The sequence below is a fragment of the Actinomadura sp. NBRC 104425 genome (genome assembly GCF_030269545.1).
Classification (GTDB): domain Bacteria; phylum Actinomycetota; class Actinomycetes; order Streptosporangiales; family Streptosporangiaceae; genus Spirillospora; species Spirillospora keratinilytica.
Genome location: NZ_BSTN01000020.1, coordinates 30923 through 88593, shown reverse-complemented (window position 1 = coordinate 88593; position 57671 = coordinate 30923). Strand labels below are relative to the sequence as shown.

Here is a 57671-nt window from a genome sequence, read left to right as displayed (position 1 = left end):
CTGGGCACCACCGTCGCCTACGCCTACAGCGCGTTCGTCACCCTCTGGCCGGCCCAGGCCGAGAGGTGGGGCCTGCCGCTGCACGTGTACTTCGAGATCTCCGTGGTGGTCATCGCCCTCGTCCTCACCGGGCGGTGGATGGAGGCGCGCGCCAAGCGGCGCACCGCCACGGCCATCAGGACCCTGCTGGGCCTGCAGCCCCGGACCGCCCGGGTGCTGCGCGGCGGCGCCGAGGCCGAGGTGCCGGTCGAGGACGTGGCCGTGGGCGACCTGGTGCGGATCCGCCCCGGTGAGAAGGTGCCGGTCGACGGCGTGGTGACCGAGGGCTCCTCCACGCTGGACGAGAGCATGCTGACCGGCGAGAGCATGCCGGTGGCCAAGGGCGCCGGGGACGTGCTGATCGGGTCCACCATCAACCGGACCGGCTCACTGGTGATGCGGACCACCGCGGTCGGCCAGGACACCACCCTGGCGCAGATCGTCCGGCTGGTGGCCGACGCGCAGGGCTCCAAGGCCCCGATGCAGCGGCTGGTCGACACCATCTCGGCCTGGTTCGTCCCGGCCGTCATCGCCGCCGCCGCGCTGACCTTCGCGGCCTGGGCGCTGTTCGGCCCGGAGCAGGGACGGCTCACGCTGGGCATCGGCACCGCCATCGCGGTGCTGATCATCGCCTGCCCGTGCGCCCTGGGGCTGGCCACCCCCACCGCGATCATGGTGGGCACCGGGAAGGCCGCCGAACTGGGCGTCCTGATCTCCGGCGGCGACGCCCTGGAGCAGGCCCGCCGGCTCACCACCGTCGTGCTCGACAAGACCGGCACCATCACCACCGGCCGTCCCGAGGTCACCGTGGTCGAACCGGCCGACGGGACGGACGCCGGCCGGCTGCTCGCCTACGCCGCCGCGGCCGAGACCGGCTCCGAGCATCCCCTCGGTGAGGCCGTCGTCGCGCACGCCCGCGGCCTGGACCTGCCGGCGGCCGAGTTCTTCCAGGCGGTTCCCGGGCACGGCGTCGAGGCCCGCGTCGCCGGGGTCGCCGTCGCCGTCGGAAACGCCGCGCTCATGCGCCGCCACGACGTGGACGTCACCGCGCTGACCCCGGTGGCCGACCGGGTCGCCGCAGGCGGCGGCACCCCGATGTACGTGGCCCTCGACGGGCGGCTCGCCGGGGTGATCGGCGTGGCCGACACCATCAAGCCCGGCGCCCGCGACGCCGTCGAGCAGATGCGCGCCCTCGGGCTGGACGTGCGGATGCTGACCGGCGACAACCGGGTGACCGCCGAGGTGGTCGCGCGGCAGGTCGGCATCGAGCAGGTCATCGCCGACGTGCGGCCCGAGGACAAGGCCGCCCGGATCGCCGCGCTGCGCGAGGGCGGCGCGGTGGTGGCCATGGTCGGCGACGGCATCAACGACGCCCCGGCGCTGGCCACCGCCGATGTCGGCATCGCCATCGGCACCGGCACCGACGTGGCGATCGCCGCCTCCGACATCACCCTGGTCGGCGGCGACCTGCGCGGCATCGTGGCGGCGATCGCGCTGTCCCGGCGCACCGTCCGGACGATCAAGCAGGGGCTGGGCTGGGCGTTCGGGTACAACGTGCTGCTGATCCCGGTCGCGGCGGGCGCGCTGTACCCGTTCGGCGGCGTCCTGCTGAACCCGTCGCTGGCCGCCGCCGCGATGGCCATGAGCTCGGTCAGCGTCATCACCAACGCGCTGCGGCTGCGCGGCTTGCGCCGTCCCGAGACCGCGCGGGCCCTGCGTCCGCGGCTGCGCGGCGCGCTCGCCGATTACGCCTACCTGACCGGCGTGGCCGTCCTGGCGGTGGCCCTCGGCACCGGGCTCACCGCGCTGAGCCGCACCGACACCGCCCAGCGCGGTATGAACGGCGTGCTGGGCTGGGTGCAGGACACCGGCATGCCGATGCGTCCGGCCATGAGCACGATGATGACCACCGAGAGCGAGCCCGTCCACGCCGACGACGCCGGGCTCAAGGTGGACTTGGACGTGCCCGCCGGCACCGCTCCCGGGCGTCCGGCCGACCTGCGCATCCGCGTCAGCGACGCCGCGACCGGCCGTCCGGTCGAGGACGTCGGGCGCAGCCACCAGGCGTGGATGCACGTCATCATCACCCGCGACGACCTGGGCACCTTCGCCCACATCCACCCCGAACCCGGCGGCCGTCCCGGCGAGTTCACCGTGGCGGCGACGTTCCCCACCGAGGGCGCCTACACCGTCCACACCGAGTTCCGCCGCAAGGGCGAGATGACCGACGTCGTCGAAACCCGGCACGTCACGGTCGGCGACCCGGCCCGCGCCCCGCGGGAGAAGGCGGCCGTGTCCTCGCGCGAGCAGGTCATCGGCGGCGTCCGCATCACCCTCGACGGCGACGCCCGGACCGGCGACAACCGCTTCACCTACCGCTTCGCCGACGCGGCGACCGGCGCCCCGATCCGCGACCTGCGCCCCTACCTGGCCGCCGCCGGTCACGTGGTCATCAAGCCGGTGCACGGCGACGGCTTCGCCCACGAGCACGCCGAGGCGGAGGACGAGCAGGGCCGCCCGGTGTTCGCCCTCCCCGGCCAGTCCTTCGGCCCCGAGCTCGACCTGCACGCGGACCTTCCCCGCCCCGGCCTGTACCGCCTGTGGGGCCAGTTCCGCACCGCCGACGGCCGCATCCTCACCAGCACCTTCACCGTGCAGGCCCGCGAGGCCGCCTGACCGCCCCCACCGTGACGCACGACGACCGCGTGCGTCACGGTGGGTCAACTCGACCGGAAACCATCCCCGCGTGCGCGGGGCCGACTCGGCCAGCCCGGCCCAGCGGCGTTCGACCCGCGGATCATCCCCGCGTGCGCGGGGCCGACGGGTAGTGGTGGTTCATGTAGTCCATGTACTCGGGACCATCCCCGCGTGCGCGGGGCCGACGTACTCCTGGACCTGGTACCAGTAGCGCGGCCAGGACCATCCCCGCGTGCGCGGGGCCGACCGACGCTGGTGACGTCTGCGGCCGCCGGTCCGGGGACCATCCCCGCGTGCGCGGGGCCGACAGCCGTCCCTCCTGAGCGAGTCCGTCAGCTCGAGGACCATCCCCGCGTGCGCGGGGCCGACCTCAGGCGTGAGACCGAGACGATCCAGCACACGGGACCATCCCCGCGTGCGCGGGGCCGACATCGGCACCCAGCATGCGACGCCGGTCTGGATGGGACCATCCCCGCGTGCGCGGGGCCGACGTCACGCCACGCTACCCGGCCCTGCCGGTACAGGGACCATCCCCGCGTGCGCGGGGCCGACTACGGCGCGACGAACACGCTCATGTCGACGGTCGGACCATCCCCGCGTGCGCGGGGCCGACTTCACCAGCTCATCGACGTACCGGCGCACCGACGGACCATCCCCGCGTGCGCGGGGCCGACTCGCTGTCGGCCCACACGTTGGCGAGAGGGACCGGACCATCCCCGCGTGCGCGGGGCCGACACTTGCTGACCTGGGAGTCTATATCGGCGAAGCTCAGTTTTCATTTAGTTGGATTTGCCAACCCTCGGCCGGGGCGGCAGCCTCGCAGGTACCACCGCGTCGCAGTTCTGGCAGCATGAGGCGGCGATGGACACGCCCCATGAGCCGTACTGGTGTGACCCGCACCCTGCCGACGTCGACCTGCTGCCCAGGGACGGGCGTCGTCACCTCGGGGTTTTGGAGCGGGTCGTGCGCCGGCAGTGGGATCCGGCCCGCGGCAATCCACCCGACGAGGTGATCGCGGCGATCGATCGGCTCGCGGCACTGCCCGGCCCGATCGCCTCGCAGGTCGCCGAGGCGCTCACCGGTGGGCTGTGGGTCGGGATCGGCCCTGTCCCAGGACTGGACCATTTCGGTCGCCTCGCCGGGCAGCCCGTCCGTCCGGGGACGAGCACGACGTGGGACCAGGTGCCGGGCGTGACCGACTGGGAAACCCGCACCATGGCCGTCGGCACCGGCGACCATGTGAGCGCCTCCCTTGTCGATCATGAGATCGGCCACGTCATGGAGCGCCGTCGCCGAGCGGCCGAGTCCGCCGAGTGGGAGACGATCATGTTTCGCTGCCGGCCGCTGCTGATCGTGGACCGCTGGCTCGATCCGCTGGAGTGGTGGGCGGAGGCCTGGGCGCTGGTCATCACCGGGCAGTTCCCCAGGCTCATCCGGACTCTGAGCGGCCACGAGCCGGTCGCCGAAATCGTCGCCAGGTACTATGTGAGGCACTTCGGGCTGGAGGTGTGATGGCGCAGGCGGTGCTCAAGGGCGGACGGTTGCTGCTGCCGCACGACGCCGGATGCGGCGCCTCCGAGATCACCCCGGACGATCCGCGTTACGCGGACTTGCGCGCCGACGCCGTCGTGGACGAAGAGCTCAACGGCACCCCCGAGGAGAACGCGGCCATCGCCGCCAAGTGGCGCCGCAAGTGGGCGCTGGAAGAACGCCGTTCCGCGTAGCCGACTCATCACATCGCATCCGGAACCCACTGTGCGGCAACGGTCGACAAACTGCCCGCCGACACGGTGCTGCTCGACGGTGAGCTGCCTAGAGAGCAACTCGCCGTCCAGATCCTGGTCTCGGCTGCCTGCGAGGAGGGTGGCTTCCTCTCTCAACCCGGCGGCGCAGCTTGCCTCACCGTGGCGCGAACCGCAACCCGCGGGGGGTTGCGGTTCGCCGCCCCGGCGAGGCGGGCTTCCGCCGAACCGGGAGAGGAAGCCACCCTCTCCCGACAGCGCAGATAAGGAGGACGTGCACGTGACCGTGGTCGCGACGATCACGCAGAGCCCTCAGGCCTCTTGCCGACCGTAGAAGGGCCAACCAACGGTCAACTCCCACCGCTGCGGTAACCGTCTCCGCGTGCGCGGGGTCGACCATCAGCGCCCACAGCGCACGGGACTGCCACGAGGACCATCCCCGCGTGCGCGGGGCCGACCCGCACCGAGCGCGCACGTCGCGCCGAGCACGGGACCATCCCCGCGTGCGAGGGGCCGACGGCGCCGAGCGTCCGCCGGACGAACGCCAGCAGGGACCATCCCCGCGTGCGCGGGGCCGACTGGGTGGCCGCCTCGCCCGAGTTCACGATCAGGGGACCATCCCCGCGTGTGCGGGGCCGACATCACGGGCGATGTGCTCACCAGGGATGACCTGGGGACCATCCCCGCGTGCGCGGGGCCGACGAAAATCGTTAAGACCATCAGTCTCGGTAAGGCGGACCATCCCCGCGTGCGCGGGGCCGACACTCTGGCGCCCAGCTCGTCGGGCAGGCCGTGGGGACCATCCCCGCGTGCGCGGGGCCGACACTTGCTGACCTGCAAGTCTATGACGGCGAAGCCGGTTTTTCATTCGGTTGGAAATAGCAACTCAGTGGCGGCGAGGCCGAGGTGGTCCGATCTGGACGCCGCAGCAGATGGGCCATCCGGTCACGTACGCCGCCTACCGCGGTCGCCGTCGTGACCGTGCATCTGGATCAGACGACTGGAGGGAGAGGCTGACACGACGAACCTTGAGTCGGCCAGTTCATCGACGCGCCCCGTTCCTGCAGGGACGGGGCGCTTTCATTTCGCCCCCGTTGAGCGAAGGAGCGTGGAAGATGCCCCTGTCCTCGACACCCATCGTCGTGCGGACGGCCGCGGACGCCATCGCCCTGGTGCCCTACCTCCTCGGTTTCGTCCCCTCCGAAGACCTGGTGATGGTCGGAACGGGCTTTCAGCGCACCGTGGCATACCGCGTCGACCTGCCCGCCGCGAGCGACGAGGACACCGTCGATGCGGTGGCCGAGCACTTGGCCCGCCTTGCGCAACGTAACCGGATCGCCCGGGCGCTGCTGGTCGGGTACGGGCCCAGCGAACGCGTCGTTCCGGTCGCCACGGCGGTCACCGGACTGGTGTCCGCCTGCGGTGTGGAGGTCATCGACGCGTTTCGCGTGCACGAGGGACGGTGGTGGTCCCTCACCTGCACCGGCGGATGCTGCCCGCCCGAGGGCCGCCCCTATGACCCGTCGACCAGCGCTGCGGCGGTGGACGCCGTCACCCGCGGCCTGGCGGCCTTTCCCGACCGGGCCGCGCTGGCCGCGTCGGTCGCCGCGGTGACCGGCCCTGCCCGCCAGGCCGTGCGGCAGGCCACCGCCGTCTGGGAGCAGCGGTATCTGCGCGCGTCCCGCAGTGCCCCTGCCGAGACCCGCCACCGCATGATCACCGAGGGGATCCCGCTGGTGACCGAGCTGGCCGAACGAGTGCGCGCCCAGGGGCCGGCGCCGAGCGACTCGGAGGTCGCCCGGCTCGGCGTCCTGCTGACCTGCCTGCGGGTGCGAGACGAGGCGTGGATCCGCATCGACGACGATGACAGGTCGGTGCTGCTGCGCCACGTGGACTTCTGGCGGGACGTGCTGCGCCGGGTCGAGGAGCCGTACGCGGCCGCACCGGCCAGCCTGCTGGCGTACGCGGCCTACATCAGCGGGGACGGCGCGTTGGCCAACGTCGCCCTGGATCGTGCGCGCGCCGCCGACCCCGGCTATTCCATGGCCGCTCTGCTGCGCGACGTGCTGGCCGCTGGCGTCTCCCCGGACGCGGTCCGCCTCCGGATGACACCGGAGGAGCTGGCCGACATGTACGCCGCCACCGACAACCGCCCCGCCAACTGACCCGGCCGCCGTGAACCTCGCAGGTCGCGGCGGCCCTCACCACTACGTCGACTCACTACGCGGAAAGGAGGGCTGGTGGGAACCAGAGGGTTCATCACCTTCGTCGTCGACGCCACCGAGAAGACCGCCTACAACCAGTGGGACAGCTATCCCCAAGGGCTCGGCCTCGAGGTCCTCAGCTGGCTGCGAGCCGCCAGTGACAGCATCGACGCCCTGCGCGAGCGCGCCCGCGCGCTGCGCGTGGTGGACCCCGACAGCGAGCCGACCCCGGCCGACATCGCCCGCCTGACCAGGTATCTCGGCCCTGGTGCGGCCACCGGTCGGCTGGACGACTGGCACATGCTGCTGCGCCGGACCGAAGGCCGGCCCCACCTGATGCTCGAGGTGGGGGTTATCGAGGACGTCGGCGACTTCCCGCTGGACTCGCTGTACGCCGAGTGGGGATACGTGATCGACCTGGACGCCGAGACGTTCGAGGTCTACCGCGGTCTCCAGACCACCCCGCACGGCAAGGGACGGTTCGCCCACCGGGCCGCCGACAGCCCGCAGTGGGTCGCGTCGTCCACCTACTACCCCGTCGCGCTGGTCACCGGCTGGTCACTGGCCGAACTGCCCAGCGACACCGCCTTCTTGGACGCTCTCAGCGGCGGATGGGGTGACGGCGAAGGTTCGCCGTGAACCGTCGCAGCTGATCGGCTTCTTGGTCCTCCCGCCGCCGTCTCCCCAGGCGGCGGGCTTTTCCATGTCCACCGAAAGGAAGGGATCCGGATGTCACGGGAAAGCCTGCAGTGGCTGAACCAGAACACGCTGATCGGGTTCACCGACCAGCGCGGGCACGCCTGGCATTACCGCGCCAGCGAGCAGGGCGGGGAGCCCAACCACTATCCCGGCCCGATTCCGGTGAGGGACGTGATCCGCCGCCTGTTCGGCTGGCAGCCGGTCGAGGGCACCGTGGAGAGCGCCTTCATCACCGAGGACGGGGTCACCCGGGTCACCGACCCCGCGCGCAAGGCCATCATCCGGCCCGACACCGGCGCCATCCTGGGCGTCTTCAAGCAGGGCTACCAGATCCACGACTACGCCCAGTGGCTGGTCGACAACGTGGCGACCCTGCTGGACGACGATCTGGCGATCGGGTCGGCCGGCCTGCTGCGCGGCGGCGCAATCGCCTGGGTGCAGGTCGAGGTGCCCGAGACGTGCACCACCGACGAGGGGGTGGACTTCCGGCCGTTCCTGCTGGCGGCCTCCTCGCTGGACGGGTCTCTCAGGACGACCTATCGGCGCGGCGCGACCGTGGTGGTCTGCGACAACACCCTGTCGGCGGCGCTGAACGAGTCCGGCGCCTGGCAGATCAAGATCAAGCACTCGTCGAACTCCCTGGGGCGGATCACCAAGGCGCGGGAGGCGCTGGGCATCGTGCACCGGGTCGCCGAAGACTTCGCCGCCCAGGTCAGGGCCCTGTGCCGGATCGAGGTCACCGACCGTCAGTGGGACCGGTTCCTGGCCGAGCTCGTTCCGGTGCCGCCCGAGCAGGGCCGCAGCCGGACCCTGGCCGAACGCCGCCGCGAGGCGCTGACCGCCCTCTGGCGGCACGATCCGCGGGTCAGCCCCTGGCGCGGAACCGCCTACGGGGTGGTCGCGGCGGTCAACACCTACACCCATCACGAGCAGTCCGTCCGCGGCGCGCACCGGGCCGAGCGCAACATGCTGCGCGCCGTCACCGGCGAGTTCGATCAGCTCGACCGCGACACCCTCACCCTCCTGGACCGCGTTCTGGACGGCGTGTTCACCCGCTGACCGTCGTCCCGTGCGGTGCGGCCCGGATGCTCTCCGGGCCGCACCGCACGGCGCACGCGGCCCCGTCGGCACCTCGCCTTCGCTTCCTGGTCTCGACGGGGCCGCCGCCTGTCCTTCTCGACATCTCTCGGAGACGACCCGATGACCGCTACCGAGTTTGCTGTCCGTGTCACCCGTGACGGGGAGACCACGATCGTCCCCGTCCGCGACGAGGCCGCCGCGCTGGAGACGGTCGCGGAGTTCCTGGAGTACGGCGTCGAAGCCGCTCCACTGGTCCGCACCGTCACCGCCTGGCGTCTCGACGAGGACGCGCTGGCCCGCGCCCGCCTCACCGCCGCCCGCAGGCACGTCCGGCACATCGCCGACCTGTGCCGGGAGGACGAGCTGCGGCAGGACCAGGCGCTGGCCGAGCTGCGCCCGTTCGCCCCGGCCATGAGCGAAACCGACCGCGCCGCGCGGCTGGACGAGCTGCTGTCCGAGCTCGACCGCCGGGACAGGATCCGGCACGGCGACCACGACGCGTTGCCGGACGACGCCGAACGCCGTGTCGACGAGGCCGCCGACAGGCTGATCGCCGAGCCGGCCTTCGATCGCTCATGGAAGCCCGGAGCATCGACATCCGGCTCAGGGGGAGTCGCATGACCTCCGCGAACACGACGAGCACCGCTCGAGTTCGTGGCGACCGCAGCCCTGCCCCGCACCGCACCGGCAACCCGTCCCGGGGCACCCTGCCACCGCGGCGACGGCCTATGGACGATCGGCGCGCGCGGCTGTTCAGGGGAGCCCACGGCTCGGCCGCTTCCGGCCGCCCCACACCGCCCCCTCCACGTCCCGCTTCGTCACCGCATCGACGGACCTCTGGAGCGCGGACCACCTTCGTTCCCGGGCAGCTGCTGCGCGTGGTCGCCACCTGTCCGAACTTCGGTCCCCGGTCCCGCCATCGGCGTCCGCTGCGCCGGGTGGAGAAGGGAACCGTCGGCCAGTACCTCTACACCACCACCCGCATGAACATCGGCGAGGTCGCCGTGCTCCGCCTGGTGAAGCAGCGCCGCATCGTCATGGTGCGCACCGACGTCCTGGCGCCGTACGAGCCCGCCCTCGCCCCTGCGATCCGCGATGCGGCGCAGTGAGCAACATGCCCACCGCGTCTGCTCCACGGGCCCGCCCCTTCGAGGGCGGGCTCTTCCTTCTTTCGTCGCTGTCGTCTCTGGCGACCTGTACCTGTCGGAGGGATCAGCCATGGCCATTGGAGACACCGAGATCACCCTGGTGGGCAACCTGGTGCAGGAGCCCGCGTTGAGGTTCACGCCCACCGGGCAGGCCATCGCCACCTTCCGGGTGGCCTCGACCTCCCGCCTGTTCGACCGCCAGACGGGCGAGTGGCGGGACGGCGATTCGCTGTTCATCACCTGCTCGGCGTGGCGTCAGACCGGCGAGAACCTGATCGAGTCGGGCCTGGCGAGGGGCGATCGAGTGATCGTGCACGGCCGTCTGCGGCAGCGGTCCTACGAGGCCAAGGACGGCACTCCCCGCACCGTGTACGAGATCGATGTCCTCGACGTCGGCCCGTCCCTGCGCAACGCCATTGCCAAGGTGACCAGGATCCAACGCCACACCACCACCGGCAGCTTCGGCGACGCGGCGGGCACGGCCGATGCTCCCCGGACGCCCGCCGAAGACCCGTGGGCGTCGTCTTCGAGCGCCGGCACCGACGACGAACCGCCGTTCTAGACCACCGGCCGCAACCGCATCCCGGTCGGCACGACTGTGCCGATCCACGCCACGCCCCCACCCTCTCTGTGCGCTGTGGCCCGTCCCGTGCGGGCCGCAGCGCCGTCTCATGCCCGGGAGACCACGACCGTGACCAACTGGCACCGACCCCGCCCACCACGACACCGGTACCGAGCCCCATGTCGACTGTCCTGCCGACACCGGCCGACCCGACGCGGATCCGCTGGAGCACTGGCGCACGGTGGCCTTGACACAGGTGGCTCGGCTGCGCGCCAACGCCGCGCACATCCGGGCCCCGATCGCTGGCCGCGACTCCGACGAGCCGATGCGGACGTGCGTCCGCACGGCGAGCAGCGCGCCCGCCTGTCGAACGAACTGCACGAGAAGACCATCGAGCAAGATCGGCTGGACCAGGCCCCGTGCCATCCCCCCACGCGTGGCCCGGACTGGAGGCCGAGCTGCACGCCAACTTCACCCGCCGAGCCCACTGTGAATACCACCGCAAGGAACCCGATCACTTGGGTGGCCTGCTCGCTCAAATGCACTATCTGACAGGGCGCGCCTGCCCATTCCTCGAAGCCTCCCTCAACGGCCTCCATGAGCGCACACTCCGCCAAGACGTGGTGCTGTCCCCGGAACCGAACTGTCGCGATGGGCCAAGCGCATCGGCGACCGCGCTCGTCGTATCTGCAACGTTGACCCGCACCGGAGGTGACCGACACGCCCCGGGTGACCGCTACGCTCGGCCAGGGGCGCGGCTCGGCCGACGCGCTATGCACCGTCCAGTTGAACGCAATGCGACTGAGGACCCGGTGCCGAACGGGGGCCGGTTCATCTGCTACAGCGCTCTCTAGCCCACCCTGTGCTGTTCGGTCATCCGAATGGTGGAGCATCCCCGCGTGCGCGGGGCCGACGCCATTCTCGCCACGGCACTGGTGGACCTGCAGGGACCATCCCCACGTGCGCGGGGCTGACACCGGCACGGCCGACGACGCTGAGCTGGAGGGCGGACCATCCCCGCGTGCGCGGGGCCGACCGGGAGTGGGGCAGCGTGCGGTCGTCTTGAAGAGGACCATCCCCGCGTGCGCGGGGCCGACGTGGTGCACATCCGCACCGGCAGGCCCCTCCCGGGACCATCCCCGCGTGCGCGGGGCCGACTGGAACGCCACCTTCACCGATCCCGTGGCCCCGGGACCATCCCCGCGTGCGCGGGGCCGACCGCAAACGTCCATGCCGACGTGTGATACGCCGTGGACCATCCCCGCGTGCGCGGGGCCGACCCGTCGGCGCCCCACCCGGACGCGAGCGTCAGAGGACCATCCCCGCGTGCGCGGGGCCGACCACACGGGAGCGTGCCGTGATCGTTGCCGCGTGGGACCATCCCCGCGTGCGCGGGGCCGACGAAGGGCATGATCGCCACCCACGGTGGCGGGGGGGACCATCCCCGCGTGCGCGGGGCCGACAGCAAGCGGGAGATCGAGTCCGTGCAGTCCTGGGGACCATCCCCGCGTGCGCGGGGCCGACACTTGCTGACCTGCGAGTCTATGACCGCGAAGCCGGGTTTTCATTCGGTTGGAAATAACAACTCAGTGGCGGCGGGGGGCCGAGGTGGACGCCGCAGCAGATGGGCCACCGGTCATGTACGCCGCCTACCGCGGTCGCCGCCGTGACCGTGCATCTGGATCAGACGACTGGAGGGAGAGGCCTCGGTGAGCACCCGGCGTTGCAGGTCTGCGTCCCTGATGTACGGCAGCCCTTGCTCGTGGGCGTCCTGCAGTGTACGCAGCCCGTCGTTGTACACCACCCGCGCGCACCCGAACCTTTGGCCGGCGCCACGCGCTGACCAGGCGTCGGGTAGAGGCGGAAGTTGTACCGAAGCTGCACGCCGATCATTCCAGCATTGGTCTATCAGCCAGACCGAGGACTATCGGCGCGGCAGGCATTGCGTTTCCGCGCTTGGTGTTCACGGTCTTCGTGACCAGGTACCGACGTGGGGTGCCGGCAGGTGATCACCTGGGCTTCCTGCGGGGGGTGTTCGCCAAGGTGTGCACCCGACTTCCAAGCGCACCTGGTCGAGATGAACAGCGAGGATGATCACGTTCACCTGCTGGTGGAGTACCCGCCGAAGGTTGCGGTGGCGACGCTGGTGAACTCGCTGAAGGGTGTGTCGTCCCGGCTGCTGCGCAAGCACTACCGGGTCCGGACGCATCGCAATCACCTGTGGTCGCCTTTGTACTTGGCCGCATCATGCGGCGGCGCGCCACTGGAGATCGTCCGGCAGTACGTCGAGCAGCAGCGGCGACCGGGCTGAAGGCGCGGCCAACCCCGGCCTGAAGGCCGGGGCAGGTACGCGAAGGCCGGTGGCTGTCTGGTCGGCTGTGCACTCGCAGGTCGAGGCGGTGTGTCGGAATCGGGTTTGATGTCGAGACCTGTCGGCCCGTGCCGCCGTGCGGGGTGGCTGTCGCGGGCTACGCGTCCCGCCCGGTCGTGGTCTGCTCCTAGCGTCGGGCACCGGGTGCTGTGCGGTGGGAGCAGTTCAGACCGCCGGGACACAGCACGAAGGGGACATGGACGAACGCGTACCGAACCGAGGGGAGGCTCGGGCCCGCCAGGTCGCGCCTGTACGGGCGCAGCAGCCACGCCAGCTCCCGCCACACCGGGGACTGCCGGCTCCTGTGGCTCACGCCCGGCTGGGCCAGCCCCCGAAGGTCCTGCGGCTGGTCGGAGAACACGGCCACGAGCGTCTCGAACCGCGGCGAGTCCACCGGCAGCAGGGCGGGCCAGGTCAGGGGCAGACCCGGTTCGTATCCGCCGGGGTCGGCGCCGACCGCGTGCTCCTGCCCGGGGAGCAGCTCGATCCCGGAGGGTTCGGCGACGTTCAGGACGCTGATCCGCCCGGCGACGCCGAGGTCGAGCACGTTGGCGTAGACGGGGCGCCCGCCGTCGGCGTCGTTGCGCACCCGGAGCCGGATCCTGTCGCCGACGTGCGCGACCGGGTCGCCGGCGGACAGGTCCGCGGTGCCGCCCACGAGGGACGCGGTGAAGGCGACGGGCACGGTGAGGCGGTCCGCCCCCGGGGCCAGTTCGCGCAACCGCACCGCGTTGCCTAGATGGGCGATGTCCTCCCGCAGCCGCGCGATCGACGCGAGGTCCGCCGGCCTGGGGGCGGGGTAGAGCGGCAGCCTCGCGGCGTCGCGGAGCAGAAAGCCCGTCTCATCCAGGGTGATCGTCGCGATCTCGCCGCCCGTCTCCTCCTCCTCGGCGACCCGGACGTCGGGGATGCCGGCCAGCCGCCGTACGAACCGCGCGCGCCGTTCGGCGTCTGCGCATTCCACCCGCAGCCGGTGGGCCCTGCGGGCGCTCCGCAGGGGATGGGCCTCCAAACCTTCGGCGAGGGGGCCTCCGTTCGCGGCGGCCAGTCTTCGCCGGCCTGCTGAGCCCCCGGGACCCCGTGGCGGCGATCGCGCCGTTGCGTGAGCGGCTCACCGTCCTACATAGCCTGCGCGGACCGGCGCACCCGGATGTGGGGGCGGCCGCGTGCGTGCTCGCACAGGCCCTGTCGCATGCCGCCCAGACGCTGCGCAACGAAGCGGCAGCGCAGTACCGGGCCTCCCTGGACGTGTGGGCGCGGCAGCCGGCGAGCTCGTGGACGGCAGCGGTCTGGTCCGGATGGGGCGATTTGGCGGTGGGCGCAGGCGACCTCGACATGGCCGACCGCGCCTACCGGCAGGCCGTCGAGGCCGCCAGGAGCCTGACGTTCGGACCCGACCCCGCGCTCGCCCGGCACCTACTGGCGCTGGGCGACATCGCCGTCCGGCGGGGCCGTCCGGATGAGGCCGTGCCGCTCTGGGAGGAGGCGCTGTCGGTGCAGCGCGCGGTGTCCGGGGACGCCGATCCGGGCGTTGCGGCGACATGGTTCTCCGTCAGCCTGGCCACGGCCGGGGCGCGCTCGCTGGAGGCGTCACGGGAGGCGCTGCGCGCCGCCGGGGCCTGGCTGGAGACCGGCGCCGCCGCGGACCTGGACGACCGGCTGTGCCTCGCCGTCCTGGCGGACCTGCTCCGGTACTAGGGACATGTCGCGGCAGAACCTCGCCCTGTGGGCGCTGATCATCCTGCCGTTGCTGGTCAGTGTGGTCGCGAACTTGGTTAAGGCGGGCCCGATCGGTGTGGCGTGCAGCTTGGGCGCGGCGGCGTTCGCGGCGTTCGGGGCTGTGGTTTCGGACGTGTCGTCGGCGGTTCTGCGTGAGCGGGCGGCGGAGGTGACCGCGACGGATGAGAAGGAGTTGCGGCGGGTGGCGATGGCCGACGACCTGTTCGACACCGCGCCGTCGTCTCCTTCGGCGCGGTCGGTGCCGTTGCCGTCGGCGGTGGCGTCGCCGTTGAGGGGTCTCAGGGAGGACGAGCTGGTGGCGCTCGGCGCGGACGCGCGCGGGTGCGCAGCTACCTGAACCGGTTCGGGTTGGACGTTCCGGTCACCGAGATTTCTCAGGCGTTCGCCGGTACACCGCGGCCGGCTGCGCCTGTCGTTCGGTCACCGCGGGCCGTTCAGGTACAACAGCCGGTTGCAGAACAGGTTCAGGTTCCGCAGGTCAAACCCGAACTCGAACCCGAACTCGAACTCGAACCGGAATCGGAACTGGAACCGGCTGGCCCGCCGAACCTGAACCGCATGTGGAACCGGAACGTGAACCCGGCGGTGACCAGCGGAACGACGTGTCGAAGCGTGCCGCGGCCAAGGAGGCGCAGGTTCGTGAAGTGGTGGCGCTGATCCGCGCGCGAGGGTACGAGAACGTGTCGCTGGCCGTGGTTCAGGACGAGCTGGGGTTGGCGCGGACGACGGCGTACAACCGGCTTGTGGAAGCCCGCGCCCGGGTGAACCGGGCGGCTTCGTGAACCCGAACCCGAATCTGAACCCGAACCCGAATCTGAACCGTCCGGGTCTACGGCCGGTCCGGACGGAACGCGAACAGGCGGCACGGGGCGCAGGGCTGTCCCTAGCGGTCGGTTGAACGGCCCGCACTCCTGGTGGAGTGCGGGCCGTTGCCGTTACCGGCCCGCGTCATGCGCCGTTGCCGTACCACGCGCCAGCGATCACGACCGTTTCCGCTCGGCCTCTACCTGCTTGATCCGTTCGACTACCCGCGGATCAGCCGCTACGGCGGGAGGTAGCCGGGTTGTCGCGCCCAGCCGTGCCGCCACCACTTGTTCCACCGCGACATGCGTCCGGCTCAGGTCCGCGCCGTCCAGCACGGCGCCGGTCAGGTCCGCTCCGACGAGCATGGCGCCGGTCAGGTTCGCTCTGTTGAGCATGGCGCCGGTCAAATTCGCTCTGTTGAGCATGGCGTCTGTCAGGTCCGCGACGGTGAGCACGGCGTCGGTCAGGTCCACTCCGTTGAGCCGGGCGCGGGTCAGGTTCGCGCGGTCGAGTATGGCGTCGGTCAGGTTTGCGTCATTGAGTACGGCGTTGGTCAGGTTTGCGTCAATGAGGTAGGCGCCGGTCAGTTCCGCCTTGATGAGCGCGGCGTCGGTCAGGTTTGCGTCATTGAGGTGGGCGCCGGTCAGGTTTGCATCATTGAGGCGGGCGCCGGTCAGGTCCGCCTCGATGAGCGCGGCGTCGGTCAGGTCCGCGTCATCGAGGCGGGCGCCGGTCAGGTCCGCCTTGTAGAGCACGGCGCTGGTCAGGTCCGCTCCGTTGAGCATGGCGTCGGTCAGGTCCGCGACGGTGAGCGCGGCGTCGGTCAGGTCCACTCCGTTGAGCCGGGCGCGGGTCAGGTTCGCGCGGTCGAGTATGGCGTCGGTCAGGTTTGCGTCATTGAGTACGGCGTTGGTCAGGTTTGCGTCAATGAGGTAGGCGCCGGTCAGTTCCGCCTTGATGAGCGCGGCGTCGGTCAGGTTTGCGTCATTGAGGTGGGCGCCGGTCAGGTTTGCATCATTGAGGCGGGCGCCGGTCAGGTCCGCCTTGTAGAGCACGGCGCTGGTCAGGTCCGCTCCGTTGAGCATGGCGCCGCTCAGGTCCGCCTTGATGAGCGCGGCGCCGGTCAGGTTCCCTCTGTTGAGCATGGCGCCGCTCAGGTCCGCGTCGTCGAGCATGGCGTCGGTCAGGTCCGCGCCGTTGAGCCGGGCGCCGGTCAGGTGCCGGTTGGTGAGGTCGAGGGGAGCCGCGTTGTGGTCGACGTGCTGGCGGGCCCCGGGTCGGGTCAGTGTGGTGAGTGCGGCCTGCACATCGGCTTCCGGCTCGTCCGGCAGGGGCGGACGGCGTCCCAGGGAGGGGCCCTTCTCGGGGCGGCGGCAGGTCGGGGCGCGGTCCCGGACGAACGCCACCAGAACCTGAGTGGCGTGGGTTGCCTGATCAGGTGCATCCTGCACGATCTGCTCCAGGGCCAACACCCCGCCGTAGCGGACATACATCTCGGACGACCCCAAGCGCTCCAGCGCCTTGATGAAGCGGTCCGTGACCTGGCCCCGGCGGGTGAGCCGGTAGTTGCGCCAGGTGAACCACAACGCCACCAGGGCGCCGAGGCCGAGCAAGACCTGTGTCACGGCGGCGCGGAAACTGCTGATCAGCGCTCCGGCTGCGGACTTGTAGTCGGCCTTGTCGAGGTACTTGCCGTCGAACCACCACGGCCCCCGCCACAGAAGCACTGCCACAGCGCTACCGACCAGCACCACCAGGACCGCGAACGTCAGGGTCGGCCAGGCCGCAGCCGCTCCACGTCGAACTGCGCGGCCCCAACGCCTGCGACGAACTGTTCGACGTCCTCCACCTGGAACTGCTGCGCGGCCGCCTCGGCGCCGCCCCCCTGCTCTGCCGCGTAGCCGCTGCCATGCGTATCGGATCGACCTTGGCTTTCGCATCTAAGCATCACAGCGCAGTCCGCAACGGTCCGAGTGGTCGTTGCACGCGGCCCCCGTGGCCGGAACCGGCTGGGAGATGGGACGCTGGCGGGGGCCTGACGGGACCGGAGCAGGCTTGACGTCCTCCCGGCCCTGAAGGGCGGGGATTCCTACCGTGCCGCTCATGCGGCACCTCGGTGGGTTCCTGTTTCACCGACCTGCGCCACCGCGAGCGGTGGTCTTATCCAGTCTCCACAGGTGTTTAGCCTCTCCGCCTGTCGCAGCGGCCACCGTGGCGTCGACGGTCGCCGGCCGGGGCCGCGGGTCACGTCCAGCGGAGTGGTGTATGAGTCGGCCTCCGCGTGATCCTGTTTCTGCCGGTTAAGCAGTGATCGCCTGCTGGTCGGTCTCGTCCCCGCAAGGGCCGCCGTCAATCACCCGCAGTCTGGCTTTGGCGAGGAACTCCAGGCCCATGTAGCGGCGACCCTCGGTCCACTCGTCGGTCTGCTCCATCAGCACGGCGCCGACGAGGCGGAGGACCGCGGTGCGGTCGGGGAAGATCCCGACCACGTCGGTTCGCCGCCGGATCTCCTTGTTCAACCGCTCCTGCGGGTTGTTCGACCAGATCTGCCGCCAGACCTGCCGAGGGAAGCCGGTGAAGGCCAACAGGTCGTCACGGGCCTCGTCCAGATGCTGCGCCGCCTCGGGGTGCTTGGCCTCCAGCGATTCCACCACGCGGGCGTGCTGGGCGTGCACCTTTCCGGCGGCGGGCTGGTCGAAGATCGTGCGCACCAGCGTCGCCACCCACGGCTGAGCCGACCTGGGCACCTTGGTCAGCAGGTTGCGCAGGTAGTGGGTGCGGCACCGCTGCCAGGACGCCCCCGGCAGCGTCGCCCCCACCGCCTCGACCAGCCCGACGTGGGCGTCGGAGACCACCAGCTGCACCCCCGACAGGCCGCGGGCGACCAACCCGCGCAGGAACGCCACCCACCCGGCGCCGTCCTCGGCCGAGGCCACCTCGACCCCCAGGATCTCGCGGTGCCCGTCGGCGTTGACACCGGTCGCCACCAGCACGTGCACGTTGACGATCCGGCCGCCCTCACGCACCTTCTGGGTGAGGGCGTCCAGCCACACGAACGCATACGGCCCACCTTCCAGGGGCCGGTTGCGGAACGCGGCCACTTGGGCGTCCAGCACCTTCGACATCTCCGACACCTGGCTTTTGCCAGATGCCCTGGATGCCCATCTGCTCCACCAGCCTGTCCACCCGCCGCGTGGACACCCCCAGCAGATACGAGGTGGCCACCACGCTGATCAGGGCCTGGTCGGTCCGGCGGCGCCGCTCGGCAGCCACTCGGGGAAGTACGACCCGCTGCGCAGCTTCGGGATCGCCAGTTCGACCGTGCCGGCGCGGGTGTCCCACGTCCGTTCCCGGTAGCCGTTGCGGCGGTTGACCCGTTCGTCCGAGCGCTGCCCGTAGCCGGCGCCGCAGATCGCGTTGAAGGGGGCGGCTGGGTGCGGTCGTGCATGCCGGCGGCGCCCAACTGCGGCGGGCGGCCCACCGTGCGGCGGTGGTGTGACCGGCGCCGAAGCGTTCAGCTGTCCGGCGCAGTGGTCGGCCGTCCTCCACGACACACCGGGGCGGGCGCAGGCGTCCGGTCGGGGTCAAAGGGGCGTTGCGGTGGGACGCGAGGGCCTCCTGGACGTCGGTGGTAGATGTCGCAATCCACACCGCAATCAGAAGGCCCTCTTGCCGTTCAAGAACCGCCCAAGGCGTAGCGCCGACGGCCGCGGGCGGGCCCAGTGTTCCAGGTTGCCGGAAGCCGACAGCATCCGGTCGTGCTGCTCCGGGCGAGCGGTCGTCATGCATGCACCTGGAGGCGAGGGCTGCCGTCCGGAGGAGGTCGGCTGGCGGGCACGGGTGTGAGGGGTAATCGCTGCCACTGCTTGGGGGAAGCGGATTATTGGACCGGCCCAGCGGCCAGCGCCGTCGGCTCTCCAGAAGTCATCGCGCAGAGCGAAGGACTATGTCGCGAGTTCACTCGGCCGGTCCACCGCGTCGCTCTGGTCCTGGTCGGCGATTTGTGAGCGGGCACCTTGACGTTCTGAGGCTGTGATGGCGTCCAAGGCGGAGGGGGCCGTACTGGCCGGAGGTCTCCAGGGTGCGCATACCCAAAAGCGGTCAAGGTGCCGGGGCTGCTGGAGGTTTAGGGCGGGAGGCTGCGCGGGGCGGCGATGTTTCACGTGAAACGTTGGGCGAGGAGGTCGCGGCAGACCTGGGAAAGGTCCAGGCCTGCGGCAGCGATGGCGCGGGGGAGCAGGCTGGTCTCGGTCATTCCTGGGGCGACGTTGACTTCCAAGAAGTGGACTTCTCCTGAAGAGTCCACGATCAGATCGGTGCGGGACAGGTCACGCAGTCCGAGGGCGCGGTGGGCGGTGACCGCGGCGGCGGTGACTCGTTCGGCGGTCTCGGGGGAGAGGCGGGCGGGGGTGACGAACTCGGTGTCGCCTGCGTCGTAGCGCGCGGTGTAGTCATAGCGCCCGCCGGCCGCGACGATCTCAACGGCGGGCAGCGGATACGGTTCGCCGTCACGTTCGATCACGCTGACCGCCACCTCTGTGCCCTCGACGTACCGCTCGACCAGAGCCGTGTCACCGTAGGCGAAGCAGCCCACCATGGCGGCGGGGAGTTCGTCGGCGTCACGGACGACGGAGGCGCCCAGGGCTGAGCCGCCGCGGGTGGGCTTGACCATGAGCGGCAGCCCCATGCGGTCCACGATCCGGTCGAGTACCGACGCGGCGCCCAGGTCGTGGAAGATCTCCTTCGGTAGCGCCACGGATGCCGGAGTGGACAGACCGGCGCGGGCGACGACCGCCTTGGCGGTGGGCTTGTCCCAGGCGACCCGGCAAGCATCCGGTCGCGCACCAACGTACGGGACACCAAGGAGCTCTAGGACATCTCGGATCGAGCCGTCCTCTCCGGCCGCCCCGTGCAGGACGGGGAACACCACGTCCGGGGGATCGGTGGCCAGCGCGTCCAGGAGCGTCGCGTCGGTGTCGCGCAGTTCGACAGGGATGTCGAGGGCGCGCAGCGCGTCCGCGACGCGCCGACCGGAACGCAACGAGACCTCCCGCTCGTACGACAGCCCGCCGGCGAGGACGACCACGTGTCCGAGTTCCACACCACTGCCTTTCCCGTTGAACGGAAAACGCCGGCCCCAGCAGGGGAGCCGGCGTTCCCGACGAAGTTCCGTCAGACCAGACCGGGGCCCGGGGTGTCGACGCCACCGGACGCCGCGTCAGGGGTCACGCCTCCGAAAGTGTCTCGCAGGCGAAGCTCCTCCTCCAACACCCCTGCGAGCCGACGGACACCCTCACGGATGCGGTGCGGTTCGGGGTAGCAGTACGACAGTCTCAAGTGGCGTCGACCGTCCCCGTTGGAGTAGAAGCCGGTGCCGGGCACGTACGCGACGCGTTCGGCGATGGCGCGGGGGGCCATCGCCTTGGTGTCCAGGCCTTCGGGGACGGTGAGCCAGACGAAGAAGCCGCCGGACGGCCGGGTCCAGGTGCAGTCCTTCGGCATCAGGGTGTCGAGAGCGTCCAACATCGCGTCGCGGCGCTCCCGGTACATGACCCGGAAGTCCTTGATCTGCTCGCGCCACGGCTGGGTCGTCAGGTACTCCCGCACGGCGAGCTGCGAGAGGTTGGAGTGGCAGAGGATGGCGGACTCGGCGGCCAGCACCAGTTTGGCCCGCACCGCATGGGGAGCCAGCGCCCAGCCCACCCGCAGCCCGGACGCGATCGTCTTGGAGAACGAGCCGAGGTAGATGACGCGTTCGGGGTCGTCCGCGCGCAGCGCCCGCATCGGCTCCCCGTCGAAGCCCAGCAGACCGTACGGGTTGTCCTCGATGACGAGCACGTCGTATTCGGCGCAGATCTCCAAAACCTGAACACGCCGCGCGTGGGTGAGCGTCACCCCTGCGGGGTTCTGGAAGGTGGGCACCGTGTAGAGGAACTTCACCCGGCGTCCCTCACGGCGCAGACGCTCCAGGGCCTCACGCAGGGCGGACGGGATCAGCCCGCCCTCGTCGAGCGGAACATGGACGACGTCGGCCTGATAGGCGGCGAACGTGCCCAAGGCACCGACGTAGGAGGGGGCCTCGGCCAGCACCACGTCACCCGGATCCACGAAGATCTTCGTGAGGAGGTCGAGGGCCTGCTGGGCGCCCATCGTCACGACCACGTCGTCGGGATTGGCGCGAATGCCCTCCAGCTGCATCACCTCGCAGATCAGCTCGCGGAGGACCGGGTCGCCCTGCGCCGAGGAGTACTGCAGTACCTGCGCGCCGTTGCGGGCCACCAGTTCGCCGATCATCTCGCCGATTCTGTCCAACGGCAGAGCGGACACATACGGCATTCCACCGGCGAGAGAGACCACCTCGGGACGGTCGGCCACCGCGAACAGAGCCCGGATCTCCGAAGGCACCATGCCGGTGGCGCGGGCGGCGTAGCGGTCGATGTAGGCGTCTGTTCGCGAGTGCTGTTCCACGAGGCACCTCCAAGGGTGATCGGATAACCCAGAAACCTACGGCATGGCCTTGGGCGAACGTGGCGGAACCCCCGAGCGGGCGCCGCCCGGAGTCGAGGGTCCGGGCAGCGCCGTTGCTGCCCGGATGGTCCTCTCCCCGTGTGGCCGAAGCCGAGACCCCGTGGTCATGGGCCCTCGGTCCCTTCCAGCGGCGACGGGACGGATGGTCCGGGGCACCGATAGGAGGACATCGTGTACCCGTCCGAAACCCGGAACACAGCCCCCTCGACGAATGATCGAGGCATCTTTGCCCAACGTTGCCCCGCGTACCAAACGCCGACCGCCGACCGCGACGGGAAGAAGCCCGCTGTTCGATACGATGCCTCAGGGTCCCGGAACGTTGCCGGGATTTTCCGCGAAGTGGCGCTCCGCACAGCAAGCCCCGCAGCGAGCACGCTCGTTCACCGGTTCCGAACCGCGCCACAGAGACGGACCGGCCGAACGAGCTTCAGGGGGGTGCCGATCCGGTGTCGCGTCGTCTCGTCAACATCACGTTGGACAATCTCGACGACCTCCCGCGTCGCTGCCGCCGCTGCGTTTTCTGGGAGCTCGACCCGGTCAGCCGGGACCGCGCAATGGACACGGGCGACCCGGGGCTGGAAAAAGAGGCGTGGATTTCCTCCACGCTGCTGGAGTGGGGCAGCTGCGGAAAGATCGTTTACGTGGATGACGTGCCGGCAGGTTTCGTCATGTACGCGCCGCCGCTATACGTGCCGCGTTCCGTCGCCTTCCCCACCAGCCCGGTGAGTGCCGACGCCGTGCTGCTGATGACCGCCCACATCCTGCCGGAGTTCGCCGGTGGGGGACTGGGACGGATGCTCGTCCAGGGCGTCGCCAAGGACCTCACGCGGCGTGCGGTCAAGGCCATCGAGGCTTTCGGAGATCTGAAGGGGGAAGACGGCGCCTGTATGGTGCCCGCCGACTACCTCCTTTCGGTCGGCTTCAAGACCGTCCGGCCGCATCACCGCTATCCGAGGCTGCGCCTGGAGCTCAAGTCGGCTCTGTCATGGCGTGAAGACGTCGAGGTGGCTCTGGAAAGGCTTCTCGGCTCCATGACACCGGAAGGCGCCCTTCGACCAGTCTGAGCGCCTCTGAGGGGCTTGTCGTACTCCTTGCCGCAGGCGGCTGGCCCGGGGGCATGTGCGAGCGGGGGCGCGACCGCCCGCCCTGGGGCAGGGCGCGCGGCTGGTCCACCGCCTGCTCGGAGACGACTGGGTGGTTGGTGTTTCCGGTACAGATGGCATGCGAGGCGCTGGCCGGCCTGCCGCAGTGGCGTGCCCGCCTGGCCGGCGAGCGGGTCCGGCGGTGGTTGGTGTTCCCGGTGGTGAGCGCCGGCCTGTCAGTCGGGGGGTAGGGCGCTGCTGTCGGCCGCCCGGCGGCCGAGGGCGACCGTCCAAGCGGACCAAACGGCAGCTCATCGACGGGATCCGCCGGCGGGTGCGCACCGGCGCACCGTTGCGGGACGTGCCCGAGTGCCACGACTCCTGGCAGGCGGTCCACGGGCTGTTCCGCCGCTGGCAACGCGAGGGCGTCTTGGCGTGCATCCTGGCCGTCCTGCGGGTCGGCGGACGGTGCCGGGCCTTTCGGCGGGCAGGTGAGCGTCGCTCCCACCATCATGCGGGTGCGTCAGCACGCCGCCGGGCTCGGCGGCGAGACGACCTGCAGCGCGAACCGCCTGACGGCACGGCTGCCGAGCCGGGCGATCACTGGGCCGCTCCCGCGTGGGCTGGCGACCAAGGTGCATTGCCACCCTGCGAGCAGGAGGCAGATGCCGTTGTCGCCGGTGGTGACGGCCGGCAGCGCGGGGATGCTCCGCATGTCGAGGCGGTGATGGCCGGCATCAGGGCCGCCCCGGACCGGGGTGTCTCAGGGCCCGGCCGGATCTAATGCGGCCGGATCTAATGCGGCCGGATCTGGTGCGGCCGGATCTGGTGCGGCCGGATCTGGTGCGGCCGGATCTGGTGCGGGCGGACAAGGCCTACCGGGCGATCTGTGCCCACCTGTGTCGCCGTGGCGCCGCTGCGATCCCGGTTCGGGCGACCAGGTCCGGCACCCGCAGCGGCAGGGCGGCGGCGGTGGTCGTCTACCCGCCGTCGATGCGGCCGACTACCGCGGCCGCCATGCCGTGGGGTGCGGTCTCAGCCGCTTTGAGCGCCAGCGGGACGGGGCCACCCGCTACGAACCCGCTCTCCGTCCGCTACCGGGCCGTTTCGAGATCACCGCCATCAATGAATGGCTCCACCTACTTCGAAACATGATCTGGGCGAGCCTGCTGCGGACCAGGGGGTGCCTACCCGCTTCCAATGCGGCCGGCATGCTCAGCTCGGGCGCGTGATGGGTGGTGGGGGAGCTGCACACCGATGGGCTGCGGGACCAACTGGCTCTGACGAGAGAAGATCTACGGAAGTTACCTCCGCATGACTCGCCCTCAGGCGCGTCCAGAAATGTTTCACAAGAAACCTTGGTCATGTCAGCCAGTGCGGTTGCCGCGGAGGTCGGCACCTTCCGCAACTGCTCGGTCTTCAGAGCTGTTGCCGGAGGCTGCCGAACCGGTCCCCGGTGGGTCATGGCCTGAGGTTGGAGTCATGCACCTTCCGGCACAGTGATCGCACAGTGGGAGGAGTCGGGCGGCCGCGCGTCTGCCTTGTGGGGTATCCGCGCCGCGCGTCTTGGCTAGACGCCTTGATATTCAGCGCATCTTGGACGGCGTGCTGGTGAGCAGCGCGTCCGAGACCACCACCGCCCACCTTGTCGCGAACCTGCGCAAAGTGTCCGGCAGGTCGTCGACCTGGCGGACGCCCCCGGCGGTGTGCGCGTCTGGTGGGCGGTGAGGGCAACCTCGGCGCGCTGTGCGCCGTGGGCGGTGGAACGCTGGGCTTGGCGTCCGTTCCGCATCCGCTGACGAGCGCGCACAGCGAGAGCACGACGGCGCCGGGCAGCCCACGAGATCATGTCTCGCCTCCGGAGTTGCACGCCACCCTGGACCTGACGAGGAACGCCGGCGTCGGCATGGCGGCGGGCGTCAGCGTGCAACTGTGCTAGGGCGTGTTTCAACGTTGGCCAGAGCGGTTCGTTGTTGGTGGCGATGTGGACGGTGGCCTGGTAGCGGACGGCGAGTTTGCCGAACCCGGGTGGTCGGCCACCGCGCACGCCGCGCCGATACCGGCCGCCCGCCTGATCGGCCGGTTCGCAGATCGCGGCCGCGATGCCTCACTGCGTCCGGCGTGCGACATGCCGCCACTCATCACACTTCGAGACAGGCCCTAATGGCGGCGGGCCCCGTCCCGGAATGCCAGGACGGGGCCCGCCGCCTTGCGCTCGCCGCGGGAGGGCGAGGATCAGATGAAGTCGGCGAGTTCGCGCAGGAGCGCGGACTTCGGCTTGGTCCCAGTGATCTGGTGGGCGATCTGGCCGTCCTTGAACACGAACAGAGCCGGGATGCTCACGATGCCGTACCGCTGCGGCACCTTGGGGTTCTGGTCGATGTCCATCTTGACGATCTCAAGCTTGTCGCCGTGCTCGGTCGAGATCTCCTCCAGGATGGGGGCCACCATTCGGCACGGTGCGCACCATTCCGCCCAGAAGTCGACCAGGACGGGCTTGTCGCTCTTGAGGACTTCGGTGTCGAAGTCCGCGTCGGTCACGGCTTTCATGGCGTCTCCTCAGTGTTCGTCAGGTGGCGGACCGCCTCGTCGGCTCAGCCCTGATGGGTGAGCTCGGCCGGATCCTGCGGCACGGTCTCGGCCTGTCCGTGCTCCTGCAGCCAGCGTTCGGCGTCGATGGCGGCGGCGCACCCGGTGCCGGCGGCGGTGATGGCCTGGCGGTAGACGTGGTCGACCACGTCCCCGGCGGCGAACACGCCAGGAATCTTGGTCTTGGTGGTCGGGGACTGCACGACCAGGTACCCGTCGGCGTCGGTGTCCAACTGCCCGGCGAACAGCTCGCTGCGCGGATCGTGCCCGATCGCGATGAACAGCCCCGTCACGTCCAGCGTGGACTCCTCGCCCGTCCGGGTGTTGCGCACACGCACGCCGGTCAGGCGGTCGTCGCCCAGGATCTCCACGACCTGGCTGTCCCACATGAAGCGGATCTTGTCGTTGGCGAACGCCCGGTCCTGCATGATCTTGCTGGCGCGCAGCTGGTCGCGGCGGTGGATCACGGTGACCGACCGGGCGAAGCGGGTCAGGAAGATGGCCTCCTCCATGGCCGTGTCGCCGCCGCCGACCACCGCGATGTCCTGGTCGCGGAAGAAGAACCCGTCACAGGTGGCGCACCAGGACACGCCCCGCCCCGACAGCCGCTCCTCGCCCTCGAGGCCGAGCTTGCGGTACCCGGAGCCGGTCGCGATGATCACGGCCTTGGCGCGGTAGACCTCGTCACCCACCTTGACGATCTTGGGGTCGGCGGTCAGGTCGACCTCGGTGACGTCGTCGGTCACCAGTTCGGCGCCGAACCGCTCGGCCTGCTTGCGGAGGTTGTCCATGAGGTCCGGGCCCAGGATGCCGTCGGGGAAGCCGGGGAAGTTCTCCACCTCGGTGGTGTTCATCAGCGCACCGCCGGCGGACACCGAACCCTCGAACACCAGCGGCTTCAGGTCGCCGCGGGCGGCGTAGATCGCGGCCGTGTACCCCGCCGGGCCCGACCCGATGATGATGACGTTACGCACGTCGCTCACTGTTCTGCGCCTCTCCTCTGCTCGCCTCAGGTGCAGGACGATGCCGTGACCGCCACGGTGTTGTACGCGCCCTCCGCAACATCATGCCCCTTGTGCGTATTCGTACCTTTCGGTGCTCGACGCTCAGAGCGCGTGCCCCGGCCTGCCAGTCGCGTCAACCGATCCTAGGGCCCGGGGATTCCCGGCCTGGGCAGCGCGGCCCTGAGCCCGACCGCTGTTACCACAGACGCAGCCACATGGGCCCTCTGTGACACATCGCCGAGCTGCTGGCGCGCCAGTGGGGGCTGGCCGCCGGGGGCGACGACGGCCTGGCCGTGATGACCACGGGCGTTGGTAACGGTTGGAATGGGGAGGATTTCGTGGCGTGGGGTGAGTCGGCCGAGATCGGCACCGCCCGTCGGAGTCCTTCGTGTCCCACCGCAACGCCCTGCCGACCGTGCCGGGGCGGCCCACGCCTGGTCCGCTGTCGCGGACGGACACCGACCGCTGTGGCCGCCACCGCAGGGTAGCTAAGTCGACTGCCACCGTGCCCAAGGCGCTGTCGGGGTGGCCGATCGCTCGAGTCGTCCGCACAGGGGCTCGCGCACCGCGCCGTCTCGAACGGCGTGCCGTGCGTATGCGTCTCCGCGGCGGCCAAGATCCCCATCTACCGGGGACACGAAGAAGATGACGGGCGGTGGTGCTATGTCGTCGGGGGCGTTGGTTCGTGTGGTGGTGCGGATGCTGCGGGTGCTAGGTGTGCTGTTCGGACAGGTTGGTGACGCGGCTGGCGGGGTGGGAGGCCGCCGAGTGCGGTGTGGCCGCGGTGATGGTTGTACATGTGCAGCCAGGGCGCAAGCGCGGCGCGGCGTTCGCTCTCACGGGTGCAGGGGCGGGCGTAGGCCCATTCGTCCAGCAGGGTGCGGTGGTAGCGCTCGACCTTGCCATTGGTCTGCGGCCGAAACGGGCGAGTGCGCTTGTGCGCGATTCCGGCGGCGGCCAGGGGGTCCCGCCACAGCCGCGAGCGGTAGCACGAGCCGTTGTCGGCCGGCACGCGGCGCACGGTGATCCCGGCGGCGAAGAAGGCCTGCCATGAGTCCACAAACGCGGCGGCCGACTCCTTGGTCTCATCCGGCAGGATCTCAGTGCAGGGCCGGGCGGCAGTGGTCGTCGATGGCGGTGTGCAGGTACCTGTAACCGAGGTTGGGGCGGCCGGGGACCGTGCGGGGCCGGGCCGGATCGCGGTGGGCCGCGCTGTTGCGCCTGCCGATGGCGCGGCCGTGCACGCGGTGGCCGCCGCCGTCGGGGATGTTGCCCAGCTTCTTGACGTCCACGTGCACCAGGTCACCGGGCGGGTGTTCGTAGCGGCGCACGGGCCGGCCGGTGGCCCGGTCCAGATGGGCCAGTGGCGGGCAGCCGTAGCGGGTCAGGACGCGGTGCACCGTGGAGGGGGCAGGCCCAGGCGGGCGGCGATGCGGGCCAGGGCCAAGCCAGTGGCGGACACGGGCGCGCACGATCCGCCGGGGCGTGCGCCGGAGGCTGGTTCGCGGACCGCTGGGAGGGGCGCCCATGCCCGCTGCGCCCTGTCGTCGGTACCGGTCGGCCCAGCGTTCGGCGGTGGTGGCCGAGACCTGGAATCGTTCGGCGGCCCGTCGCAGCGACCAGACTGTGTCGCCGTCACCAACGTCCATGGTCAGTACTCGGCAACTCGGCGAGGTCGGCATGCACGACCGTTCCAGTCGGCCGCATCGCAGTCCCCACCGGACGCCGCCGCACGTCGAGGCGCAGGTGATCGCTCTGCGGCGGGCGCATCGCATCGGCCCGGTCCCGACCCGCCCGCACCGGCATCGCGCCCTCGACCGCGTACCGCATCCTGGTGCGGCACGGCGTGGCGCCCCTGGCGGCGTGCGACCGGGCCACCGGCAACCCACCCCGCCACCAGCACCAACACCCCGGCGACCTGGTCCACATCGACATCGACGTTGAGAAGCTCGGCCGCACCCCCGGACGGCGGCGGGCACAAGGCCCCCTGAAGCGTGCCGCGGGCCGCGCCAACACCGCGACGGCATCGGCTACCTCTACCCGCACACCGCCCCGGACGGAGCACTCCCGCCTGGCCTATACCGAGGTCCTGGCCGATGAGAGTGCGGCCACCTGCGCCGGGTTTCTGGTCCGTGCGGCGGCCTGGTTCGCCGCCCGCGGCATCACCATCCGACGCGTCCTGACCGACAACGCCCGGGGCCTGCACCAAGACGACCTGGCGCGCCACCTGCGCCGAGTTGGGAATCCGGCCGTGCTGGACCCGGCCCTGGCGGCCCCAGACCAACGGCAGGGGCGGACGCTTCCACCGCACCCTGCTGGAGAAACGGGCTCTGCCACCAGCCCTACACCTCAGAAAACCGGACGACAGGCCGCCTTCGGTGACTGGCTCCACTGGTACACCCGCACCGACCCCACACCGGCATCGCAGGACAAACCCCCAGCCGACCGCGTCACCAACCTGCCCGAACAACACACCTAGGGCGTGTCCGTTGGATCTTGAGCTTTCGCTGTGGTTGATCTCGCATGTGGGGTGGGCGGCAGCCGTGGGGTGTCCGCCGCCTGTCGCAGCCCCGGGGCATCGCCGCCGCCGTCTGCCGACGCGCCGGTCAGTGGGGCGCCCGCCTGTCTCGATGCTGCCGCCCTGCCGGCGCCGCAACGTGGTCGAGCGCGTGTCGGCCGACTCGAATGGCGGCGTGATGCCGGCCATCCGCTGCGCCGAGCTCGCCTGCCACTACCGGACCGGGTTCCCTCGGTCACCGCACTGCTGCGGATCGACCATGATCCATCGGACACGCCCTGGTCGTTTCGGTGAGTCTGGGGGCGCTCGTCGGTGTCGTGACGCGGTCGGGGCTACCGGGGGCTCCGGCCGTGGGGGCGGCTGACCATAGGCTTTGGCCATGGCGAGGATTCTGCTCTTGCACTCGATGTACGGGCTGCGGCCCGCTGTCCACCAGGCGGCCGACCGGTTGCGCGCTGCCGGGCATGAGGTGCATATCCCGGATCTGTATGACGGGCGCGTCGTGGACACCCCGGAGGAGGGCATCGAGATCAAGGAGGAGATCGGCCGGGACGAGCTGCTCAAGCGCGCGGTGGCGGCTGCGGCGCCGTTGTCGCAGGAGGGCCTCGTGTACGCGGGGTTCTCCCTCGGGGCGGCCCTGGCCCAGAATCTCGCCCTCGCCGACGAGAAGGCGCGCGGGCTGCTGCTCATGCACGGCACCTCCGACATGGCGGACGACGCGTCCACCGACATTCCGGTGCAGCTGCACGTCGCCGACCCGGACACCTACGAGCCGGTGGACTGGCTGAACGCCTGGTATCTGCGTATGCGTCGGGCTGGAGCTGATGTGGAGGTGTTCCGGTATCCGGGCGCTGGGCATCTGTTCACCGACCCTGATCTGCCCGACTATGACCGGGATGCGGCGGAAGAGGCTTGGGCAGTGGCCCTGGAGTTCCTCTCCGACTTCTAGGGATGCGTAGGGGGCTTGCCGGTCGGGAACCGGTGGACCCTGCCAGCGTGGGCGGGCTGAGTCATGTGCCGCGCTCGTGCAGGTCGGCGGCTCGTCACCGTCCGTCCCGGTCACGTCGCCTGCACGGGGTCGAGCGGGAGGTCTCGCCGCTGCGCTCGCCGACGTCGACGGCAGTTCGTAGCCGTGGTTGAGGACGGCTACGGCAGCACACGGCTTGGACGGCGAGCCTGCGGTCCGGTGCGGCCGGCCTCCCCTCGGGCGTGTAGGCCGGGCGCTGCTGCGCAGCACGGCGGGCAGTTGGTCCATGCGGTCTAGGGCGTGTTTCAAAGTTGGCCGGAGCCGTTCGTTGTTGGTGGCGATGTGGACGGTGGCCTGGTAGCGGACGGCGAGTTTGCCGAACCCGGGTGGTCGGCCACCGCGCACGCCGCGCCGATACCGGCCGCCCGCCTGATCGGCCGGTTCGCAGATCGCGGCCGCGATGCCTCACTGCGTCCGGCGTGCGACATGCCGCCACTCATCACACTTCGAGACAGGCCCCAGGAGGCCTGGACGCAGGCGGCGTCCTCGAACGTCAACCGGTCTGGCGGCCCGTAAGCAGTAGAGAAGGCCCACGGTCGCACCCCCTATGACCGTGGGCCTTCTCTACAGGGCATCGAGGGGGCGTAGGGGCTCTAGACCTAAAAACGGCCGACCCATCTGGTCGGCCCCCGCGATCAGCGCTCTGTTTTCTCGTGTTTGATCAGATCCGTTTGACCGGATGAACATCCGGGCCCCACCACCCAGACGTCCAGGCCGTCGGATCCGCCGGTGGGCAAGGCGATCACCGTGGCTGGTCGGCCTTCGTATGTCGCCACGTCCACCACCTTGGGGATCTTGCCCTGGGCTATTCGGTTGACGCATTGGGAGAGCCTGCCGTCCGGTTCGCCGCCGGAGAGCATGAGCTGGCGGCCCCCGTTGCCGACCAGCCCGGTGATCTGCCGGACGAGCGTTCCCGCGCGGTAGTCCGTGCCGCTGCGCAGGACGGTGTAGCCGGGGCTCTGCACGGTGTTCGGCGCCGGCGCCGCACCGGGGGAGTGCGATCTTCGGTCGGGCGGGTCCTGCACCGGCGTGCTCGCCGCGGTCTGGTGCTTGGCGTCCGACGAGGCGCCGAGCAGCTGATATCCGACCATCCCTCCGCCGCCGACCACGACCACCGCCGCGGCGGCCGCCGACAGGATCCGCCAGTGCCGCCTGCCGCGCCGCTGTGCCAAGCTCACCACGGCCGCGCTGTGCATCGACTCCGCGGCGATGGCCGAGTCGATGCGGGCAGCAAGGTCGGCGGGCATGGACGGTACGGGTGCCTCCGCCAGAATCCGGGAGACATCAGACAGCTCGTCCGAGCGTTTCCGGCATTCGGCACAGGTGTCGAGGTGCGCGGTGACGGAGGCGGCCTGATCGTCGTCGAGAAGGCCCTCGGCCAGGTCGGCCAGGGTGTCGTAGCTTAGGTGGGCGGGGTTCATCTGGGCGTGCCACCTCCTTCCACACCTCCGACGTTTTTACGCCCCTTACGGTTCCTATGGTGCGCCAGCAGCGGGGCGAGCCGGGCCCGTCCACGGGCGCAGCGGCTCTTGATCGTTCCCGGTGGCACCTCCATGACCTGCGCGGCGTCGTCCACCGAGTAGCCCATCATGTCGACGAGCACCAGGGCCGCGCGCTGCTCGAACGGCAACTGTGCCAACGCGGAATGCACGTCCAGCGCCACCCCGTGGGCGTCGGTCGGGTCCGGCATCTTGGGCGCCACGGCGTCGAACGTGGCGTCGTCGCCCATGGGCGTGGCCGGGCGCACCGATTTGCGGCGTACGCGGTCGAGGCAGGCGTTGACGACGATGCGGTGCAGCCAGGTGGTGACGGCCGCGTCGCCGCGGAACCGCGCCGCCGCGCGGAAAGCGGACAGGCAGGCGTCCTGGAGGGCGTCCGCGGCCTCCTCCGGGTCGCCCAGCGTCCGCATGGCGACCGCCCACATCCGGTCGCGGTGGCGTTTCACCAGTTCGGAGAACGCGTGCGGGTCGCCGTTGACGTGCCGTGCGAGCAGTTCCTTGTCCGGTACCTCGTTGACGCTCATGCTCATCGACGCCATGAGCGCCTGCTCTCACTCGCGGCACCACCGATCCGTGTCGGGTAAGTGCGATCGATCCTGCCAACTCGGGTCGACACCACGAAATCCTGGGGGGAGGGGACAATCTGCTCAGAGGCACGATACCGACTGGCACCGTCACCGTCACAGCTCGTTCGAGCTTGACTACGCGGACCGCAACGATGGATATCTCGTGCCGCCGACGGCATTCGGCCGACCGGCGCCGACACAGGTCACCATGTGCGGACGGTCCGGTGGCCGACGATGATCGGGTCAGCCCGCGGTGCCGTAAACGGTGACGTCGTTGAGCTTGGCCTTGAAACCCGGCGGCACGGGAGTAGTAAACCAAATCAGGACATATTGCCCGCGAGCCTCCCGGGTGGCCTTGATGGTGAACTGGCCGCTGCCCTCTTGCTGCCCCACCACCCGCAGGGCGCCGAGGCTGTTGCTGTCGCCGATGCGCAGCTGGATGGGGACGGAGGCGCTCACCGGCGCGTCGACCACCACATGGTCGACCTTGACCTGTTTGCCCATGTCGAGAACCACGCCGAAACCGTTGGACAGGTTGCCGAAGTTGCTCGACGTGTAGGTCTGGGTCTGCCACTGGGTGCTGGACTTGCCGTCCAGCACGGCCTCCGGGTTCTTGCCGATGGACGTGTCGTGGCTGCCGCGCTTGGGGTCCTCCAAAGCGGAGGCGCCCTGGGCCTCGAGTTTGGTCGCCGTCGGCGACGGGGAGGCGGTGGGACGGCCCGGGTCGGTCACACCGGCCTTGCTGGTGCCGTCGTCGGAGGAGCCGCCGAGGTTGCCGATGGCCCACGCGCTGAGCCCGACGATGACGGTGGCGGCGGCCGCGGCGACGCCCAGCAGGGCGCGGTTGAGCGGACTGCGCGATGCGGAACCCGTCCCCTGGAGGCCGACCGGGGACGTCGGCGGAACGGAGTCGTGCCGCGCACGGGGCGCGTGCGGCGCGGGTGCCGGGGCGGCGCCGCGTTGCCGAGGCTGCTGCGGCGCCTGGCGGTGCGACGCGGGGGCGGTCGGCCGGGCGGCGCGCGTGGTGGCCGCGTGGGCGCCGGGCGGGGGCGCGGGACGGGTGGGCGCGGACGGCGCCGGCGAGTGGACGCCGCCGAGCCCTGCGAACAGCGGCAGCGGCGTGCGGGGCACGCCGCGCATCGCCTTGGCGAAGTCTGCGGGGGAGGTGAGCGGTTCCTGCCCCGGCACCGGCAGGCCGAGGGCACGGCACACGATGGCGTCCACGGCGTGCGAGATGCCCGCCTGGACCTGCCGGGGGGCCCGCACCACGCCGTCCGCCACCGGTGCGGCGGGCAGCGCGGACAGCTTGGGGTCGCCCGGCCAGTGCGCGGTCAGCGCCGCGTACAGCAGGCCGCCGAGCCCGCGGACGTCATCGCGCGCGGGCTCGGCGGAGCGGACGTCGGCCAGCGCGGCCGTGGTGGCCACGCCGAGCAGCTTGACCGTCCCTCCGGTCGTCCACACCAGGTCGCGGGGGGACAGGCACAGGTGCGACAGCCCGGCGGCGTGCGCGGCGGCGATCGCCTCGGCCGCCTCGTACAGCAGCGTCGCGGCGCGGCCGGGTTCCAGCGGCGCCTTCGCCAGCATCTGCTCCAGCGTCTCGCCGGAGACCCACTCGCTGACCACGTACGCGCTCTCGCCGCTGTCGTCGGCGTCGAAGACCTGGGTGAGGCGTGGGTCGGTGAGCCGAGCCGCGGCGCGGGCGGACCTGACCACCTCGGCGACGCGAGGGAACTCGGGGTCGAAGGTCCGGACGGCCACGGCTCGCGCCAGGATCTCGTCGATGGCCTTCCACTGTGCGGACCCGCCCGAGTCGCTGATGCGCTCCTCCAGCCGGTAGCGGCCGGCCAGACGGGTTCCGGGCTCTATGACTGACGTGCTCACGGCAACGTCCTGCGCAGGTGGTCAGAATCCATGTTCGTGGCGTGGCAGCTTACGCCTCCGACCCTCCTCTTTGCGTTCCCCAGGGTGTCGCCCCGCAAGCCGTAGTCCCCATCATGGTAGTGGTTACACAGATCAGCGACGGCGTTATCGGCGTGCGTGCCGTGTACTTTGCCACGCTATACCCGTGATCTATTCCTGGTCTGTAGGTCACCACCGACCGACATATGTCACCCGGTGACGGACCTGTGTCGCCCCAGCTCTAGGCAACGTCACGCACCCGCCGTCCCTTCGCCGTTCCGACCTCCCCGGTGTGGGGTCTGTCCGTAGATACCTATCTCTACCGTCCGAAATTCGGTGCCGCTCGGCCGCGGCGCCCCTGAGCCCTGAGCAGGCCCCCGCCCTTCTCCCGCTGACGAGCCGCCGGACGAAGCGACACGCCCTCCCCGCGTCCCGGTGACCAGGGCCGAGCCACCGACGTGACGCCGCTCGATGGGCGGGAGGACGCATGCCCGCCCCGCATCCAACCTTGGCGGGGCGCCCCCACCGACGTCATCCAGCCCCGCCGTACGCCGCACCATCCGCTCCATGTGTTGGTGGGCTCGATCTGCCGCATCGTTTCGGGTGTCGCCGGCAGTTCGGCCAGCAGCGTGGGCCCGCACGTGAGCGGGCGCCGAGGCAGAGGGCGATGGACGTGAGGCCCGGCCGCCGCCGGCCTGGGCGGCGGCGGCCGGGGGTGGGTCAGCGGCGGCCGGGGAGGCGGCTGGTGAGCATTCCGGTCATCGTCTGGACCTCGTCGACGCGCAGCAGCCGGGCGAAGACGAGGTAGAGCAGGCCCCCGCCCGCGCTGCCGACGACCAGGGCGATCAGGCCGGGGGTCAGGCCGGTGCCGAGGGCGGCCTCGGTGATGGCGTGCGCGGCGTAGGCGAAGCCGATCAGCGGCCACAGGGCGACGATGAGCTTGAGGTAGGCGCCGGCGATGCGGCGCCCGTCCATGCCGCCCAGCCGGCGCCGAAGGATCATCCAGCTGATCAGCGTGCCGATGACCTGGGCGAGCGCGTAGCCGCCCGCGATGCCCATGACGATCTTGTCGGTGGGCAGCACGTTGTACATGGTCAGCGCCATGCCGATGTTGGTGGTCACGACGGCCACGCTGATGAACGCGGGGGTGCGGGTGTCCTGCATCGCGTAGAAGACCCGCATCATCAGCTGGTACACCGAGAACGGCACCAGCGCGATCGCGAACATCTGCATGACGCGCGCGATGACCAGCGCGTCGGAGTCGGAGGTGTTGCCGTGCGCGAACAGCACGGTGGTGATCTCCGGGCCGAGCACCAGCATCAGCGCCGCCGCGGGCAGGATGATCACCGAGGAGAGCCGCAGGCCGCCGGCGAAGGCGGCGCGGACGTCGGCGTGCTTGCCCTCGGCGGCGAACCGGCTCATGCGGGGCAGCAGCGCCGTGATCACCGAGACGCCGACGATCGCGTACGGGAGCTGGAAGAGCTGGTAGGCGTTGAAGTACGGGGTGTAGCCGTACCCTTCGCCGAGCCCCTCGGCCACGCCGCGGTCGCCGGCCCGGTTGGCCAGGGCGGTCACCACGGCCAGCGCGACCTGCGTGGCGACGACGTACATCAGCGTCCACCCGGCCATCCGCCCGACCTGGCCGATCTCGCCGCGCTTGAAGTCCAGGCGGGGCCGCCACCGGAAGCCGACCTTGCGCAGCGACGGCCACAGCGCGACCGTCTGCAGGACGATCCCGCCGGTGGTGCCGATCGCCAGCAGCATGAACTGGGTGTCGGAGATGTTGGACGGGTCGACCCGGCCGGAGGACAGCATCAGGAACGCGCCGCCGACCGCGATCACCACGATGTTGTTGAGCACCGGCGCCCACATGGGAGCGCCGAAGCTGCCGCGGGTGTTGAGGATCGCCCCGGCGAACGCGCCGACCCCGTAGAAGAAGATCTGCGGCAGGAAGAACTGGGTGAACAGCACGGCCACCCGCCGCTGGTCGCCGGTGTAGCTGCCGGCGAGGATGTCGATGAACAGCGGCGCCATCAGCACCGACACCACGGTCAGGACGGCTAGGCCGATCACCGCGAGGGTGAACATGCGCTGCTCGTACTGCTCGCCGTAGGCGCGGTCGCGTTCTTTGGCGCGCACCAGCAGCGGGACGATGACGCTGGTCAGGATGCCGCCGAGCAGCAGGTCGTAGACCTGGTTGGGAATGGTGTTGGCGGTGTTGTAGGCGTTGGCGAGCACGCCGGTGCCGAGCGCGGCGACGATCACGGCGGTGCGCAGGAAGCCGGTGATCCGGGACGCCAGCGTCCCCAGCGCCATGATCGCGCTGGACTTCAGCAGGCCGCCGCCCTTGCCGGACGGCTGCTCCTCCTCGGCGACCGCCTCGGCGGTCGGGGCGGCCTGGCCGGGGTCGGTGGACGTGGGACCCGCCGGGTCCGGAGGCACCGGCCCGGGGCCGTGCGGCTGGGGAGCGCCGCCGGCCGCAGCAGGGTACGGGGGTTGGTACGCCCCCGGGCCGGGGGCGTGCTGCTGCCCGCCCCACCCCGGGCTTGGGCGGTTCTGTCCTGCCGGGGTCATACCTGTGGGACTGAAATCCGCGGGGTTTGGTTCGCCGGAGCCGGCGTTCATGGGCTGCGGCCATCCGGGGGCCGAGCCCTCTGGCGCCCACCTTCCCTGTGCCGCCGGCGCGGTTTCGGGGGGCGCCCCCCAGTTCGGGGACCCCGCCCCACCGTTGGCGAAGCCGCCAGGGCGAGGCCCCTGCGGCCCCAGGGCCCCCTGCCCGGACGGAGACGAGCCGGACAGGTACGGCCCCGGTGCCGCCGGAGGACGGGACGCGCCACCGGCACCGTGCGCGGCCGCGGGTGGGGCCGACGGGCCGGGCGCGGCTCCGGGCATACCTGGCGCCCCGGGGCCCGGCTGCTGCGGCTGCGGCGGCGACGGGGGCTCGGGCGGGAACTGTCCGCCAGGTGCCGAGGAGCCTTGTGCCGACGGGGCGGGCCGGTAAGGGCCCGGGTTGGGTGGTGGTGACGGGGGATAGCCCATGGGAGGTGTGGTTCGTCCAGGTTTAGGGCCCGCGGTCGCCGGAGGCGGGGTGCCCCACGGCGTGGAGCCTGCGGGCGGCTGAGGGGACAGTGGCCGGGGCTGCTCGTTCTGCCCGGGGGCGGCGTTCTGCCCGGGGGCGGCGTTCTGCCCGGGGGCGGCGTTCTGCCCGGGGGCGGGCGAACGCTGGGCGCCCTCGAATCCGGCCCCGTGCCGGCCCCCGGAGGTCGGGTGGGGGCCGGGGGTGTGTTGCCCGGGTACGGGATGCCGGCCCCAGCCGAAGGGAGGCTGCCCTTGGGCGGGGCCGTGACCCCCGCCGGGAACGGGCCGGTCAGGGGTTGCCGGTGAAGGTGGGGGGGTTGCCTGGGTGGCCGTCTCGGGCGGGGGAGGCGGAGCCTGCTCCGGCTTCGGGGGCGCCGGGTGTTCCGGGGACCCCGGATGCCGGGGCCATGGCCCCGATGGGTGCTGGTTCCGCTCCTGTCGACCCGTCACCGCCTGCCTCCGCTTTCCGGCGGCGCCTTGCTCGCATGGCCCGCACTCCGACGCCCACGAAGAGTACGGCAAGCGAGCTGCCGGTGATGAGCAGGGCCAGCCGCCCGTATCCCGTGGTGCGCACCGTGATCTCTTCCGTGCCGAACACCCTGCCCTCGGCCGTGATCAGGCGCAGCCGGACCCGGAAGTTGCCGTTGCCGGCCGCCTGCACGGGGATCTTGCGGCTGACCTTCTCGCCGGGGCCGAGTTCGAGCACCAGGTCCTCGGCGGGGAACCGGCCGATCTGCAGCTTGGCGCTGTTCTCGCTGGTCACCTCCAGGCGGACCTTGATGTTCTGGTCGCGCAGGTTGTTGGCGACGCTGACCAGGATCCGGCCCGAACTGCCCGCCAGGGCGTTCTGGGACGGAATGATCTTCACTCCGGCCTTGTCCGCGCCGAGTTCGCGGGCGAGCTCCTCGCGTGCCGCCCGGGCGCGTATGCCGTGCCCGCGCCAGGCGGCCGACTCCAGGCGCAGCACGGCCCTGGTGTAGTCGATCCGCACGGGTTCGGCCGTCACCTGGGAGAACAGGGCGACGTCCCGCGCGATCTTGCGTACCTGCTCCAGGTAGGTGGGGCCGAGCTCGTAAACCTCGTAGGCGTCGGGGTAACCGGTGAAGACCCGCGCCTGCGGCTTGGCCTTGATGGCCGTCTGAAGATCGACCGCCTTCAGCCACGGCGCCGACTTGGTCTGGGCGAGGATCCTCTGGGCGAACTCGGGGGAGGGGTTCCAGTGCCGGTCGGGGACGACGACCAGGGTGCGCCGGAGGTTCGGCGCCTCCGCCGTGATCATGGCGGTCTCGGCGAGGAAGCGCTGTTCGGCGAGGGCCGCCGCCCCGGGGGACCGGGTGCCCGAGCTGACGATGTCGTTGATCGTGTCGTCGTAGGTGAGCACGCGGCGCATGCCCTGCTTGGTCTGCACCGCGGTGGTGGCGCTGCGGGTGTAGCCCTGCGCGTTCTCCTGGAACGCCGAGTTGCTCAGCAGGAACGCCCCGTCTGTGCCGATCTGCCCGTAGCGGGACAGCGCGTTCAGCGTGTCCGGGCCGGCCATGCCGGACGGCGGCCAGGCGACCTTCACCGTCGGCGCACGGCCGAGGACCTCGGCGGCCACGGCGGTGTTCTTGTAGGCGATGTCGAGGTGCCGGGCCATGGAGTCGCCGTACCGGACGAGCGCGACGGCGTCGGGGTCGGCGTAGGGGAGGACGAAGTACGGGTCGTCCTTGGACGCCCTCTTCAGCTTGTCGATCCACTGCCGGGCGGCCGGGTTGGCGGGCGTGCGGGTGCCCTTGCCGGAGGCGCCGGGCCGCTTGACGAGGTAGGTCTGGCTCATCGCCTGGACGTCGTCCAGCAGCGCCGGGTCGATCGCCCAGGTGATGGGCGTGGTGGTCGCGGCGGCCGCGTCGACGAGGGTGCTGAGCCGGCCGCGGGTGAGGTCGGTGGCGAGCCGGTTGTCGATGAAGGTGCTGTCGTTGGCGCGGTGCTGGCTGTCGATGAGCGGCCACACCCAGGCGACCGACAGCGGCTGGGTGCCGCCGGCGTTGCCGGCGAAGGTGAGGAACGTGGTGAAGCCGGCGAGGACCTGCTGGGAGGAGTTGATGACCTCGACGCCGACCGGGTAGACGCCGAACTGCCGCATGCCGACCGCGGCCGCGTTGCCGCTGAGCTTCCACGTCTGGGTGCCGTTCGCCGCGGCGGCCTGGGGCAGCGGGCGCGGCGTGGTGGCGCCCGGCAGCCTGGACGGCGAGGCGGACGCGTACTGGGCGAGTTCGCCCCTGCTGGTGATGCGGTGGGAGCTGTAACGCAGCCGGACGGACAGCCCGGCGAGCGTGTGCCCGGAGTTGTTCCGGACGGTGCCGGTCAGCGTGAACCTGGAGTTCTTGCCGGACGCGGTGATGGCCGACGGGGTCACCTTGGACAGCGCGAGCGTGACCTGCGACTGCTGCTTGCCGGCCTGTTGCGACGCGGTCTGCGTCTGCAACGCGGTCTGCGTCTGCAACGTAGTTTGCGCCTGCGACGCGGCCTGCGCCTGCGACGCCCCTTGTGTCTGTGCCGCGCCCTGGGCCGTCACCGGGTTCTGCGGCCGGTTCGGGGAACTGTGCGCCGTCCTCGGTGCCTTGGGCGCGGCCGCCAGCGCGGGCGCCGTGACCGCAGAAACGCAGGACACCAGTACGGCCAGCCAGGCCGCGCGTTTGACCGTTCTCACGCCATGTCCACCCGATGGCCGCCTGCAGCAGGAGGCCTCGCCTGAAGACAGCGGGCGTCATCGTCCCGCATCACGCGCTTGATGGTAGCCGCGTGACGGCTGCCGTCAGACCTTCCTCCCGTCTCTTCGCCCGATTCCCTTGCAAACCCGCACATGACGCCCCTAGTTGCGGAGGTGATCAACGGAGCTATTGCGCCTACTTCCCAGCAACGCGCGTGTGAACCTCGATCGTTCCTGACTCCTCCGGGTGCCGGACGGGACGCGGGACGCGGAGGCCGTTGCGGACGGTCAGACGGAGGTAGGCGCGGCGCCGGTCTGCACGGACGGGAACGCGACGGGCTTGGCGCCGCTGATCGCGTACAGATCCAGGCAGCGGATGGCGAGCGCCGTCGACGGCTCGCCGGTGGCGGCGTAGACGACCTCGTCGAGCGGATTGGCGTTCACCACGGACTGGTCGACCAGCAGCGGCATCCCCTCCGGCAGGAGGAGCGGGCACACCAGGCCGGCGGCGTACTCGGTGACCGCGTTCACCAGGTCCGGCCGGGCCGGGCGGATCAGGCGGGCGCCGACCGCGCGGCGTACGGCCTCGGCGGGCGGCAGGTCTCCCGCCGCCACGACCACCCCGGTGAGAAAACGGCGTTCGGGGCGGACGTCGTCGCACGTGTAGACGCGCGTCACCAGGCACCGCCGCGCCGGCAGGCCGAGCGCCCTCGGCAGCTCATCGGCGTGTGTGATCGCTACGGGCAGCCGCACGATCTGGTGCGTCGTCTCCCGTTCGAGCAGCGCGCGATGGATGGTGAGAGCGTCCTTCATGTCCTGCTCCGTCCTGCGGGGACCCCGCCGCCGGCCCCGCGCTCCGCTTCATCTGCGCCCCCGTACACCCCCACACCGGGAGATTCACCTCGTACCCGGACGAGCCGGGATAATCCTCTGAGCGGCCGACCCCTGCGGTGGGCCGCGCCCCGGCGTGCCCCGCTACCTTTGGTCGTACGGGAGGCTGCGGTGGTGTGCGCGGGCGTCCCCCGGGGTGCCCAGAACGTAACCCGGGGACCGCGCGACGGGAAGAGTTCCTCGCGCATTCCGCAGGAAGTTTTCCCGAGTCGCCTCCCGGGCGCCGAACAAATTCTTTTGTCAGTCCTCAACCAAGGAAATACGCTCGATGGCCGTGCCCGACCAGAATGTGACCCAGCAGCAGCCGACACAGCCGTCCCCGCGGCAACGGGCGGCCATCACCGAGCTGCTGCGCCGGGTCGCGCCGCTCGCCGACGAACTGGGCGAGCGCTTCCGGGCCGCCGGACACGAGCTGGCGCTGGTCGGCGGTCCGGTGCGGGACGCCCTGCTGCGCCGCGTCGGCAAGGACCTGGACTTCACCACCGACGCCCCGCCGCAGCGCGTCCTGGAGATCATCCGCGGCTGGGCCGACCACGTCTGGACGATCGGCATCGAGTTCGGCACCGTCGGCCTGCGCAAGGGCGACCACCAGCTGGAGATCACCACCTACCGCAGCGAGTCCTACGACCCCAGGTCCCGCAAGCCGCAGGTCTCCTACGGCACCTCGCTGCTGGAGGACCTGCGCCGCCGCGACTTCGCCGTCAACGCGATGGCGGCCCGGCTGCCCGGGCACGAGTTCGTCGACCCGTTCGGCGGCCTGGCCGACCTGGAGCGCAAGGTGCTGCGCACGCCCGGCCGCCCGGAGGACTCCTTCAGCGACGACCCGCTGCGGATGCTGCGCGCCGCCCGCTTCGCCGCCCAGCTCGGCTTCACCGTCGCGCCCGAGGTGGTGCGGGCCATGACCGACATGGCCGGACGCATCGAGATCGTGTCGGCGGAACGCGTCCGCGACGAGCTGTCCAAGCTGCTGTGCGGCGCGCACCCACGGCAGGGGCTGGCGCTGCTGGTCGACACCGGCCTGGCCGCCCACGTCCTGCCGGAACTGCCCAAGCTGCGCCTGGAGATCGACGAGCACCACCGGCACAAGGACGTCTACGAGCACTCGCTGATCGTCCTGGAGCAGGCGATCGCCCAGGAGGAGGACGGGCCCGACCTGGTGCTGCGGCTGGCGGCGCTGCTGCATGACATCGGCAAGCCCAAGACGCGCCGGTTCGAGCCGGGCGGCCGGGTGTCGTTCCACCACCACGAGGTCGTCGGCGCCAAGATGGCCCGCAAGCGGCTGACCGAGCTGCGCTACCCCAAGGACGTCGTCGCCGACGTGTCCCGCCTGGTCGAACTGCACCTGCGCTTCCACGGGTACGGGACGGGCGAGTGGACCGATTCGGCCGTCCGCCGGTACGTGCGCGACGCCGGGCACCTGCTGCCGCGGCTGCACAAGCTCACCCGGGCCGACTGCACCACCCGCAACCGCCGCAAGGCCGAACGCCTCCGCCGCACCTACGACGACCTGGAGGCCCGCATCGAGCGGCTCGCGGCGGAGGAGGAGCTCGCCAAGCTGCGCCCGGAGCTGGACGGCAACGAGATCCAGCGCGTCCTGGGCATCTCGCCGGGCCCGCTGGTCGGCAAGGCGTACAAGTTCCTGCTCGACCTGCGGCTGGACCGCGGTGTGATCGGCAAGGAGGCCGCCACGCAGGAGCTGCTCCGCTGGGCCGAGGCCGAGGGCCTGCCCGTCCCCGCCGGTGAGAGCTCCGACGGCCGGGCGGCGGGCGGGGACGCCGCGTCCGCCGGCCGGGACGACGCCGAGACCCGCACGGCCGAGGGCGGACGCGCGTGATCGAGGTCAGGCTGGGGCGGATGAGCCCCGCGGAGATCGAACGGCTGCAGGCCTTCGACCGCGACCACATCTGGCACCCGTACGCGCCGATGCCCGCCGCCGTGCCGCCCGAGATCGTGGTGTCCGCATCCGGGGTGCGGCTCACCCTCGCCGACGGCACCGAACTGATCGACGGGATGTCGTCGTGGTGGTCGGCCATCCACGGCTACAACCACCCCGAGCTCAACGCCGCCGTCACCGGGCAGCTGGGCCGGATGGCGCACGTGATGTTCGGCGGGCTGACCCACCCCGGGGCGGTGCGGCTGGCCGAACGGCTCGTCGAGCTGACGCCCGAGCCGCTGACCAAGGTGTTCTTCGCCGACTCCGGTTCGGTGGCGGTCGAGGTCGCCATCAAGATGGCACTGCAGTACTGGCGGTCGCAGGGGCGGCCCGGACGGCACCGGCTGCTGACCGTCCGCGGCGGCTACCACGGCGACACCTTCGGCGACATGGCCGTGTGCGATCCCGTCAACGGCATGCACCAGCTGTTCACCGACGTGCTGGCCCGGCACGTGTTCGCGCCGCCGCCCCCGCTCGGCTACCTCGCCGAACCCGATCAGGCGTACCTGGACGAGCTGGCCGCACTGGCCGCCGCGCACGAAGGCGAGCTGGCCGGGATCATCGTCGAGCCGATCGTGCAGGGCGCGGGCGGCATGCGCTTCTACGCCCCCGAGTACCTGCGGGCGCTGCGCGAGCTGGCCGACGAGCACGACCTGCTGCTGATCCTGGACGAGATCGCCACCGGGTTCGGCCGCACCGGCGAGATGTGGGGCTGCAACCACGCCGAGATCGCCCCGGACATCATGTGCGTCGGCAAGGCCCTCACCGGCGGGTACATGACGATGGCCGCGACGCTGTGCAGCGACCGGGTGGCGCACGGCATCACCACGGGCGAGGCGGGCGTCCTCATGCACGGCCCCACCTTCATGGCCAACCCGCTGGCGGCGGCGGTGGCGTCGGCGTCCATCGACCTGCTGCTGTCGCGCGACTGGCGGGACGAGGTCGACACCATCGAGGCCGTGCTGACCGCGTGCCTGGACGGCGCTGAGGACCTGCCCGGGGTGCGGGACGTGCGGGTGCTCGGCGCGATCGGCGTCATCGAGGCGCGCGAACCCGTGGACGTCCCCGCCGTCCAGAAGATCGCCATGGACCACGGGGTGTGGCTGCGCCCGTTCGGCCGCCTCGTCTACACCATGCCGCCGTACGTGTGCACGGCCGAGGAGACCGAGCGCATCGCCGACGCCATGTACGCCATCGCTGAATCCCTCTGACCCCCGACCACTTGGGCGCAGAGCGAATTCGCTTGGGCACGGGCGGAACTGCTTGGGGCGACGGGCTGTGCCACTTGAGCACAGGTCGTGTCGCTGGATGCGGGCCGTGCCGCTTGGGGGCAGGTCGTACCGCTCAGGGGCAGGTCGTACCGCTCAGGGGCAGGTCGTGCCGCTTTGAGGGGCGGCGTGCGCCGTTTGGGCGCGGGCCGAGGTGCTTGGGGGCAGGCCGAGGTGCTTGGGGGCAGGCCGAGGTGCTTGGGGGCAGGCCAGGCTGTGCTGCTTGGGTTCGGGACGTGCTGCCTGAGCGCAGGCCCGTGCCGTTCGAGGCGGGCGGATTCTGTTGGGCGCAGGGTGTGCTGCCCTGGCGGGGTCAGGTGGTGGTGGGGACGCGGGAGAGGCGGGCCGCGCAGGTGCGGAAGGCGACCGCGGCCAGCAGGTAGGCGGCCACGACGGCGACGAGGGTCGCGTAGGACACGCCGTCCGCGGGGAGCCAGGTGGCGGCGACGGCCGCGGCCGCGGCGAACGTGGCGTTGAACAGCATGTCGTAGACGGCGAACACCCGGCCGCGGTAGGCGTCCTCGATCGACTCCTGCAGGGTCGTGTCCACGCACAGCTTCACACCCTGCGACACCACCCCCAGCAGGAACGCGCCCACCACCCACGGCCCCTGGGCGAACGGCAGGCCGAGGACCAGCAGCACCACGCCGCCCCCCGCCAGCAGCCAGACGGTCCACGCGGCCTTGCCGACGCGCCGCACCACCGGCGGCGTGACCAGCGCGGCGGCGAAGTACCCGGCGCCCGACACGCCCAGCATGAGCGCGAACGCGGCCATGCCCGCGTCCGGGTCGGTGGTGAAGTGGTAGCGGCACAGCAGCAACGTCATGATCAGCACGATCCCGTACAGGAAGCGGTGCACGGAGATCGCCGCCAGCGACAGCGCCGCCGGGCCGTTGCCGAGCATGTGCCGGGCCCCGTCGACGAGGCCGTGCAGCACGTTGCCGAGGGCCTCGCGGGTGTGCGGGGCGGCCCGTTCCAGGTGCGGGCCGAGCAGCCGCCGCGGCAGCGATGTGGCGACCAGCGCCGCCGCCACCCACAGCGCCGCCGCGCCCAGCAGGATCAGCGCCGTTCCATCGTCGTGCGGGCCGAACATCCGCCGCATCAGATAGCCCAGGCCCGCGCCGGCGAACGCGATCACGGTGCCGGACGTCACGGCGAACGCGTTGGCCGTCACCAGGTGCTCGCGCCGTACGACGTGCGGCAGCGCGGCCGACAGCGCCGCCAGGAAGAACCGGTTGACGCCCAGCACGACCAGCACCGTCACGAAGAACACCGCGCCGTCCTGCCCGGCCGCCACCAGCGCCGCGACGAGCACCGTGAGCAGCGCCCGGACGACCGGCGTCCAGATCAGGATGCGCCGCCGCCGCCACCGGTCGATCAGCACCCCGGCGAACGGCCCGAGCGCCGAGTACGGCAGCAGCGTCACCGCGAACGCAGCCGCGGCCTTGCCCGCCGTCGTCTGCCGCTCGGGCGAGAAGAACACGTATCCGGCGAGCGCGACCTGGAAGACGCCGTCGGTGAGCTGCGACGCGAGCCGGGTGCCGTACAGGCGGCAAAAGTCCCGTCCGCGCAGGATCGCTCGCAGCTCGCTGGCCCTCACCCGATCACTCTACGCGGTAGATCGTCCACCTTATGGCAGCGCGTCCTGCGGGCCCGCGGGCGGGGCGGTCAGTCGGCCAGCCAGAGGCGGGTGTAGTCGTAGCCCGCCGCCGTCGGCAGGAAGGCCGCGCCGCGGACGCGGGCGGAGCGGTAGATGGTGTGGGCGCGGTTCAGCAGCGGGACGATCGCCGCGTCCCGCATGATCAGGTCGTCGGCGCGCTGCCAGTACCCGGCGGCGCGGGCGGCGTCGGGGGCGGTCAGCGCGGCGTCGATCAGGGCGTTGACCCGCGGGTTGTGGTAGCCGCCGTAGTTGGTGGAGTTCGGGCCGTAGACGCGCCCGTCGAACAGGGGCTGCACGACGGTGCGGCCGTTGTTGCCGTACCAGTCGGGCGTCCAGCCGGGGGCGGCGAGGTCCCATTGGCCGGCCTCCGTCCGCTCCGGCGTGGAGATCGTCTTGCCGTAGAAGTCGCCGCCGGTGTCGGGGATCAGCTCGGCCCGCACCCCGCACGCCGCCAGGTTCTGCCGGATCGACTCGGCGATCAGCTTGTGCACGCTGTTGGTGCGGTACGGGAACTTCAGCGCCAGGCCGTCCGGATACCCCGCCGCCGCCAGCAGCCGGCGGCAGCGCGCCGGGTCGCCCGCATCGCCCGGCGTCGGATACCGGTTGGCGGCGGCGTACCCGGAGGAGCCCGGCGGGATCACCGTGTGCAGCGGCTCGGCCGCCTCCGGCCCGCCCACGATCTTGACGAGTGCGGTGCGGTCGATGGCGTACTGCAGGGCCTGCCGCACCTCGCGGCGGCCGAGCGCGCCGCGGTTGTTCGGGCTGCGGGTGTTGAACACCAGGTACGGGCTGCTGCTGGGCGCGCGGTGGATGGCGAACCGCTCGTCCCGCCGCGCCCGCAGCCGGGGGATCGCGGCGGTGGGGACCGGCTGGTCCCAGGCCAGGTCGGCGGTGCCCTGCTCCAGCTGCTGCTGGACGGTGGCGGGGGAGTCCTGCCCGAGCGTGATCTGGATCTTCTCGACGTGGCGTTCGCGCAGCGGATCGGTCTCGCGCCGCCACACCGGGTTGCGGGTCAGCAGGTACGACATGCCCGGCCGGTAGGAGGTGATCTGGTACGGGCCGTCGGAGATGGTGTGCTGCCGGAACTCGGGGCTGTCGGGGACGTACGCGTCGTACTCCCTGGGGGCCGCGGCGGTGTACGGCAGCGCCAGCAGGTTGAGGAAGTCGCTGGCCGGCTCGCGCAGCGTGAACACCAGCGTGTGCGCGTCCCTGGCCTGGATCCCGGCGATGTCGTGCGAGTTCTGGTACGCGGCGATGGCTCCGGCGTCGTCGGCCCTGACGCGGGCGAAGCCCCGGCAGAACTCGTCCATGCCGCGGATGGTGGAGGTGTAGTAGCCCCGCCCCGGCGCCGGGGCCGCGGGGTTGCACAGCCGCTTGAAGCCCCGGACGAAGTCCTCGGCGGTGACCGGGCGCGGCGGCCGGGTGTTCCACAGCACGCCCTCGCGCAGCCTGAGCGTGTAGGTGCGGCCGTCCTCGCTGATGCCGCCGTTCTCGCGGGTGGGCACCTGCACCGCCATGTCCGCCCGGACGGGCAGGGTCTCGCTGAAGTCGTTGGACGCCTTGGTGCCGAGCAGCGTCCGCGCGTAGGTGCGGTTCAGCCCGTACGCGCCGACACCGTTGGCGGCGGCGGTGTCGAGGTGCGACACGTCGGACGAGCCGACGACGCGCAGCGTGCCGCCGTCGCGCGGCGGGCCGTCCGCGACGCGGCCCGATCCGCTTGCGCCGCACGCCGTCAGGCCCATGGCCAGCCCGGCCAGTCCCGCCGTCACTTTTCCCAGCTCGCGTGCCATCCAAGTCCTCCAGTCGGCCACTGGAACGGTACGCACAATCACTGACGGTGCAACAGTAGGACCAGAGCGTGACAACGTCCGCTACATCGGCATTTTCGTCATGTAAAGACATGCTTGAAGACGGCGAAAAACCGCCGTGCTCAAGCCCTGACCGCTCCGCCGGTGGACCATCTTCCCCGACCGCGGGCGCAACGGCGGTCCGGCGCGCGCCGGGCGGGCGTGTCGTGTCCGCTTCTCCTTTTCTCGAGCCGGAAAAGCCGAACGGCCGCCCTACGGTCCGGGCGGCCGTTCGGCGTCTCAGCGTGCGAGGGTCAGCGCTCGACCTCGCCGCGGATGAACTCCTCCACGGCCTCGCGCGCGCGGTTGTCGTCGTACTGCACGGGCGGGGACTTCATGAAGTAGGAGCTGGCCGACAGGATCGGGCCGCCGATGCCGCGGTCCTTGGCGATCTTGGCGGCGCGGATCGCGTCGATGATGACGCCGGCGGAGTTGGGGGAGTCCCAGACCTCCAGCTTGTACTCCAGGTTCAGCGGGACGTCGCCGAACGCCTTGCCCTCCAGCCGCACGTACGCCCACTTGCGGTCGTCCAGCCACGGCACGTGGTCGGACGGGCCGATGTGCACGTCGCTCTTGGCCATCTCGCGCGGCACCTGGGAGGTCACCGACTGCGTCTTGGAGATCTTCTTGGACTGGAGCCGGCTGCGCTCCAGCATGTTCATGAAGTCCATGTTGCCGCCGAAGTTGAGCTGGTAGGTGCGCTGCAGCTCGACTCCGCGGTCCTCGAACAGCTTGGCCATCACCCGGTGGGTGATGGTCGCGCCGATCTGCGACTTGATGTCGTCGCCGACGATCGGGACGCCCGCCTTGGTGAACTTCTCCGCCCACTCGGGGTCGGAGGCGATGAACACCGGCAGGGCGTTGACGAACGCCACGCCCGCGTCCAGGGCGCACTGGGCGTAGAAGCGGTCGGCCTCCTCCGAGCCGACCGGCAGGTAGGACACCAGCACGTCGGCCTTGGTGTCCTTGAGCACCTTGACGACGTCCACCGGCTCCTGGCTGGACTCCTCGATCATGTCGCGGTAGTACTCGCCCAGCCCGTCGTAGGTGTGGCCGCGCTGCACCACGACACCGGTCGGCGGCACGTCGCAGATCTTGATCGTGTTGTTCTCGCTGGCGGTGATGGCGTCGGACAGGTCCATGCCGACCTTCTTGGCGTCCACGTCGAAGGCCGCGACGAACTCCACGTCGCGGACGTGGTAGTCGCCGAACCGGACGTGCATGAGACCTGGCACCTTCGTGTCCGGGTCAGCGTCCTTGTAGTACTCGACGCCCTGGACGAGCGAAGCGGCGCAGTTGCCCACTCCGACGATGGCCACGCGCACCGAACCCATCCGGTTGCTCCTTCTCTGCTACGGGACGCGGGGTCGTCACACCCGTCCCCGGTGCAGCGGCCGCGGTGTCAGCGGCCGTCGCGCCGGGGCGCGTCCTGGTTTCTATCCGAAGTGCTCGCGTTCTCCTGTGCCGCCCGCTCGCGTCCGATGAGCTCGTTGAGCCACCGGACCTCGCGTTCGACCGACTCGAGCCCGTGGTTTTGCAGCTCAAGCGTGTAGTGGTCGACCCGTTCCCGGGTCCGCGCCAGCGCGGCGCGCAGTCTCTCCAGCCGTTCCTCCAGCCGGCTGCGCCGGCCTTCGAGGATCCGAAGCCGGACGTCGGCGCGGGTATGGGAGAAGAAGGCGAAGCGCACGCCGAAGCCCTCGTCCTCCCATGTCGCCGGCCCGGTCTCGGTGAGCAGGTGCTGCAGTCGCTCCTTGCCCTCGGCGGTGAGCCTGTAGACGATCTTCGACCGGCGGCTCTGCAGGGCGATCGCCACGTTCGGCTCCTCCGGCCGGTCCTCGACGATCAGCCCGTTGGCCAGCAGTTGCTTGAGGCACGGGTAGAGCGAGCCGTAGGAGAACGCGCGGAACATGCCGAGCAGGGCGTTGAGCCGCTTGCGCAGCTCGTAGCCGTGCATGGGGGACTCGTTGAGCAGGCCGAGCACGGCGAGCTCCAGCACGCCGGAGCCCCTCTTGCCTGCCATCGCGCCCCCCGGGTCGCCGGTCGATGTTCCCGCCTCTCGGGGAGGTCCCGAGAGGCGCCGCGGCCCCGGTCGGTCGGCCGTCGGCCGGTGCCGTCCGGACCGCGGGATGTATCGAGTCAATGTATCGATTCGATACATCGCAAAGATACGTAGCTCCCACGCATCCTGGCAAGTGGCCCAACCCTGGAAATCCGTACGTCCACCTCCTGGCAGGAGGGGGTTTCGTTACCTTCCGTACCGGTTTGCGATCTTTCCTGGCGTGCCGGGGCGACATACGCTGCTGGCATGTCGGGGCGGAGGAACCGCCGATGAGGCCGCGCCTGGTCGTCGACTACGGCCTGGCGAAGCGGGCGGCGCTGGCCGAGCTGCGGTCCGGCCGGCTGGCCCGGGACGACGCCTGCGACGCGCATCCCTACCTGCTGCGCGCGGCCAAGTACCACGGCGAGCCCACCGACAAGCGCTGCCCGGTCTGCCGGCGCGAGCGCCTCACCCATGTCACCTATGTGTACGGGGACGAACTCGGACGGTATGCGGGCCGCGTCAAGGCGACGTCCGAACTGGCGGAGATGGCCCGGGAATATGGCGAATTCCGGGTCTTCGTTGTCGAGGTATGCCAGGGTTGCGCCTGGAACCATCTAACGGTGTCATACGTCCTCGGGCACGGAGACGAGCCCCGCGGCCAGCGGGGATAGCTCTCCGGGTCACGCGTTCCGCCCGGCGCGCCGGCGCAGGGCCGGACGAGCGGATCGTGCACAGCCGTCTCCCGCTCATCAGCGTGCACAGTAATCTTCGGACGACGCACCATCCGTACCCCCCGTTGATGAGGTCGCGTGAGTATTCCAAGCCAGCCCCGACCAGGACCCGGGTCGCAGTGGCCGGGCGGGCAGAACGGTCCCCGCTCCGGCCGGCCCGGGATGCCCAGCAGGCAGGGCATGCCGAACGGCGGCAACGCCGGCTCCGGCATGCCGGGCCGCCCGCCGCAGCCGGGTCGTGGTCCCGGCGGGCGAGGCGTACCAGGCGGACCGGGCGGCGGCATGGGTAGGCCGCAGGGCGCTCCGGGACGCCACAGCGCGGGCCGGATGCCCCCGGGAGCCGGTGGCGGCGGACCGCGCCGCGCCGCCAGCGGCATGCCCGGCGCGCCCGGCGGTCCGGGCCGCCCCGGCGGTCCGGGTGGACGCGGAGGTCCGGGCGGACGCGGAGGACCGGGTGGACGCGGCCCCGGCGGTCCGGGCGGTCCGGGGGGGCGAGGCCCGGGAGGGCCGGGCAGGCACGGCGGCGGCCCCGGCGGGCCCGGCGGACGCGGGCGCGGTCCCCGCGACCCGGAGGACCGCGAACGCAGGTGGTACGACCATCTGCGCTCCCGCCCCTACGGCTGGCGCCGGTTCCTGCCCTCGTGGAAGCTGGTGGTGGGCGGCGGCCTGTTCAGTTTCCTCAGCCTCGCCGCGCTGATCGGCATCGCGTACGCCAAGACGCCGGTGCCCGACCAGGGCAACGAGGAGGCCACCAAGACCGCGGCGATCTTCTACTACCGGGACGGCAAGACCGAGATCGGCCGGTTGGGTACGAACCGGGTGCCGGTCACCTTCGACCAGATCCCGGAGCACGTCCGCTACGCGGCGATCGCGGCGGAGAACCGCACCTTCTACACCGACAGCGGATTCTCGATAAAGGGCATCACCCGGGCGGTGTGGAACAACCTCACCGGCGGTGAGACGCAGGGCGGTTCGACCATCACCCAGCAGCTCGCCAAGAACTACTACCTGACGCCCGAGCAGACGATGAGCCGAAAGTTCAAGGAGATGTTCATCTCCTTGAAACTGGAGGACAAGCTGGGCAGCAAGGACAAGATCCTTGAGCTGTACCTGAACACCATCTACTTCGGCCGCAACTCCTACGGGATCCAGGCGGCGGCCAAGAGCTACTTCGGCAAGGACGTCAGCAAGCTGACGCCGGACGAGGGGGCGCTGCTGGCCGCCATCATCCAGCAGCCGGGCCGGTTCGACCCGCGCAGCGACGACCCCGAGGCCGTCAAGGAGACCCAGGCGCGCTACCTCTACGTGCTCGACGGCATGCGCAAAATGGGCAAGCTGAGCGACGCCGACTACGCCAAGTACAGCCAGCGCCTGCCGGAGACCAAGGAGATCGGCGGCACCGCCACCTTCGGCGGCCAGAACGGCTACATGATCAAGCGGGCGCTGCGCGAGCTGCAGCGCGACCAGGGGATCACCGAGGACGAGGTCATCCGCAACGGCCTGCGCGTCATCACCACCTTCGACCGCAAGAAGATGATCGCGGCCAAGCAGGCCGTGGAGAAGTCGGTCCCCGGCGTCGACCCCGAGAAGCTGCTCAAGCAGCATGTGCGGCTGGGCCTGACCTCGGTCAACACCACCAACGGCGAGGTCGAGGCCATCTACGGCGGACCCGACTACCTCAAGCAGTCGTTCGACAACGTGTGGGCGGGCTCGGCCCAGGCGGGCTCGGCGATGAAGCCGTACGTGCTGGCCACCGCGCTGAAGAACGGCTGGAGCCTGCGGACCACGGTGGAGAACCGCTCCGGCGTGTCGTTCAACGGCAGCGGCCAGGTCGTGGCCGCCGGCACGCCCGGCGCGCTCGCCCCGATCCGCAACAGCCACTCCGGTCCGGCCGCGATCGACCTGGTCAAGGCCATCCAGGAGTCGAGCAACACCGGGTTCGTGCAGCTGGCGCTGAAGGTCGGCGTGCCGAACGTGGCCGAGACGGCCGAGAGCGTGGGCATCTCGTCCGACCTGGTCGAGCCGTACAAGAACCAGGCCGGTCTGGCGCTGGGCATCAACGACATCCGGCCCATCGAGCAGGCGGCCGGGTACGCGGTGTTCGCCAACGGCGGCACGTACTACCAGCCGCACGTCGTCCGGGAGGTCCGCACCAAGGACAACGCGGGCAAGTACAAGGAGCTGAGCTGGAAGAAGCGCACGGGCGTGTTCAGCGAGACCGTCACCCGCGACGTCACCTACGCGATGCAGCAGGTCGTCAAGCCGGGCGGTACCGCGACGGCCGCGGCGCTGTCCGACCGGCCGGTGGCCGGCAAGACCGGTACCACGGAGAAGAACGTGGCGACCTGGTTCATCGGCTTCACCGCGAACCCGAAGCTGTCCACGGCCGTGACGATGTTCAACGACAAGAAGAAGACGTTGTACATCCCCGGCCTGGGCGAAATCTCCGGTGGTGCCGTCCCCGCACGAATCTGGCACGCCTACACCGCGGCGGTCGCGCAGGGCACCACGCCCGAGCAGTTCGCGCCGCCGGCGTTCGGCGGCAGCCAGCAGTCGTTCGGCAAGACGACGCCCACGCCGACGGCGAGCGCGACGCCCGAGGACCGCGAGACGGAGGAGCCCGACTGCAGCGACCCGCGCAACCAGAACAACGCGAAGTGCGCCCAGCAGACGACTCCGACGACCCCGACGCCGTGCCCGGGCAACGGTAACGGCAACGGCAACAACTGCACCCCCACGTCGACGCCGACGCAGGGCACCGACCAGATCTGCAAGTACTTCCCGAACCGTCCGGAGTGCCAGGATGGCGGCGACGACGATGACGACGACTCGAACGATCCGACCGATCCGAAGCCGCAGCAGCAGTCGACACCGCTGACCTACACAAGATCAAGGCCATAGCGCCATGACCCACCGCGAACGGCCCCGCCCCGGGCGACCCCCGGGCCGGGGCCGTTCGCCGTGCCGGGGCGACGTTCCGCTCGTCCGCGCGCCCCTGCGGCTGCCGCCCCGTCATGACGCCGCGCGCGTACCGACGTGCGCAGTACCCTCGGACGACGCAGGGCCCTCGACACCGAGCAGGAGTGAACCGCGCACAATGGCAGACCCCGAACGGCCGCGGGCGCACAGGTCCTCCCGCCGTGCGGCCGTCGGCGGCTGGTCGTCGGCGCGGCGCCCGAAGGTACATTCGCTGACGACGGCGGCAGAGCAACTACCTGATGAGGTCGCGTGAGCTACCGAAGCCAGTACGGACCGGAATACGGAGAGGGCCCGGCACGGCGGTCGGGCTCCTACCCGCCCGGCGGGGCGGGGGCGTCGGGCGGCGGTGCGCCGGACCTGGGTCCCGCCTCGGGATCGGGGGGAAGACCGGGCGGAAGAGTCTCGGCGCGCGGAACACCGGGGCGAAGACGGCGCGGCGCCCCGCACCCGGGGCACAGGGCCGCGGCCGCTCCGATACCCGGCGGGGGGCCGCCGTGGCAACCCGGCGGGCCGGGCGGCCCCGGAGGTCCGGGCGGACCGGGCCCCGGCGGCGGAGGACGCAGGCACGCCCGCCCCGGCAAGCCCCCCAAGACCGGGTGGCGGCGCTACGTCCCGTCCTGGAAGATCCTCGCCGGGCTCACGGCGCTCGTCTTCCTCGCCGGGGTGACGCTGTTCGCGGTCGGCTACACGATGACGCCGATGCCCACCAAGCCGCAGGACGGCGTGACCGACGAGGGCTCGGCCATCCTCTACGCCGACGGCAAGACCCCGATCGTCCGGCTCGGCGCGCACCGCGAATCGGTCCCGCTGGACAAGGTGCCCGAGCACGTCCGCAACGCCGTGCTCGCCGCCGAGGACCGCGGCTTCTACCAGGAGAGCCTCGGCGTGTCCCCCAAGGGCCTGACCCGCGCCGTGTTCAAGACCGCGATCGGCGGCGACACCCAGGGTGGCTCCACGATCACCCAGCAGCTGGCCCGAAACTATTACAAGGGTCTCAGCCAGGACCGCACCCTCAGCCGCAAGATCAAAGAGATCTTCGTTTCACTTAAGATCGGTGAGAAGCTCTCCAAGGACAAGATCCTGGAGATGTACCTCAACACGGTCTACTTCGGCCGCCAGGCCAACGGCATCCAGGCCGCGGCCCGGGCCTACTTCCACAAGGACGTCAGCAAGCTGACCGTCGCCGAGGGCGCCCTGCTGGCCGCGATGATCCAGCGGCCCACCTACTTCAAGACCCAGGGCAACGACGAGGCCAACCGGGCACTGCGCGCCCGCTGGAACTACGTCCTGGACGGCATGGTCGAGATGGGCAAGCTGTCGAAGGCCGACCGGCAGCGGCAGAAGTTCCCGCTCACCGAACGCGAGTGGACCGACACCAAGCAGACCAACCAGACCGGGTTCATCAAGGAACGCGTGATGGACGAGCTCCGGCAGATCAAGGGCCTGCCGGACGACGTGGAGAACGCCGGTCTGCGCATCACCACCAGCCTCGACCCCCGCTGGATGTCCTACGCCCGGCAGGCGATGGCCGAGGCCGGCGTGAAGAACTGGCCGAAGAACATCGGCACCGGGCTGATCGCCGTCGACCCGGAGAACGGCGAGATCAAGGCGTTCTACGGCGGCGACCCCAAACGCAGCCAGGTCGACACCGTCTTCACCCCCGGCGCCCAGGTCGGCTCGTCGTTCAAGCCGTACGTGCTGGCCACCGCCCTCAAGAGCGGGCAGAGCATCAAGTCGACCATCGACGGCCACTCGCCGCAGTGCTTCGACGGCAGCGGCGAGAGCCACCCCGTCTCGTCCAGCTGCTACACCGTCAACAACGACGAGGGCGACCCGCCGATGGGCGTGATCGACCTGGTCACCGCCACCGAGAAGTCGGTCAACACCGCCTACGTCAAGCTCGGCCTCAAGCTCGGCCTCGACCGGGTGGCCGAGACCGCCGAGGAGTTCGGCATCCCCAAGCGCTACATCGACCCGCACCGCAACGTCGGCGGCCTGTCCCTGGGCATCGCCAACATCCCGGCGGTGTACCAGGCGGCCGGGTACGCGGCGTTCGCCAACGGCGGCACGTCCGTCACCCCCCACCTGATCAGGAAAGTGCAGGTGAAGACCGAGGACGGCACGTACCGGACGATTCCGCTGCCGTGGGGCAAGGACAAGGGCGAGCGGATCCTCACCCAGGACCAGGCCGCCCAGGCCACCTACGCGATGCGCAAGGTCGTCACCAGCGGCACCGCCACCAATGCGCAGCTCAGCGACGGCCGCCAGGTCGCCGGCAAGACCGGCACCACCGACAAGAACGCCGCGGCGTGGTTCGTGGGCTACATCCCGCAGCTGTCCACGGCCGTGACGATGTTCAACAAGAACGGCCAGAAGCCCATCACCGGCATCCCCGGGTTCCAAGGCAACAGCATCTACGGCGGCACCGTCCCGGCGAAGATCTGGAAGAACTTCATGGAGAAGGTCATCGCCGGGGAGCACCTGCAGCCGGAGACCTTCCCGCAGCCCACCTACAGCGACACCGCCGCCAAGGCGTGGGACACGCCGCCCCCGCCCAGCCCCAGCCCGACGCCGACCCCCTCTCCCTCGCAGACCTGCCCGCCCGGGCAGGAGGAGGGCCCGGACGGAAACTGCACGCCGCTGTCGCCGTCCCCCTCGCCGAGCGACACGGCCACGCCGCCGAACGGGCAGGTCCCGTGCAACCGGTTCGGCATGCCGGTCGGCTGCAACCCGAACATCCCCCCGTCCGACCCGCCGCCGCGGTGGTGGTGCAACGCGCACCCCTACCACCCCCGGTGCGAGTCGACCGAACCGAACTTCGGGTCGAACGACTGACGGCCACGTGAGCCCGGCCCTTTTCACGTACTTCGCGAGGGGCCGGGCCCGCGTGCCATAGTGTGCGACCATGTCGCCGTCTTCTTCCGCGGATGGGTACGCCGACCGCGAGGTGAGCGCGGAGAACCCCGCCGCGCCCGCCCCGTCCGGCGCGGGCGGCCGCCTGCGCGGCCTGGTGCCCGTGCTGACCGGCGTGACGAGCCTGGTGTGCCTGCTGGGCTGGCTGCAGAAGCAGCCGTGCGCGACCGCCGGGTTCGACTTCGTCAGGACGACGACGCGCGCCTGCTACACCGACATCTACCCGCTGTACTTCGTGCGCGGCCTGAACGAAAACAAGATCCCCTACTTCGACTCGTTCGCCGGCGACACCTTCCACTACGTCGAGTACCCGGTGCTGAGCGGCGCGTTCATGCAGGTGGTGAACTGGCTGGTCCAGCCGTTCGGCGCCGACGGGCGCGGCATGGCGTTCTACAACGTCACCGTCGTGCTGCTGGCGGCGCTGGCGGTCGTCACCGTGCTGGCCACCGCCTACGCCGCGGGGCAGCGCTCGCTGCGCGCGGGCCTGATGGTGGCGCTGTCCCCGTCGCTGCTGCTCACCGCCTACATCAACTGGGACCTGCTGGCCGTCGGCCTGACGGCGCTGGCGGTGGCGGCGTGGTCGCGTCGCGCTCCGGCGCTCGCGGGCGTGCTGCTCGGCCTTGCGATCGCCGCGAAGTTCTACCCGGTGCTGTTCCTGTGGCCCTTCGTCCTACTGTGCGTGCGTGCCGGCCGGTGGCGGGCCTTGGGACGCCTGCTGGTCGGCACCGCCGCGAGTTGGCTGGCGGTGAACCTGCCGGTGATGCTGTTCGCCTGGGACGGCTGGCTGACCTTCTACTCCTTCAGCCGCACCCGGGGCATCGACTGGGGCTCCATCTTCTTCATCCTCCAGGACCACGGCCTGGAGGGCGTGGCCGAACGCGACCAGCTCAACCTGGTGGGCAGCGCAACGTTCGCGCTGCTCGCCCTGGCCATCGGCGTGCTGGCGCTGGCCGCACCCCGCCGTCCGCGCCTGCCCCAGTTGATGCTGCTCGTCCTCATCGCGTTCATGCTGCCCAACAAGGTGTGGTCGCCCCAGTACGTGCTGTGGCTGCTGCCCCTGGTGGCGCTGGCCCGCCCCCGCCTCCCCGCCTACCTGCTGTGGCAGGCCGGTGAGCTCGTCTACTTCTTCGGCATCTGGTGGTACCTGCTGTCGGTGTCCCTCCGCGTGGACGGCGCCGGACTGTCCGCGACGCTCTCGACGCTGCTGGGCTTCGACCTGCCCACCGAGGGCATCGACACCAACGCCTACTACGTCGCCCTACTCGCCCGCTTCGTCACGGTTCTGCTGCTCGCCGTGCTGGTCGTCCGCGACATCCTGCGCCCCTCCGGCGACCCGGTCCGCGCCGACGGCGACGACGACCCCGCAGGAGGCGTCCTCGACGAGGCCCCCGACGCCTTCCGCCTGTCCCCCCGCCTCAACAGCCTCCGCCCCCTCAAAACAACCTGACCGCACCCTTCGAAGAACCGCGTCACCGTCGCGCCCTGAGACAACCGAACAGCCGCACAACACAGCCGTGCCCCACGCCCAGACGGCATGCCCGCATCGCCGACGCCCCCCGGGTGCACCTTGCGGCGGCCGGGCGCCGCGTTGGTAGGGCGTCACCAGGCTCGGATGCCGACGCGGCCACACCCGCCCAGCTCTACGCAACCCGACTCACGTTTGGAACGGCGTGCCCACGCCGCCGTAGCCGCTGGGGGTCCGAACGCTGGTGTGTGCTGTGTGGGGGCTGTGTTGGTGCGGCGGCAGCTGGCGCGGTGCTGGTGCGGTTGCACCTGTCGAGCTTTCCGCAGGGCGACTGACGTCTGGAATGGCGTGCTTACGCCGCCGTAGCCGCTGGGGGTG

The 57671-nt window shown here is 71.0% G+C and carries 39 protein-coding genes, 5 pseudogenes and 3 CRISPR repeat arrays (1 of these 47 cut by a window edge); of the genes and pseudogenes, 23 read left to right on the top strand and 21 right to left on the bottom strand.

Annotated features, from left to right (window positions below):
- The 9 genes from QSK22_RS25175 to QSK22_RS25135 all read left to right on the top strand — a co-directional run.
- Window positions 1-2715, top strand: partial view of a heavy metal translocating P-type ATPase gene (locus tag QSK22_RS25175; protein ID WP_285496834.1) — the 3' portion only. It extends 519 nt beyond the left edge of the window; the window shows 2715 of its 3234 coding nt (coding positions 520-3234); the start codon falls outside the window, past its left edge; it ends in the stop codon at window positions 2713-2715.
- Window positions 2716-2772: 57 nt separating this feature from the next.
- Window positions 2773-3471: a CRISPR direct-repeat array (repeat unit 28 nt; unit sequence GGACCATCCCCGCGTGCGCGGGGCCGAC).
- Between the two features lie 54 nt (window positions 3472-3525).
- Window positions 3526-4248, top strand: a complete 723-nt coding sequence (locus QSK22_RS25170; RefSeq protein ID WP_285496832.1) for a hypothetical protein — start codon at window positions 3526-3528, stop codon at window positions 4246-4248.
- Entirely contained in the window at window positions 4248-4460 is a 213-nt protein-coding gene (locus QSK22_RS25165) for a hypothetical protein (protein WP_285496831.1), read from the top strand. Before QSK22_RS25170 ends, QSK22_RS25165 begins: the two co-directional genes overlap by 1 nt.
- Before the next feature lie 387 nt (window positions 4461-4847).
- Window positions 4848-5302: direct repeats of the CRISPR family, unit length 28 nt; unit sequence GGACCATCCCCGCGTGCGCGGGGCCGAC.
- Between the two features lie 291 nt (window positions 5303-5593).
- Window positions 5594-6643, top strand: a complete 1050-nt coding sequence (locus tag QSK22_RS25160; RefSeq protein WP_285496830.1) for a DUF4192 domain-containing protein — start codon at window positions 5594-5596, stop codon at window positions 6641-6643.
- A 75-nt stretch (window positions 6644-6718) separates the two neighbouring features.
- Window positions 6719-7321, top strand: a complete 603-nt coding sequence (locus QSK22_RS25155) for a hypothetical protein (protein WP_285496829.1) — start codon at window positions 6719-6721, stop codon at window positions 7319-7321.
- A 90-nt stretch (window positions 7322-7411) separates the two neighbouring features.
- A complete protein-coding gene (locus tag QSK22_RS25150; protein WP_285496828.1) occupies window positions 7412-8440 on the top strand; it encodes a DUF932 domain-containing protein in 1029 nt (342 codons plus the stop codon).
- Between the two features lie 141 nt (window positions 8441-8581).
- Complete coding sequence (locus QSK22_RS25145) at window positions 8582-9082, top strand: hypothetical protein (RefSeq protein ID WP_285496827.1); 501 nt, start codon at window positions 8582-8584, stop codon at window positions 9080-9082.
- A gap of 317 nt (window positions 9083-9399) precedes the next feature.
- Window positions 9400-9570, top strand: a complete 171-nt coding sequence (locus QSK22_RS25140; RefSeq protein WP_285496826.1) for a hypothetical protein — start codon at window positions 9400-9402, stop codon at window positions 9568-9570.
- Between the two features lie 109 nt (window positions 9571-9679).
- The gene (locus QSK22_RS25135; RefSeq protein ID WP_285496825.1) at window positions 9680-10171 is read left to right on the top strand and encodes a single-stranded DNA-binding protein; all 492 of its coding nucleotides are present in this window, start codon (window positions 9680-9682) and stop codon (window positions 10169-10171) included.
- Between the two features lie 886 nt (window positions 10172-11057).
- Window positions 11058-11695: a CRISPR direct-repeat array (repeat unit 28 nt; unit sequence GGACCATCCCCGCGTGCGCGGGGCCGAC).
- 112 nt (window positions 11696-11807) lie between these two features.
- Here the strand turns inward: QSK22_RS25135 and QSK22_RS25130 are convergent.
- A complete protein-coding gene (locus QSK22_RS25130) occupies window positions 11808-11972 on the bottom strand; it encodes a hypothetical protein (protein ID WP_285496852.1) in 165 nt (54 codons plus the stop codon).
- Window positions 11973-12078: 106 nt separating this feature from the next.
- Here QSK22_RS25130 and tnpA point away from each other — a divergent pair.
- Window positions 12079-12482: pseudogene (gene tnpA, locus QSK22_RS25125) on the top strand (IS200/IS605 family transposase).
- Window positions 12483-12669: 187 nt separating this feature from the next.
- Here tnpA and QSK22_RS25120 read toward each other — a convergent pair.
- Window positions 12670-13506: a hypothetical protein gene (locus QSK22_RS25120; protein WP_285496824.1), complete on the bottom strand. Its 837-nt coding sequence runs from the start codon at window positions 13504-13506 to the stop codon at window positions 12670-12672.
- Between the two features lie 116 nt (window positions 13507-13622).
- Here QSK22_RS25120 and QSK22_RS25115 point away from each other — a divergent pair, with 116 nt between their 5' ends.
- From QSK22_RS25115 to QSK22_RS25105, 3 genes are all read left to right on the top strand, one after another.
- Entirely contained in the window at window positions 13623-14240 is a 618-nt protein-coding gene (locus QSK22_RS25115) for a tetratricopeptide repeat protein (protein WP_285496823.1), read from the top strand.
- A 4-nt stretch (window positions 14241-14244) separates the two neighbouring features.
- Window positions 14245-14619, top strand: coding sequence for a hypothetical protein (locus tag QSK22_RS25110; RefSeq protein ID WP_285496822.1), 375 nt, complete (start codon window positions 14245-14247; stop codon window positions 14617-14619).
- Window positions 14620-14842: 223 nt separating this feature from the next.
- Window positions 14843-15064: a hypothetical protein gene (locus tag QSK22_RS25105; protein WP_285496821.1), complete on the top strand. Its 222-nt coding sequence runs from the start codon at window positions 14843-14845 to the stop codon at window positions 15062-15064.
- Window positions 15065-15262: 198 nt separating this feature from the next.
- Here the strand turns inward: QSK22_RS25105 and QSK22_RS25100 are convergent, their stop codons facing one another.
- The 6 genes and pseudogenes from QSK22_RS25100 to QSK22_RS25075 form a co-directional block, all read right to left on the bottom strand.
- Window positions 15263-16819, bottom strand: a complete 1557-nt coding sequence (locus tag QSK22_RS25100) for a pentapeptide repeat-containing protein (RefSeq protein ID WP_285496820.1) — start codon at window positions 16817-16819, stop codon at window positions 15263-15265.
- A gap of 567 nt (window positions 16820-17386) precedes the next feature.
- Window positions 17387-18517: pseudogene (locus QSK22_RS25095) on the bottom strand (IS256 family transposase); the annotation flags it as partial.
- Window positions 18511-18731, bottom strand: a pseudogene (locus QSK22_RS25090) (hypothetical protein); the annotation flags it as partial. The pseudogenes QSK22_RS25095 and QSK22_RS25090, both read right to left, overlap by 7 nt.
- A gap of 11 nt (window positions 18732-18742) precedes the next feature.
- Entirely contained in the window at window positions 18743-18871 is a 129-nt protein-coding gene (locus QSK22_RS25085) for a hypothetical protein (protein ID WP_285496819.1), read from the bottom strand.
- A gap of 374 nt (window positions 18872-19245) precedes the next feature.
- Window positions 19246-20187: a D-alanine--D-alanine ligase family protein gene (locus QSK22_RS25080; RefSeq protein ID WP_285496818.1), complete on the bottom strand. Its 942-nt coding sequence runs from the start codon at window positions 20185-20187 to the stop codon at window positions 19246-19248.
- Window positions 20188-20258: 71 nt separating this feature from the next.
- Window positions 20259-21494: an aminotransferase-like domain-containing protein gene (locus QSK22_RS25075; protein ID WP_285496851.1), complete on the bottom strand. Its 1236-nt coding sequence runs from the start codon at window positions 21492-21494 to the stop codon at window positions 20259-20261.
- A gap of 566 nt (window positions 21495-22060) precedes the next feature.
- Here QSK22_RS25075 and QSK22_RS25070 point away from each other — a divergent pair.
- Window positions 22061-22678: a GNAT family N-acetyltransferase gene (locus QSK22_RS25070; RefSeq protein WP_285496817.1), complete on the top strand. Its 618-nt coding sequence runs from the start codon at window positions 22061-22063 to the stop codon at window positions 22676-22678.
- A 157-nt stretch (window positions 22679-22835) separates the two neighbouring features.
- A complete protein-coding gene (locus QSK22_RS33820) occupies window positions 22836-23480 on the top strand; it encodes a transposase (protein WP_352231479.1) in 645 nt (214 codons plus the stop codon).
- A 1451-nt stretch (window positions 23481-24931) separates the two neighbouring features.
- Here the strand turns inward: QSK22_RS33820 and trxA are convergent.
- The 3 genes and pseudogenes from trxA to QSK22_RS25055 all read right to left on the bottom strand — a co-directional run.
- On the bottom strand, window positions 24932-25246 hold the full coding sequence (gene trxA, locus QSK22_RS25065) for a thioredoxin (protein WP_285496816.1): 315 nt from the start codon (window positions 25244-25246) through the stop codon (window positions 24932-24934).
- Between the two features lie 44 nt (window positions 25247-25290).
- On the bottom strand, window positions 25291-26268 hold the full coding sequence (trxB, locus tag QSK22_RS25060) for a thioredoxin-disulfide reductase (protein ID WP_285496815.1): 978 nt from the start codon (window positions 26266-26268) through the stop codon (window positions 25291-25293).
- Between the two features lie 732 nt (window positions 26269-27000).
- Window positions 27001-27920 (bottom strand): annotated as a pseudogene (locus tag QSK22_RS25055) (IS481 family transposase); the annotation flags it as partial.
- Here QSK22_RS25055 and QSK22_RS25045 point away from each other — a divergent pair.
- A pseudogene (locus QSK22_RS25045) lies at window positions 27817-28768 on the top strand (IS481 family transposase). The pseudogenes QSK22_RS25055 and QSK22_RS25045 overlap by 104 nt on opposite strands.
- Before the next feature lie 418 nt (window positions 28769-29186).
- Window positions 29187-29756: a dienelactone hydrolase family protein gene (locus QSK22_RS25040; protein ID WP_285496814.1), complete on the top strand. Its 570-nt coding sequence runs from the start codon at window positions 29187-29189 to the stop codon at window positions 29754-29756.
- Window positions 29757-30469: 713 nt separating this feature from the next.
- On the opposite strand, the gene QSK22_RS25035 is transcribed toward QSK22_RS25040, so the two are convergent.
- The 6 genes from QSK22_RS25035 to QSK22_RS25010 form a co-directional block, all read right to left on the bottom strand.
- Entirely contained in the window at window positions 30470-31255 is a 786-nt protein-coding gene (locus tag QSK22_RS25035) for an anti-sigma factor family protein (protein WP_285496813.1), read from the bottom strand.
- Window positions 31252-31872, bottom strand: a complete 621-nt coding sequence (sigM, locus tag QSK22_RS25030; protein WP_285496812.1) for an RNA polymerase sigma factor SigM — start codon at window positions 31870-31872, stop codon at window positions 31252-31254. The genes QSK22_RS25035 and sigM overlap by 4 nt, the downstream gene beginning before the upstream one ends.
- Before the next feature lie 270 nt (window positions 31873-32142).
- Window positions 32143-33780 (bottom strand): protein kinase family protein, encoded by a 1638-nt coding sequence (locus tag QSK22_RS25025; protein WP_285496811.1) that lies wholly within the window; start codon window positions 33778-33780, stop codon window positions 32143-32145.
- Between the two features lie 738 nt (window positions 33781-34518).
- Window positions 34519-36240 (bottom strand): murein biosynthesis integral membrane protein MurJ, encoded by a 1722-nt coding sequence (murJ, locus tag QSK22_RS25020; RefSeq protein ID WP_285496810.1) that lies wholly within the window; start codon window positions 36238-36240, stop codon window positions 34519-34521.
- Between the two features lie 925 nt (window positions 36241-37165).
- Entirely contained in the window at window positions 37166-39565 is a 2400-nt protein-coding gene (locus QSK22_RS25015; RefSeq protein ID WP_285496809.1) for a DUF6049 family protein, read from the bottom strand.
- A gap of 288 nt (window positions 39566-39853) precedes the next feature.
- A complete protein-coding gene (locus QSK22_RS25010) occupies window positions 39854-40378 on the bottom strand; it encodes an aminoacyl-tRNA deacylase (RefSeq protein WP_285496808.1) in 525 nt (174 codons plus the stop codon).
- A 346-nt stretch (window positions 40379-40724) separates the two neighbouring features.
- Here QSK22_RS25010 and QSK22_RS25005 point away from each other — a divergent pair, with 346 nt between their 5' ends.
- Window positions 40725-42290: a CCA tRNA nucleotidyltransferase gene (locus tag QSK22_RS25005; protein ID WP_285496807.1), complete on the top strand. Its 1566-nt coding sequence runs from the start codon at window positions 40725-40727 to the stop codon at window positions 42288-42290.
- On the top strand, window positions 42287-43600 hold the full coding sequence (locus tag QSK22_RS25000; protein ID WP_285496806.1) for an adenosylmethionine--8-amino-7-oxononanoate transaminase: 1314 nt from the start codon (window positions 42287-42289) through the stop codon (window positions 43598-43600). Before QSK22_RS25005 ends, QSK22_RS25000 begins: the two co-directional genes overlap by 4 nt.
- 370 nt (window positions 43601-43970) lie before the next feature.
- On the opposite strand, the gene QSK22_RS24995 is transcribed toward QSK22_RS25000, so the two are convergent.
- From QSK22_RS24995 to QSK22_RS24980, 4 genes are all read right to left on the bottom strand, one after another.
- Window positions 43971-45257, bottom strand: coding sequence for an MFS transporter (locus tag QSK22_RS24995; protein WP_285496805.1), 1287 nt, complete (start codon window positions 45255-45257; stop codon window positions 43971-43973).
- Window positions 45258-45325: 68 nt separating this feature from the next.
- Complete coding sequence (locus tag QSK22_RS24990; RefSeq protein WP_285496804.1) at window positions 45326-47107, bottom strand: ABC transporter substrate-binding protein; 1782 nt, start codon at window positions 47105-47107, stop codon at window positions 45326-45328.
- 311 nt (window positions 47108-47418) lie between these two features.
- The gene (locus QSK22_RS24985) at window positions 47419-48498 is read right to left on the bottom strand and encodes an inositol-3-phosphate synthase (RefSeq protein ID WP_285496803.1); all 1080 of its coding nucleotides are present in this window, start codon (window positions 48496-48498) and stop codon (window positions 47419-47421) included.
- Window positions 48499-48566: 68 nt separating this feature from the next.
- Window positions 48567-49184 (bottom strand): PadR family transcriptional regulator, encoded by a 618-nt coding sequence (locus QSK22_RS24980; protein ID WP_285496802.1) that lies wholly within the window; start codon window positions 49182-49184, stop codon window positions 48567-48569.
- 308 nt (window positions 49185-49492) lie between these two features.
- Between QSK22_RS24980 and QSK22_RS24975 the strand changes: the two genes are divergently transcribed.
- The 4 genes from QSK22_RS24975 to QSK22_RS24960 all read left to right on the top strand — a co-directional run bounded on the left by QSK22_RS24975 (window position 49493) and on the right by QSK22_RS24960 (window position 57275).
- Window positions 49493-49876, top strand: a complete 384-nt coding sequence (locus QSK22_RS24975) for a DUF5318 family protein (RefSeq protein ID WP_285496801.1) — start codon at window positions 49493-49495, stop codon at window positions 49874-49876.
- A 711-nt stretch (window positions 49877-50587) separates the two neighbouring features.
- Window positions 50588-52837 (top strand): transglycosylase domain-containing protein, encoded by a 2250-nt coding sequence (locus tag QSK22_RS24970; protein WP_285496800.1) that lies wholly within the window; start codon window positions 50588-50590, stop codon window positions 52835-52837.
- A gap of 741 nt (window positions 52838-53578) precedes the next feature.
- Entirely contained in the window at window positions 53579-55750 is a 2172-nt protein-coding gene (locus QSK22_RS24965; protein ID WP_285496799.1) for a transglycosylase domain-containing protein, read from the top strand.
- A 70-nt stretch (window positions 55751-55820) separates the two neighbouring features.
- Complete coding sequence (locus QSK22_RS24960) at window positions 55821-57275, top strand: glycosyltransferase family 87 protein (protein WP_285496798.1); 1455 nt, start codon at window positions 55821-55823, stop codon at window positions 57273-57275.
- The last annotated feature ends 396 nt before the right edge of the window (window positions 57276-57671 follow it).

Excerpts from the sequence above, each read along its gene's own strand:
- QSK22_RS25165 (WP_285496831.1), top strand. The coding sequence starts at position 4,248 with ATGGCGCAGGCGGTGCTCAAGGGCGGACGGTTGCTGCTGCCGCACGAC.
- QSK22_RS25160 (WP_285496830.1), top strand. The coding sequence starts at position 5,594 with ATGCCCCTGTCCTCGACACCCATCGTCGTGCGGACGGCCGCGGACGCC.
- QSK22_RS25150 (WP_285496828.1), top strand. The coding sequence starts at position 7,412 with ATGTCACGGGAAAGCCTGCAGTGGCTGAACCAGAACACGCTGATCGGG.
- QSK22_RS25145 (WP_285496827.1), top strand. The coding sequence starts at position 8,582 with ATGACCGCTACCGAGTTTGCTGTCCGTGTCACCCGTGACGGGGAGACC.
- QSK22_RS25135 (WP_285496825.1), top strand. The coding sequence starts at position 9,680 with ATGGCCATTGGAGACACCGAGATCACCCTGGTGGGCAACCTGGTGCAG.
- QSK22_RS25110 (WP_285496822.1), top strand. The coding sequence starts at position 14,245 with ATGTCGCGGCAGAACCTCGCCCTGTGGGCGCTGATCATCCTGCCGTTG.
- QSK22_RS25085 (WP_285496819.1), bottom strand. The coding sequence starts at position 18,871 with ATGACGACCGCTCGCCCGGAGCAGCACGACCGGATGCTGTCGGCTTCC.
- QSK22_RS25075 (WP_285496851.1), bottom strand. The coding sequence starts at position 21,494 with ATGGTGCCTTCGGAGATCCGGGCTCTGTTCGCGGTGGCCGACCGTCCC.
- QSK22_RS33820 (WP_352231479.1), top strand. The coding sequence starts at position 22,836 with ATGCGAGGCGCTGGCCGGCCTGCCGCAGTGGCGTGCCCGCCTGGCCGG.
- trxA (WP_285496816.1), bottom strand. The coding sequence starts at position 25,246 with ATGAAAGCCGTGACCGACGCGGACTTCGACACCGAAGTCCTCAAGAGC.
- QSK22_RS25040 (WP_285496814.1), top strand. The coding sequence starts at position 29,187 with ATGGCGAGGATTCTGCTCTTGCACTCGATGTACGGGCTGCGGCCCGCT.
- QSK22_RS25035 (WP_285496813.1), bottom strand. The coding sequence starts at position 31,255 with ATGAACCCCGCCCACCTAAGCTACGACACCCTGGCCGACCTGGCCGAG.
- sigM (WP_285496812.1), bottom strand. The coding sequence starts at position 31,872 with ATGGCGTCGATGAGCATGAGCGTCAACGAGGTACCGGACAAGGAACTG.
- QSK22_RS25010 (WP_285496808.1), bottom strand. The coding sequence starts at position 40,378 with ATGAAGGACGCTCTCACCATCCATCGCGCGCTGCTCGAACGGGAGACG.
- QSK22_RS25005 (WP_285496807.1), top strand. The coding sequence starts at position 40,725 with ATGGCCGTGCCCGACCAGAATGTGACCCAGCAGCAGCCGACACAGCCG.
- QSK22_RS24990 (WP_285496804.1), bottom strand. The coding sequence starts at position 47,107 with ATGGCACGCGAGCTGGGAAAAGTGACGGCGGGACTGGCCGGGCTGGCC.
- QSK22_RS24985 (WP_285496803.1), bottom strand. The coding sequence starts at position 48,498 with ATGGGTTCGGTGCGCGTGGCCATCGTCGGAGTGGGCAACTGCGCCGCT.
- QSK22_RS24980 (WP_285496802.1), bottom strand. The coding sequence starts at position 49,184 with ATGGCAGGCAAGAGGGGCTCCGGCGTGCTGGAGCTCGCCGTGCTCGGC.
- QSK22_RS24975 (WP_285496801.1), top strand. The coding sequence starts at position 49,493 with ATGAGGCCGCGCCTGGTCGTCGACTACGGCCTGGCGAAGCGGGCGGCG.
- QSK22_RS24960 (WP_285496798.1), top strand. The coding sequence starts at position 55,821 with ATGTCGCCGTCTTCTTCCGCGGATGGGTACGCCGACCGCGAGGTGAGC.